Origin of the sequence: Vibrio sp. 10N.222.54.E6 (assembly GCF_041473955.1) — a bacterium.
Classification (GTDB): domain Bacteria; phylum Pseudomonadota; class Gammaproteobacteria; order Enterobacterales; family Vibrionaceae; genus Vibrio; species Vibrio tasmaniensis_A.
On sequence record NZ_JBFRTD010000036.1, the window covers coordinates 130,341 to 188,011 of the forward strand.

Genomic DNA, 57,671 nt, shown 5'->3' on the forward strand with positions numbered 1-57,671 from the left:
TTTAGGCTTTAGGCTTTAGGACGCATGATGTTCTTAACCTTACGGCTATTTTCACCAAAGATGCGTTGGACAAGTTGATTCATATCTTCACGAGAAATTGAGTTAACCGTCGCTTTCACGTTAAACAAGGCTTCTACACCATAGTCGTGCAAAAGATAACGAGACACGAACCATGCTTGATCAACAACACTAGTATCTAAAGGCGTAAAGTCCGCTTCTAGTTGCTTGCCTGCCGCTCTAATCTCATCATTTGATACGCCCTTCAGAAGGTCTCCAATCACTTTATCAATCGCGACCTCTATCTTATCGGCATTTTTAGGGTCGATCAGCGCACCAATAAACCAGTCATGGCTTGTATCACCATCTTGCGATACACAGTAAGCATAAGGTGAGTAATCTAGACTTAAATCTTCACGTATGTACGCGTCTAAACGAGTAACAAGCAGGCGTTGCAGCATGTCTTCCATAAAGATATCTTTCGCCGTTTTCCCTCTTACTATTCCAGTTTGCTCGGAAGGCTCCGCAATGACTCTTAGCATGTACTCAGTGCTATTAGCCGTGTTGACCGACAAATCAATACGCGCTTTAGATGGGTGCTTGTACGCGACGTTAAAGTCAGGCACAACGGCTTTTTCCAATGGAATAGAAGCCAAGTACTGGCGAACCAGAGGTTTCAGTTCACTTGGATCAATGTCGCCCACAATAACCAGCTGATTATTTCGGAATTGACCAAACAACTGCTGATGGACGCTCTTTATCTCTTCAACAGAAACCGTTTCCACACTTTTACTATCGAGCAGCACATGATCACTGTCCGCTTGATAGGTATTTTGGTTCATTGCATATGCGAACTGACCAGTAGGGCTTGCTAAGTAAGAATCTCGATTTTGAATGAACTCTTGCTTAACCGCCTCCAGTTGCTCTGGCGATACCTTGACTGATGTAACGATCGCGTTGAGCGCAGCAAAAGTTTCCGCTAAGCCATTACTGGTGAGCTTAAATTCGACGCCATGGTGAGTAAAATCGATAAACGGATAAACCTGAATATCTTCACGATCCAAATGCGCATCAAGCTCCGTTCCTGAAAAACTGCCAACACCACTTCTACCGATAGCAGCAAGAGCTAACTCTGACGCTGGATATAACTTAGGATCGAGTGCGGCCTTACCACCTAAGCTTGTGTAGTAAATACCTATGTCATCGCCTGCGAGATAGTCACGCAGATACCACATATCGATACCATTGCTAAGCGTCCACTTTTGAACATATGGGTCTACATACATCTGTTCCACTAACTCAATATCGCCTTGCGAACTAGGAACAGCAAAAGCACTGCTGGTCACCGAAAACAACGGTTTGGCACCCTTTTCGCTATAAGTTGCTTTCAAGCTCTCGATGGCTTGGGTAACGGCGACTTTATCTTCACTTTCATTCATACCAACCACTACAAAATAGTCGCTAGAAAGCAAAGCCTTAATATTGGCATTAATCGCATCAAGATCGAGGTTTGCGACAAACTCTTCAAGGCTCGCTTCATAGTCTCGTTGTGATTGCACGATTTGTTCGTTCACTAAAGCCGTCGCTTTCTGGTTAGCGTGCTGCACGCTGTCCATATTGTCCCAATCGATCTCAACATTATCGAGCAAGTCTTGATAATAATGCTGTTCGCTAATTATCTCATTTTCAGAGACGCCATAATCACGCAGAGATGCCAATGTGGCGATTAGCTCCTTTTGAGTCACCTCACGAGCGCCGACAGGAAAGCCAACATCCACCAATGAATAGCGCTGATATTCCATAGAATAATGTTTGGAACTTATCCATTGAGTTGGCAAAGCCGCATCATTGAACTTGGTATTAAGTCGCTGCCTGATCAGTTGCTGTGCTGTCTCATCAAGCCAAAGTTGATGCTGTTGCGCGCGAGTGTCTACCGCACTTGCCCCTCGGTTGATCATCAAAGAGATACTTGGCGCTTCCGATTCTGCATACTCAATATAATCACCTTCATTAAAGGTGGTAATTCTTTGTTTTACTGGCTTGGGAGTTTGTCCTCGCTGCCAATCTGAAAACTTCTGTTCAATTAATGGAATGACGGTTTTTGTGTCAATGTCACCGGAGACAATCACCTCAACGTTCTGAGGTTGATACCAAGTCTGATAAAAGTTATTTAGCCCTTGGGAAGTCGCGCTGAGTACAGACTCTTTAGTACCAAGTGCATCTTGGCCTTCATACTGACCACCCTCAATGAAGTGGTCTAAAAACTGTTCTGCGAATGGCTTGTCGTCTAAGCGTGCATAACGGAACTCACCAAGAATCACACCTTTCTCTTTTTCGACTTCTGAACTTGATAGGTCCAGAGCATCACCAATGTCTCGCATCCACGTCAGGGCAGACTGTAATTGGACATTGTCAGGTAAATCTAATTGATACACAGTTTCTTGGTAAGAAGTGTAGGCATTGATATCAGCGCCAAAGCTAGCGCCTGCATCTTCGAATAGACGAATCACGTCATTTTGAGAGAAATTTTTACTGCCATTGAATGCCATGTGCTCCAAAAAGTGCGCATAACCTTCTTGTTGGTCAGTCTCTTGGAACGAACCCGCGTGCACAACTAAACGAACAGATACGGATTCTTCATGATCTGGATAAACATGGTAGGTAAGGCCATTTTCTAGCTGGCCTGATGTCCATGCCGGATCCGGCTGGATTAAGGTTTCGGTGATACTTGATGTTGAACTACAGCCAACCAAGGTGAGGCATACAGCCGCCGCTAAATAATATGTTTTCATAACAACCTCTTAATGTCATTCATCGACAATATACAGATTGAGTTAACGATTATTATTTAATATTGAACCGGATGAGTATCTTTGTGATCTAGATCTTTATTTTATAAATTGCACTCAGTTATATAAGGCGCAAATTACGAGCATTTAAAAGTCAGTAACTAGTTTAAAAGTGACAAGCTTGAAAGTGATGAATTAAAAAGTAACGAGTTTAAAGACTAACCCTAACCCAAATAAAAAAGCCAAATGACGGTGCATTTGGCTTAGGTTCGATATCTTAGATTTAAGGTTGAAAGCGACTTTTCTACAAGGTCACTCTCTCAATGGGCTTAACTTTTTGGCCTTAACAAGTTCTTCAACTGGTAGCTGTTATCTCCAAAAATTTCTTTAGCATACTCCGTCATATCTTTACTAGAAATTGAATCTGTCGTTCCCTGTAAGTCAAACAGTGCCTCAACACCGTAGTCATGAATTAAGTAACGTGAAATAAACCAAGCTTGTTGAGTAGGCTTATATTGAAGTGGCGTGAGGTCAGCCACTAGCTGTTTAGCAGCGGTTCGAGTCTCATCTTCAGAAATGCCTTTAACGGCTTCAGCAATAACTTTATCAATCGCCTGTTCTATCTTATCTGAGTTCTCAGGCGCAGCTAAAGAGCCGACCAACCAGTCATAACTTGGCTCACTGTCTTGAGATACCGAATACACAAAAGGCGCATAATCCAAGCCTAATTCTTCGCGAACATAAGCCGTTAGACGGCTCGACAATACACGCTGAAGCATATCGTCCATAAACACATCCTTTGCTGTTTTCTCTCGAGCTTGCTGAGAAATAATACGCAATAAGTACTGGCTGCTGTCTTCATTATTGATGGATATATCGATTCGTTCTTTCGAATCAGTGCTATAGGCAACTTGATAATCAGGAGACACAACGGCTTCCAATGGCAATGAAGCAACATATTGGCGTACGAGAGGCTTAATTTCAGATGGCTTAATATCAGCAACGATGACAAGCGTATTGTCTCTTAACTTCTGAAAGAGTTGGTGCTGAACGTCAAGTATATCTTGAGATGTCACGGCTTCAATATCTTCACTTTCCAACATGATATGACGACTGCTATCTTGATAACTATTATGGTTAACCATCTGAATAAACTGACCCACTGGGGTTTCTAGATAAGCCGTGCGATCTTGTGCAAATTCAGATTTTACAGCCTCAAGCTGATCGCTGTCGATTTTAGGTTCGGTCACAATGGTATACAATGCAGCCAAGCCTTCTGCGAGCGTCTTTTTCTTAGTGCTGATTTCCAGCCCATGATGAGTAAAGTTGATGAAGGGATAAATTTGGATGTCTTTGCGTTTCAAATGGGTATTTAATTCCGATCCACTGAATTTACCAACACCACTACGGATCGATGCTGAAATCGCCACCTCTGACGCAGGAAATAAAGAAGAATCTAGGGCTGCTTTTCCACCTTCACTCGCATAATAAACACCAACATTATTACCCACCTCAGGGTTTCGTAAATACCAAACCTCGATACCATTGCTCAATGTCCATTGTTGTAAGTTAGGATCCTCACTCACCTGAATTTGTTTCACAATGTCGCCTTGAGATTCTGGCACGCTAAACGCAGAACTTGCGGTAACGAGCAGTGGCTTGTTACCTTTCTTTTCATAGGCTTTTCTGACATCTTTTAGCTCATTATCCATTGCTAGCATGTCTTCCTTAGAAGATAAACCTAACCCCAAAATGTAAGGGCTAGAAAGCAAATCATCTAAGTTATCATTCACAGCCTCGAGATCCGTATTCGCAAGAAACGTTTTCAAACTCGACTTATAATCAAGCTGTGATTGAACAGGCTGGTTAATCACCAATGCTGTCGATTTACCATCAGCATGAGCCACAGCATCCATTTGATCCCAGTTTAATTGAATGTCATCGAGGTTCGCTTGGTATTGCTGAAGCACACTCGCCAACTCATACTCACTTACGCCATAGTCACGCAAAGAGGCGAGAGTAGAAACAAACTGCTGCTGACTTTGCTCTCGGCTATTAACAGGAAAACCGACGGTAGTAATCGAATACCTTTGGTATTCTAATAAATAGGGTGTTGAAGCAGCCCACTGCACAGGTAACGCAGCGTCAACAAAGTCAGAATTCAACCTTTGTTGGATAAGTTGTTGAGCAATATCATCTAACCAAAGCTGATGTTGTTGCTCATGGCTCTGTGTCACTCTTTCCCCACGGTCAATGACTATCCCGATGCTCGGTGGCTCGACACCAGATCCATACGCCACAAAATCTTGAGTATTGTAATCCACTGACGTGTTCTTCACGGGAACCGGTGTTATGCCTCTTTGCCAATCAGAGAAAGTATCTTCAATCAAAGGGATAACTTCTGCCAGTGTGATATCACCAGAGACAATCACTTCGGTTAACTGAGGTTGATACCAGGTTTGGTAGTAGTTCTTTAATTCTTGAACATTCGCTTTAGAAACGGATTCTTTATTGCCAATAGGATCGTTACTTTGGTAAGTCGTCCCTTCAACCAGATGATCGTAGAACTTAAACGAGAGAGGTTTATCTTCAACTCGCGTGTATCGAAACTCCCCAAGTATCACACCTTTCTCTTTTTCGATTTCAGCTTCGGACAGCAGTAAACCATCGCCAATGTCTCTAAACCAAGCCAGGGCTTTGTCTAGGTTCTTATTGTCGGGCAGATCTAATTTATAGAGGGTTTCTTGGTAAGAGGTGTAAGCATTTAAGTCTGCACCAAAACTGGCACCAGATTGCTCAAATAGCTCGACCACCTCATTTCCTGAAAAGTTCTTGCTGCCATTAAACGCCATATGCTCAACAAAGTGGGCGTACCCTTTCTGTTGTTCGCTCTCTTGCAAAGATCCGGCATGCACGAGTAAGCGTACCGAGACAGGTTGTTCTTGGTCAGGGTAGACATGGTAGGTTAATCCGTTATCTAACTCTCCTTTGACCCAGTATGGATCGGATTTCAATAACGTTTGTTGTTGAGGAGTAGAGCTGCAACCTAGCAATGTGGAGCTCAATACGACGACTAAATAGTATGCTTTCATAACGATCTCTTTGGAGGGCTTTCCTCCAATATATCCGATCGCAATAGCATAATAATTTTATATAAATTCAGTCATTTAAATTTTGAGAGACAATCTGAACATGCATGAAACTGTCAACTTTATAAATTACACAATCTGATAGTCATAGGTTATAGATCGGGTGATTTCACACCCCTTAAAACTGATTTATTAAATTCCCTTAAACAGGTTTCTCACATCCCTTTAAAAAGAGCTTGCGAGGCGCGGCTGATCGGTAACTTCTCGCCGGAGACATAAGCCGACATCTGGCCTGAGAGCCCTTTCTTCACCTTATCAATGGCCGAGACTTTCACCACCACTGAGCGGTGGATCTGCCAAAATTCATCAGGATTGAGCTGCGCTATCAACTCTTTTAGTGACACACGAAGAATAAACTCCTCTAGAGAACTGCCTTGGCCTTTTTTGAATATCGAGACGTACTTGTCTTCTGCTTTGAAATAAGCCACATCATCGACGGCGATTAGGTGAATGTCTTCCCCGACACTGGCTTTGAGCCATGTGAGGTGCTTTTGCTGCGATCGATAGGGAGGTTGTTGTGAAGTCGATTTTGATAACTGTTGAAGCTGAGCCATTAACGCCGTGATATCGGGCTGTTCTGGCGTAATACCTGATTGTGTTTGATTGCTCGACAGACGCGCTTGCACCTTCTGGCATGTCGCCAGTAAGCGCTCTTCATTGATTGGCTTAAGCAGGTAATCCATCGCATTATGTTCAAAGGCTTTAACTGCGTATTCGTCATAAGCCGTAATGAACACAATCAATGGCGGCGAATCTAGCTTGTTCAATTGTTTCGCCAGCGAGATTCCATCCAGCTCAGGCATACGAATATCGAGAAACGCCACGTCGGGCTTAAGCTGCTGAATACTCTGCATCGCCTCCAAACCGTTTTGTGCCTTGCTGACGATCTCCAGCTCCGGCCAAACCTCAGCAAGGCTCTTGTCTAGGTGGTGCCTTAACAGTGCTTCATCGTCTGCGATAATCGCCGTTACGCTCGGCTGTATTGCTGGGTTGTTCATGGTTAGTCCTTTAAATTCACACTGTAAATCGTCTATTTTTCGTCACTGTTCTGTGCTTTCTGGTCTGTAATTCTAAGCGGCTGCGTCAGTCAGTGGTAACAAGATCGTAGAGACTACCCCACCCTCAGCTTGTTCAGTAATCGTTAGGCTCGCCTGATCACCATAAAGGGTTTCGATTCTTTGACGAATATTGCTTAACCCAACACCATGCCCCGTATTCGCAGAAGGTATTTTCAACCCTGCACCACTGTCTGACACTTCAATCTTCAACTGCTCGGCTTGTTGAGTAATACGGATATTCACTTGGCCACCCGCCGCTTTGGGCTCAATGCCGTGCGTGAGTGCATTCTCGACCAAGGGTTGAATCAAGAACGGTGGAATCACCTGAAAATCACTAATCTCGTGTGTTTCAATCGAGAACGTTAAGCGCTCCCCCAAGCGTATCTTTTGGATATTAAGATAAGCGTCTAACAAGTCGACCTCTTGTGCGATGGTCGATTGCTCGTTGCGGCTGTTTTTCAAAGTCACACGCAATAAGTCAGTCAGTTTTTCGAGCATCAACTTGGCTTTCGCGCTGTCACTCTCAATCAACACATTGATGGTCGCAAGTGTGTTGAACAAGAAGTGCGGTTCAATTTGGCTCTGTAGTTGTTTAAGCTGACTGAGCACCACCACCTTTTCTTGATCGGCCTGACGACGCTTGGCCACTTCCAATTCGTTATCGGCACGTAACTGCTGCTCTCGGGTATAGAAATAGTAATAGCAAACCGAACAGAAGATCACACCGAGCAACACCACAGATTTAAGATCCGAGATATTGGCCCCGAAATACCCGTTCAACCAATAGTGCGCGTTCAAGGTACCAAAGGTCATCGCGAACACCATTGAGATTCCCACTTCAAGCGTTCGTGATGTTCTCTTAAACAATTTCACAAAGATGAAAGAAGAACCCACGGCGCTGTAACCAAAGCCAAAACTGATTGCCAGGTTAACCGTTAATCCGCCGCCCCAAATCGTATGGGTTGTAATCGCAATAAGAACACAAAATAACGTGGTGAACGCGAAACTCTTAATCCATGAAAATCGACTGTTTGAAGAAGTGTCCATTAAAATCGTCCTTTGATATTTAAGAGAATCATATGACTATCGGGTAAGCTGGCGTAAGCAGAATCACTTTTGCCGCCTAGAAAGCGTGCAGCAAGTTCCAAATCCAACGATGAATTACCATTATCTAGAGCCTGATAATTGAGCCACTGAGTCGCAATAAAACCGCCATCTTGTGGAGACAACATGACATCGAATGTTGGCGTGATATCTTCAAGCCAGCCATGTGTCGAATCCAGAGACCAGTGAAACATTATGTTGTGTTGAACCAAATTGGCGTGCTGATAGCCTTGCGCATAAGAACCTGCCAATGAAGATGTCATCGGATTAACCGACAAAGACTCTGCACTTTCTATTGCACTTTGCCACTCAGAGTTGCTCCACGCTCGGCTATCAAACCAGTATTCCAACACCACATTGTGGCCAGTGTCATTTGCCCATGTTAATCCGGCTAACGCTTGATAGGCCTCGCCCTGCTCTTCGAGGTAAACAGGTTTAAGCATTGAATCAGGCTGGCTGTAACCAAGGCTTTGTCGTTGATAGACCGCCGAGCCATGAAATTCCCACGCGAGATTCAATACCGAGACTAAATTCGCCCCAAGCAAGCCGTGACGCACATCGTCATAATAGGCGACCCATTGATACTCGTGATCGCCCACCAGGTTGTAACGACGTACCCCAAAGCCTTGTTGCTGGTTCTTCTTTTCGAATTCATTTATGTCTTGGGAAGTCCATGACGAATCGCTATAAAGCAGTGTCCACTCGCCCGTCATATCGAACAGTGACGCCGAAGCCACTCCCGCGCCTTCTTCTGCGACAATGCCCACCGGGTTTTGTCGATAAGGCTTGATGATGTCTAACGGTCGATAGCCATAACCCACGCCCCAATCAAGGCGAACCTTACCGAGTGTGACATCTAGGTAATGGTCACCGAACGCCGAATTCGACAGTTCAACCCCACCTTGCCAGAACAACTCACGCACAATGAATTCCGACTCAAAGCTCGCGTCATGTTGTTGAGGGTTATTGCTTAGAATATCGTTGGCTTTCACTGCGAACAGACCAAGCCAATTGTTATATCCAACCTCTAGATCCAACAAGCCATTGAATGACTGACGATTATCAGATGGTAAAGGGCTGAATGGCGACTCTCTCGATTCGATGGCTTCTGCACTGAGTTGCCAGTCCCACGCCAAGCTCAGATCGTCCGCTTGAATCGTGTTACTCACACAAAACAAGGCAAGCAAAGTAGCGATTGAAGACTTGATGTGGAATCGGCGATTGGAAGCTTTCATGACGTCCACCTACAGCCCAGACACGCTGTTACGCGATAGGTAGGCAGGGTTGTAATATTTATCTGCCAAGCTTTGTTCAATCACTTCGCGATACTCAATCACGGTTTTCTTACTCGGCTGAATCTTATCGAGCAAGGTCATCGACACCACTGTGGGTAATCCATCACGCACGCCTTCAGTAAACCAAGCTTGTTTCGCCAGTTTTCCAGAACGCAGATACAGATCCGCTTTAACTGGAAACGCTCGGTCTGTCGTTAACCACAGATCAATCGACTGATAACTCGCACCCTTGGTTTTCGCCGCGAGCTTTAGGTGATGGGTATCGAGTGTCTCGCCAGTCGGCATCTCAACCTGTTGCTCGGCAACCCACTCGCCTTGGTAATCTTCACTCCAAGTCAGCGTCGAGATGTCCCCAACCGAGGCTTCGCCCAACAATTTTTGCATCGGTGTGATACGAATTGGGCGACGAGATTTCGGCATCAACAACCAATAGTTATCTTCAATCATCAGCATCTTCTGCCCAGCCTCGACCGCCGACTTGAACACGACCAACGACTCTCGATTTGGTCTTGTATAGACGTTGTATTCACGGGTTTTGTCCAGTTGCTCGTCTTGATATAACGCCACCAAAGACACTACCTTAGACGCTTGTGCGCTGTTCAAACGATAGCTGTCTGCCTTGGCAATCATCTCAGTGACTTGTTGTGAATCGACAGCCCAGCTTGGTGTCGATACTAGAACCAATGCAGAACCTAAAACAGTGAGTAAACGAGTAAACTTATACATAAACCAGCGCCTCCGTGATTGGCTTATTCACGCCTTTGCGAGCAGAGAAATAAGCAGCCAGCAAACATATCGTCAGCACACCTAAAGTGGCGTAACCAACTAATTCCAGTGAGAAGTAAATGTTGAGTGGGTAACCTTCGGTTCTGCCTGGAGGTGGCGGCATCTGTATATCAACTACCAGCAATAACAGCGACACTAAACCACTCACTAACGCACCGATCGCACTGCCAATCACCGCCAGTAATCCCGCCTCTTTTAAGAAACCAGCCACGATTTCAGATGGGTAACTACCAAGAGCCGACAAGGTGCCAATTTCACGAGTGCGCTCGGTCACCGACATGGTCATGGTGTTAAACAACGACACAAACACCACCAATGCCATAACAGCACCCATGATGCCGAAGATCCGGTCGTAAAGATTTTTGACCTTGGTGTAGAAAAACGCGCGATCTTGCCACGGGGTGATCTCGATCTCTGTGCCTTGATCGTTTTGGCTCGCGCTATTTCGATCTAAAGTCGCTTGAATGCGTTGTTGAACGGTCGAGGTCTTGCTGGTTTCAAATAGGAACACCGACAAGGTGCTGACTTTGTCTGAGGCTAAAAGCTCTTGTGCGGTGGTGATGTGTACATACAGCTGACGCTTGTCCAGCTCAGGAACCCCAGTCGAGTAGATGCCCTGCACCTTAAAATCAAAAGCATTCAAAGCGCCGTCACTGGTGGTGGCGAGTAATGTTACCCAATCGCCAACCGCAACTTTGAGGTTACGAGCAAGGTCTGTTCCCAGCATGACTTGTGGCTCTTGGCTGTCGTATCTTGGTGACTTCACATCCGATAGGGTTTGTCCGCTGCGCACATCTAAGAAAGGACCTTTCATGTCGAACTCACGCTCATTGACGCCAGTTCCCATAAAGATGGTCGACTTACTGCCGTTAGACACCAAGCCGCTAAAATAGACTCTAGGCTGCACACCACGCACGTCGCTGTCACCAATGATGCTCTTGGTTAGCGCTTGAACATTATCGAGACCATTGCTCAGCGGCATGTCCTCATCTTGTTCAAAGTATCCCGGCGTGCTCAAGGTGAGATGACCAGTATCGCGCGCGGTCGATTCTCTCAAAGATTCATAAGTGTAAAGCCCATAACCACCAGCACTGGTCAGCGCAAATACGGCAATGGCAATAATCAATACCGATAGCAAACTACGACGACCATTTCTTAATAAATTAAGCCACGCCAAACGCACCGAAGTTGGAAGTAAAAACGTGCTCATTCTTTGTGTTAACTTGCCCATGAGATCGCCTCCGTAGTTACAGCTTGTGGAGCCAGTTGTCCGTCGATAAGTTCAATTACTCGATCGCAGCGCTGCGCCATTCTTGGGTCGTGCGTTGCGACAATAAAGGTGGTGCCCATTTCGTGGCCGAGCTCTTTCATAATATCGATCACTAGGTTGGCGGTGTGGCTGTCTAGGCTGGCGGTCGGCTCATCGGCAATCACTAAGCTTGGGTTGTGGATCAGTGCTCTGGCTATTGCGACACGTTGCTGCTGACCACCAGAAAGATTGTCTGGGCGGTGATGAACGTAATCCCCTAGCCCAACACGCTCTAACATGTCTTGCGCTCTGCTCTGCTGTTCTTGCTTAGAGCATTGGTTCAGCATCAATGGATAAGCGACGTTCTCAAGCGCCGTCATCACAGGAACCAGATTGAAACGCTGAAACACAAACCCCAACGACTGACGACGAAAACGTGCAGCGGCGATTTGCTCTGTCGGATAAGGTTTGCCGTCAATATTGATCTGCCCTCGGTAGTCCATGTCCAACAAACCCAAAATATTCAAAAGTGTGCTTTTCCCTGAACCCGACGGGCCACATAACGCCACCATTTCACCGCGTTGGATATGTCCATCGACCCCGTTTAATGCATCAACACGTTGACCGCCCGTGACATACGCTTTGCCGATATTTTTAAATTCAATCATTCCCTTGTCCTCTGATTACCCATCATTCTTAAGCGTTCGCTGTTGTTAATAAGCTTAAGTAAACCGCTATTTAGCATTCGCAGCTGTTACTTGGCTTTCGCTATTAGGGCCTTCGCTGTCATGGTCTCGATGTTTCCGGCATCGGTACTTTCCATTTTTTCAAGCCACACCTGTGCTTGCTCGAAGTCTTCAGCACGAATCGATGCGGTAATGGCGTAACGGTAAATCCACGAGGTCGCAGCGAAATGTTGTTGTTGGAAATCATCTTCCGCGAGTAACGAGAGGAACAAGTCATAACCACGATCGAAATGGTTAAACATGTCTGGCAGAGAAGTGTAAGTCACAGCAGCCATGGCGCGAGTTAGGTAAGAATCTGGCAGCCCTTGAACACGAGGTTGTTCATGAATCGGTTGGTCTTCGTCTTTAAGCAGCACCAGTGATTTATCAATGGTCGACAAACCCTTTTCCACATACTTCATCTTGTTCCAAGGTAAGAACGCATCACGCCCCATCAGGGTTTCTGTGCTTCCGAGGTAAACCAAGGTCAGTGGTGTCGCACCGTCTTGTTGCAGCGTGTCGTTCAGACGTTCGTAAGCCACCTCAACCAGATCTTCATTGCCTTGAGCGGCTTGATTGTAGATATCAAGAACGTCTGAACTTGGGTTAGCCTGCGCCAAAGTGGGTGCGAATGAAACAAGTGCAACCAGTAATGAACGCTTAAGCACAGAAGTGGTAGAACCTGAATTAAATGAGTGTGAAGTAGTCATGATTTCTAATCCCTTTCAAATGTTGACGTTGAAAGGTTAACTAGAATTTGTCGTGCAGTTTTATCAATGCGACGAATGGTAATTACCAGGAGTGAATGGTTGAGCGAGGGTGTGAATGGTGGGAACGATAAACAAGAAGCAAGAACTTGTGTCCACCTGTAAACATGCCCAACTGAATAAACAAGGGCTAACGGTCTCTTTCTTAACCAAATATCGTAAGGCGATCGTATCTATGTAGACGCTGAAGCAGGCAAAAGAGAGGCGTGTTATGCGCCTCCTTAAGTTACAACAAACTAACCTGAGTAAGCATGCGGTCCTGAGTATTTCCACAAAGGTTTCCAGTAAGACTCAAGCAAATCGTTAACAGGTTCACCTTCAATAAGGTAATTGACCTCGGCCAAATTACCAGGATAAAGGTTATCCGAACCGACGATACAAACCTCATCATCGACAATCATTACTTTTGAATGATTACCGGGAGCTGAATCAACAGCCCCATAAAAGAACCCACTCGCACTCACTGTCGTCCAAAATGGATGCCCAATCACTCCTTGCTCCGGTGGTCTCTCTGACAATGGCTGAGCCTTGAGTGTTGCTGTTTTTCCCTGCTCTGGAAGATTTGGCCATTTGTACGTATCGCCTTCAGTCGTCTTATCTTCCGGTACTTTATCGGTAAAAAAGAACGGCGCGATAAAGAGACGAGATAAAGCGTCCTGACGCTTACCATCACTGTCATCAAGGCGTTGATCGGTATCTGCATCGTGAGTCATGTAATACTCCATCAAACCAAATGTCCGTACCGCTCCCGATCCAAATGAGTATTGATCGCCTTCAGCCCCTGCGCCTGCATCTAGGGGCGATACAACGATCTGAACAGTTAGCCCTTCATTTTTCAGCAATGCTTCGATAATCCAATGACATACAACGTGATCTTTCCAGTTCTTTTTCCAAGCACTGATCACATCCTGCTGCGACATACGGATAACATTTTTCGCATTTAAAATTAGGCTCTTTTTCATGATTTCCGAGCCTATCTTAAAATCGGTATCTCGGTTAGGCCCTGTCCAATACTTACCGACCGTGAGTATACGGTCGGACTTTTTGTAGTCCTCTAGCTTATCGTATGAATGGTACACCTGACGCTCTTCAAAAACGTTAGCATCTAAGTCTGAGACTGAGCGCAAATCAAACTTTTCGATTTGATTAATTGAAGGCAACGGAGGTAAAGCTGGAGGTTGAGGATCGACTCCAGGTTGAATACCGGTTTCATGGACCTCTAGAATACTATTCTGTTTTTCCTGTATGTAATCCTGAACATAACTAATCATAAGAGGATCATGTGGATAGTTGGGTTCGCTATCCCTGTTGTACCAAGTGAGGTCATCAGTATCTAATGATTCCTTAGTAAGCAGAAATGTATCCGCCGTCCATAGTTCGTTAAGGAACAGTTGAGAACCTAAACTGGCCGCACCGTGAACGACAACAGAAACATCATGGACAGGAGGATAGCTTCGGAAAAGATCCATATTCAGGTTATGGCCACCAACCAAAGACTCAACACCATCACAGGCTATAATTTTGGTGTGATTCCAAGTCATTTTTGTATCAGAATCAGAAATTAATGACTCCGGAAGAAATTTCTTCTGTGCTGACATCCAAGAACCAGTCGCTCTTTGGTAGAACCTACCCACAACGAATTCAGGCATGATCTCCCAATATGCTGAGCGTGCTCTGATTAAGCGAACCAGAGCAGCTTTAAAGTCGATAAGATTATCTGGCTCATTGATAGGGTAAAGTGGCGTCTGACCAAATATGAACCGGAACTGTGGTGATTCGTTTCGGCCCATAGGCTTCGTAAGTGCGGTATCTATTGCTCCCAGAATCGCTCTCGCCCAATCAGGATCTGGGCTGTTTAACGACGAGATATCACACCGATAACGAGTCTTCTGTACTACCTCAACAATTGCCCGCTCAAATTCTCCCTGACGTTCAATAGCACGAGGCATTATCTCTGGACCAAACGACATCCCCCATATACTGGGAGTATCAAGTAACCTGACATAGTTCATATCACTGTCATGGTAGAAAAGGTCGTTTTTTAATAGTTCTTCTTTGATTAACTCTATTTTACTCATCTTCACCTTAACCTGCTGTTTATAAACAGCTTGTCAATTTACAAGCGGATTTCGATTTAACTCTGCTATCGATTAATTTGGGGATCATAAAAACTTCCAGTCAACCCACCCTTTGTTGCTTCGCTCTGTAGTTACCGGATAAGCGAGTTTATATGGGGGATCGCCAACTACATCGTCCATATAATAAGTATCGTTTGGGTTACGCCCCCAAATTGATGAGATTCTTCGAACATACGGCCTTCCGGGAAGGGAGTTACTATTACGAGTTTCTCCTCCCCCCATAATGTCGAACTCACGATGGAAGGTATGAATTTCTTTTCTTAGCTCTGTAACACTTTTTTCAACAGCGCAAGGAACAGCAAAATCGGTTCCCCATTGGGTCAGGTAACCTCTAGCCATTTTGTAGATTAGCTCAGGGATAGGAGCAACCGTTGCGCTTACCTTATCAGCAGAATAATAACCATCACTGGTAGTATTCCCGGCTACTGTGCCGTGTCTGCCACGGCAGGCATAGAGCTCATAACCAACAGGTTGAGGTCTGTTACTATCTGGAGCAAGAGGATCAGCTTGTTGTACATCGTTTGCCATGCTTGCCCAGCCTGGATACCTTTTTATCCAGTCCCACCATGACTGACTGTGGATAGTGATATCGTTATTTTCGTTTCTCATCCTTCCATTTGGCCGAGGAACTAGAGCTTGGAAGGCATGATCTTGTACGTTTAGATTGTATGATTGATCCCAAGAATAAACGCCTACGTAGTTAACGACATTTGGAGGTAGTTGAGTAAGAAGACTCCACCATGTGCCAGGCCCAGGAACCGGATCTATTGCGAAGATATTAACAGGCGTATTACGTGTTTTTTCGTCACCATATGCATATAAGAACCATGCAGCCATGATAGCTTCACAGGCTCCCCGACTATGCCCTATTAGGTTAAACACATCACCTTCACTTGCCGCAGCCAAGTTTGCTCCGTGCAGTGCTAACGCGGGCATAGTCCAACCCGCAAGGGACTCCTTATACTTGGTATACTGGTTTCCGCTAATATAGCTAGAAATATCAGACAGCAGTTCATCTGGCGCGTTAAGTGGACCGTTGACCATCAGTGGTTCACTGGTATCTCTGGTATGAGCCCAGTCATTCTCACCTGCCCCCCTGACCGTCATTCCAACACCTTTCAGCTCATTGATGATTCTAACGGGAATATAACCTGTTGAAGGAAGGTAGATATTTTTATCACTTTCCTCACGGGATACTTCCCCTTCATCACGAGTGCAAGCAGTGCCAGAGAAAGATACTGTCATTACACCTGTTTTCTCAGCGAATGAGAATCTCGGAAGAGCCGGAACAGAGGTGCTTATAAGTAAACCTGAACCACCTATCAAGCCTGATTTAAGGAAATCTCGCCTTCTTATATTCATATGCCTTACTCCCAAAAGTACTCAAAAATATTTTACTGTTTTGGAGCAAGTCCGAGCCTTGCTCTAGTCGAGACATTAACAGCAAGGGGATTATCTAAATGTAAGCAAATGTAATCAAGCGCAATGCACACGATTGCGCACGAAAAATTAATCTATGAAGAGAGTTACTGAGTTAAGTCAAAACGATTTATTCGGCCAATTTAAGCCAAGTAGTACATTCAGATACACATATACCAGACAAAAAAATAGCCGCTCAATGGCGGCTATCTTGTCGTGGTCTAAATTACTACATCTAAACCAAGGGTGCTTAATTTCTAAAGAAAAAGCACACTAGCATCGACTGGTTATTTATCTAGCTTAAAATAGCTTAGTTCTGAGTTGAGTTCTTTCGTCACTTCAACAACGCTTTGGTTTGCTTGAGCTGATTGATCAATGCCTTCAATATTTTGTTGAACCAGTACGTTCATATTTTCAAGCTGTGTCGATATATCTGTCGTAACGGCACTTTGCTCTTCTGATGCCGTAGCAACAATGGCATTCACTTCTGAAATACTTAAAACCTTTTCTGATATCGAATGAAAAGATTGAGCAAGCTCATCGGTCGTAGACTTTGTTAAGCGCATCAGTTCAACGTTTTTCACCATAGATTCATCCGCTTGCTTAGATTGGTCTTGTAACTGCGCAATGATTTCTTGAATATCGATAGTCGACTGCTGAGTTTTCCCAGCCAAAGCTCTTACTTCATCAGCAACAACAGCAAACCCTCTTCCTTGTTCACCGGCTCTAGCCGCTTCAATCGCGGCATTAAGCGCTAACAAGTTAGTTTGCTCAGAGATGTTCTTAATTACCTCAACAACACTGCTGATACGCTCTGAGTGCTCTCTAAGTAAATTCACGACCGTTTGAGTTTCTGATATTGATTCAGAAATTTCTTCTGTCGTGTCAGTTGAGTTTTTCAATGTTCCATGGCTTAGCTGAATAATGTCATTCGCTTCCATTGCTGACTGCTCAGCTCTTTGTGCGTTGTCAGCAACGTCTCTCGCTGTTGAAGATAACTCAGTCGCGGCCGTCGCGATTTGCTCTACCGATGATAGTTCATTCAAAGAGTTACTCTGGGATCGCTCTATCAGAGCTAAAGACTCTTCTTGCTTTTGGTTAATTGAATTCATGCTTACACCTGCCTGTGACAGGATATCATTCAATTTTGCAGACAGTTGAGACAAAGAATCTGAAATAGTGTCGAGCTCATTTCCACCCTCTTTCAATTTAACGTCCGATAAACGTCCATTCTCAAGGGCTTTAATCCAATTTACGATCAATGGTAAATTTCTCAATTCTCTTTTCACTAGGAAATAAGATGAACCAGAAGCAACGATAGAAGAGAAAAGAACCAACCACCATGAGAAAGAAGAGTTGGACTCTAAAACTGAATCAGAATGGGCTAATTCTTCCTTAGCGACGTCCAATTGCAATGAGATCAATTCACCAAGAACACCTCCCATATCATCGACAAGGAGATAAAGCTGAGTGATCATCTCAGAATCATCAATCATCAATCATCATATTTCTATGTTTATCAAGAATTAATGGTACTTCTCGCTCTACCTTATCTATTTTAAGTTGAAGCTCTTTTGCCAACCCCTCTTCTTCTCTTGTTAGCTGCGTTGCCAGATAATGAAGGAATAGCTCATGAGCCTCTTTCATCGCAACAGAAACACCAGAATAAAAAGCCGCCTGCTCTATCATTCCCACATGGTATTTATTCGCCGCATCAATCACGCTTACCGCATACAAATCCGAAATGCTTTTCAAATCAGATAACGGAATGACTCGGTCCTCGTACACAGAGTGAAAACTGTCCATAACCTCATTTGAGGTAGCTTCGCTTTTTAAGTTGCTTACAACTAAAAAGATAGAAAAGAGCAGTGGAACTAGAAGAAGCTTTGTTGATATTGATTTCATATAATCCTGAAAAATAATGCATGGGAATTTACTAATAATGATAATTATATCACGTTTTTTTATTATTTTATCATTGACTTATAAGCCAGCCACCTAAACAGGCCAGTTCAGGCAGTGATTATTTCTCAACTATTTTGTAATGAAATGGCAATATAATTCAAACAATTAAACAATTCACAGCATAGAGCGAAGTGAAATTGATACAGATCTCGCAGCACACGAACGGTGCTGATGGACTTTCAACCAAAACAAGCTTACAACCACTTACATTGTTGAAAAATATGTTATTTTTCTTTTTGATTAAAAATAAAAAATAGCCGCTAGTTAGCGGCTATTTTGTCAAAACAGAACGAAGCTTCGACGACTTTTAGTCTCTCTACTTAATCTCGTCTACTATTCAAATTCTTCTATTTCTTAGTTTCTTCTACTTTTTCGTCTCTTCTACTTCTTAGTCTCTTCAACTACGGCTTTCATCAATACCGAGGTATCCATGCGGCCTTGTCCTTCCGCAGACAATGCCTTGTAAGCGTTGTTGGTTTTTTCGGTCAGTGGAAGTTGGATGCCTTGGCGCTCAGCTTCATCTAAGCAGAAACCTAAGTCTTTGATCATCCAATCAATGGCGAAGCCGAAATCGAACTTGTCTTGCGCCATTGTGGTCGCGCGGTTTTCCATCTGCCATGAACCTGCTGCGCCGTTTTTAAGGCAATCAACCAGAGTTGGGATATCCAAACCTGATTTTTCAGCAAGTACCAAGCCTTCAGATAAACCGTTCAATACACCCGCAATGCAGATCTGATTGACCATCTTTGCGCGTTGGCCTTGGCCGACTTTACCCATCAGAACTGACGACTTACCGTAAGCTTCGAACACAGGTTGAAGGTCGTTGAAAAGCGCTTGTTCGCCGCCACACATGATGGTTAGCACGCCGTTTTCTGCGCCCGCTTGGCCACCAGACACTGGCGCGTCCATAAAGCGAACACCAGCTTGCTTCGCTGCCACTTCAAGCTCTTCAGACAGCACAGCAGACGTTGTAGTGTGGTCGACAAGAATCGCGTTTGGCTTCATTGCTGCCAATGCGCCTGTTTCGCTGGTTGTCATGCTGCGTACGTCGTCATCATTACCTACACAAACCAATACCACGTCAGCTTCTGCGACACACTCAGCCACAGATTCTGCCGTTTTACCTTGGTGTTTATCAGCCCAGTCTAATGCTTTGTTGTGAGTGCGGTTAAACACCGTTACTTCAAAACCGGCTTTGACTAGGTGGCCTGCCATTGGGAAGCCCATAACGCCTAGCCCGATAAAACTTACTTTCATTTCTTTCTCCTTTTATTTGACCAAGTCATCGCTATGAAAAGATCGAACACTCTCAATCAACGCATCAATAAGCAGGGTCAAAGCCTTTGGCTGATATTTTCTTTCTTTGTACACTAAATACGCTTGGCGATCACCCCGATGATACTCAGGGAGCACTTGAATCAAATTCATCTCGGGGGATACATGACGAAAAGGCAATGAAGCAAGCCCCAAGCCTTTTTGCGCCGCGGCCGCTACCGCATGAATATCGTTGACAATAAACTTGGGTTTAATCGTGATCATCTGCTCTAAGCGGTCGGATTTGTAGAGCGGCATATCAAACACATCATCAACGTTGATCCAGTCTTGAAGCTCTAGGTCGTCCGGATTTTCAATCGTCTCACGCGAATCTAAGTATTCTTGGCTCGCGAAAAATCCGTGTTTGGCTTTGAAAAGTGGACGAGCAATCATGCCTTCCATCTCTGAGATCTTAAACGTGATCAGTAAGTCACGGTCGGTCTGCGGGATAAACTGTTGCTGGCTCAAGGTAAGATCGAGCTGAACGTTCGGATATTGAGTGAGGAATTGCTCTACCATCGACCTTAAAAAGCCACTATAGAAGTTGTGAGGTACGGCGAGCTTTATCTTGCCTTGAATAGCGTCACGCTCTTCTAGCAAGCTATTAAAGCCCTGATGAATCGACTCCATGCCGCTGCTCAGTGCAGAAAAGGCCGCCTCGCCGTCTTTGGTGGCCACCAGCTCACGACCTTTCTTTTCTAAAAGTCGGATATTCAGGCGATCTTCCAATGCGGTTAGCCTACGCGACATAGTCGACACTGGGAGTTGCAGCCGTTTAGAAGCCGATAGCAAAGAGCCCTCTTCAACCACTGCACAGAATAAGAACAGATCATCAATGTTTCCAAATATGGAATTCATACTTCTATATGTGCCTATTTTTCTCATTAATGGATAGATGTAACCTTATCTCATCAACAACAGAAAATCACGGGAGAACACAGTATGAACAACAAACAATTTTGGGTAACCGCGATTTTATCCTCCCTGACCATGGCGACTATCATGTCTGGGTTAATTTCTGGCTACAAAATGGGATTCAGCCCCGAGTGGCCGCCAATCTGGCTGCAAAGCTTTTTCATTGCTTGGCCGTGTGCTATCACGCTCAACCTCACCGTGCTTCCTTTGATCAGAAAACTCTCAGCATGGATTTGTCGCCCGAGAGCGCTTTACATACCTGAGGTCACGGAACGATGATCAAGGGCTTATGCTCTAGGAGCTATGATCTAGAAGCTGCCATCAAGGGGCTGCGATCAAAGAGTCATGCTCACGGATAAACGTCTGAATTACGCCCATAAAAAAACCGAGCACTAGGCTCGGTTTTTTGTATTCTACATTCTACTCACAAGAGCAAAGCTATCAATTATAGATTGATATTACAGCTCAGCGTTGTGGTAAACCTGCTGAACGTCATCACAGTCGTCAAGCATGTCTAAGAACTTCTGGAATTTTTCAGAATCTTCTTCAGCTACTGGCGTAGTTGTTTGAGGAACGAAAGTGATTTCCTCAACGTCTAGCGTTAGGTCTGGGAACGCAGCGTTTAGTGCTGTCTTCGTTTTGAAGAACTCAGTCGTTGGAGCGAATACAGTGATAACACCGTCTTCTAGCTCAACGTCAGTCACGTCTACGTCTTCCATCATTAGCGTTTCTAGGATGATCTCGTCATCTTCGCCTGCAAACTGGAATACAGCTTGGTGAGCGAACATGTGAGAAACAGTACCTTCAACACCGATTTTCGCGCCAGTTTTAACGAAACATTGGCGAACGTCTTGGAAAGTACGGTTACCGTTGTCAGTTAGACAGTCAACGATTACGCTTGTGCCACCTGGGCCAAAACCTTCGTAACGAGCTGGTTGGAAGTCTTCACCGCCGCCGCCGTTCGCTTTATCGATCGCTTTGTCGATAACGTGAGCGGGTACTTGGTCTTTCTTCGCTTTAGCAATCAGGTGCTTAAGAGGTAGGTTCATGTCTGGGTCAGAGCTACCGTTCTTAGCCAGTACGTAAATCTCTTTACCGTATTTAGAATAAACTTTAATTTTTGCGCCTGCAGTTTTCGCCATTGAGGCCTTGCGCACTTCAAAACTTCTTCCCATCGGGATCTTCTCTCTGATTCAATTAACGGTGCAAATTCTAGCAAATTACTGCGTCATTTCAATTCAACAGCTTTGCTGGGTAAGGTTTATCTGCGTTTATGCGACACCCATTACCCGTTTGTATTTTTCTACAGACTGCTCAAACCAAGCCTTTTCTTCTGGATCACCTAGCTTCATTGCTTCTTCAACAATGGCTTCAGGGCCACATTTCGCTTGCTTCAATTTCCATACAAGAAACGATGCTTGCTTATCCAGTTCGATTTTATTTTTCTCACTGGGTGAAAGGAGTGAAAGGTTGATAGACATTATTAGCCTTCGTCTGTAATACGCTTGGCCGAGAAATATATCATAGAGCAGCCTCATAAAACCAATACTATGAGTAACAGAAAGGGTTTATGAGACAAGAAACCAAGCAAGTCGCTGATGCAGGTCAAGCTAGTTTGAGAGAAGTTATACCCTTGATGAGAAAGTATCGCTTATTCGACTCACCTAATGAGCCGAATAATTAGATAATCGCATCACAGAACCAAGAAAGACGCCTCCTCGAACCCCAAAAGTCTATTCACTCACGGCGAACACATCGCAACGTGAGGCGCAGATGAAGTCATTTTTGTGCAGACCTTTGATTGAGTGGCTCCACCAAGTGACGGTGACTTTGCCCCACTCCAGTAAGATCGAAGGGTGGTGAAACTCTTCTTCCGCCAATTCTGACACTTTGTTGCTGAATGCCCACGCTTGTTTGTAGTTCTTAAACTTAAACACCTTCTCAAGCTGTGGGATGCTGTCTCTCTCGATGATTTGCCAGTCAGACAACTCCAACAATAAAGACTGTTGCTCGTCTTTACTTAGGGCAATCGCGTCAATACTGCAGGCTTCGCATTGTTGTTCATTCAACATGTGTTGGTTCCTTGGGTTCAAAAAGTGGTGGTAGTAGCCCCGCGTCGATGGCGAGATCAGCTTGCTGTAATAGGTTTTCCTGACTGATTTGGAAGAGCTCAGACAGTTCGTCGATCACGTAATATTTCGGCTGCATGATGTCGATACGATAAGGCGTTCTTAACACCGTTTGCAGATCGAACCGCTCACGAACCGCCAAATCACCACCCAATGCATACATGGTTTCCGCCGGAGACGAGAGAATACCACCGCCATAAATTTTCAGTTTTTGTCCCTCTTTTACTAAACCGAACTCAACCGTAAACCAATACAAACGGGCAAGATAGGCGCGCTGTTTAGATGTGGCGGCTTGGCCTAGTTTTCCATAATGCTCAGTGAAAGCCGCGAAATCGGCATTGGTGAGCATGGCACAGTGGCCGAAAATTTCATGAAAGAAATCAGGTTCTTGTAAGTAATCGAACTCATCTCGCGTTCTCAGAAATGTCGCAACTGGGAATTTTTTATTAGCGAGCAAATCAAAGAATCGGTCGAAATCGATCAATGCGGGCACAGGCTGAACCTGCCAACCTGTTGTTTCCATTAGCACCTTGTTTATCTCTGGAAGCTGAGGGACTCTGTCTAATGGCAGATCCAGCAGGGTCAAACCGTGCAAATAAGCATCGCATGCGCGGTCATTAATGGCGTCCAGTTGCCTTTTCACTAAGTCGTGCCAAATGGCGTCTTCTTCGAGGCTCCACTCAACCCATCCCTCTTGGCTCACGGGCTTAGAATGATATTGAGTCATTACACACCTCCTTTCGAATGTCTCACTTTAAGCCTATCTCCACTCCTTATATCCGCCAATTTGCACGATTTTTCGAAACGGGCGATCGTGTAACATTTTATTTACACAATTCCAGCTACCCCTTATTTTGCTGATCTTTTGACTTTGTAAAACCTAAATACCAGACTGAAATCGTTAACATTTTGTTAAAGGTAAAGGAATGCACGAGAGCAATAAGCCAATTTGGCAACCCAGTGACCAGCGTATCGCACACGCCAACGTAACCCGATTTATGGATAACCTCGATCAACAAGACATATTCGAGCGGAAATTGAAAAACTACACGGAGATTCATCAATGGTCTGTGGAGCAACCGGAGTCGTTTTGGCAGAACGTGTGGCAGTTTTGTGGAATGGTGGGTTCGCAAGACTGTATTAACAAGGCAGAAAGCGAGCACATCAAAACTCTAGGTGAAAGTCGCTGGCAGCAGCCGAAATCGAATCGCGATGCGGTGTGGTTTCCGAATGCTCAAGTTAACTACGCCGAAAACTTGCTGCATTCAGCAAAAACGTTGCCAAACGAGATTGCGATTTGGTTTGAGAATGAGCGTGGCGAACAGCAGAGTTACACATGGAAAACCTTGCGTGAGGAAGTATCTAGCGTTCAACAATGGCTTGTCGATAGCGGCGTGGGGCAAGGTGATATAGTTGCTGCATATACGCCCTACCTGCCACAAACCGTTATAGCGATGTTGGCAACCACCAGCTTAGGGGCGATTTGGACATCGACCTCGCCTGATTTTGGCGTCGAGAGTGTGATTGAGCGATTTGGCCAAGTGAAACCTAAGGTACTGTTAACCTGTGATGGCTACACCTTCAATGGTAAAACATTTGATATGGCAGACAAGAACCGTGAAATCATCGAGCACTTAAACGCGCTAAAACAGGTGTGTGAGATCGGTTATTTGAAACCGACTCGTGATTTAGAGAAGAACAACGTTAAACATGATGTGTCACCTCAAAGCTGGCACAGCATCATTCATCACTATCAGCCACAACCTCTTCGATTTACTCGTGTCGGCTTCAATGATCCGCTGTTTGTGCTCTACTCTTCCGGTACCACCGGAAAGCCCAAGTGTATTGTTCACTCTGTTGGTGGCACTACCATCAACCACCTAAAAGAGCATCAGCTTCATTGCGATATTAAACCGAGAGATCGCGTGTTCTACTACACCACTTGTGGTTGGATGATGTGGAACTGGCACGTCTCTGCGCTCGCCAGCGGTGCTTGTTTGGTGATCTTTGATGGTAGCCCGGTTTATCCGCAACCTAGCGTTCTGTGGGATTTAGCGCAGCGAGCTGATGTATCGACATTTGGCACCTCAGCCAAGTACCTAGAGGCGATTGAGAAAGTGGAACTCTCACCGATCGACAGCCACTCTCTTCCCCACTTAAGAACACTGTGCTCGACGGGTTCAGTGCTCTACCCTGAGCAATTCGATTACGTCTACAAACACATCAAGCAAGACCTACATTTGGCGTCTATTTCTGGCGGCACGGATATTTGTGGCTGCTTTGTTTTAGGCAACCCTATCTCGCCGGTGTATCGTGGTGAGTGCCAACAGGCAGGGCTCGGCGTCGACATCAAGGTGTTCAATTCGTCTGGTCACAAGGTTAATCATGAACGTGGCGAACTGGTGTGTACCAACTCCCTACCCAACTTCCCTGTTGGCTTCTGGAATGACACCGGAGAGCGCTATCACAGCACCTATTGGGATAGGTTCGATAATGTGTGGCATCACGGCGATGAAGTCGCACAGAGCGTTCATGGTGGCTATCTGTTCTACGGGCGAGGCGACACCACACTCAACCCTGGTGGTGTGCGAATTGGTACTGCCGAGATCTACCAGCAAGTGAACACTATTGAAGGCATTGTGGATTCGATAGCAGTCGGAAAAGACATCGACCGCAACGAGCAGATATGGCTGTTTGTCCAACTGCAGCAAGGTGTGGATCTAGATGATGAGTTACTGACAGCCATCAAAAGCAAACTCAAATCATCCTGTTCACCAAGACACGTGCCAAGCCAGATATTTGCGATCAGCGACGTGCCAAAAACACGCTCTGGCAAACTGGTGGAGCTGGCAGTGAAACAGGTCATCAATGGTAAGAGTGTAGAAAACCTCGGGGCTATCGCTAACGCCGAGGTTTTGAAAGAGATAAAGCGTGTTGTTTCGCTCTAGTGTTGAGACATAAAAGAGCGTGACCTAGAAATAAAAAGGGAGCCTTGACTAGAGGTTCCCTTAAGTAACACCGACGATAGGGGGGAGGGGTGTTAATCTTCAGCCTTCAGGAGATATAGCAGAAGGTTTCTAAAATCGACTAGATGCGTCCTTCACTGCCACACATATGAATTTTGTCCATCACGACTTGCTTCATCGCTGCTTTGCCTGGAGTAATGTATTTACGTGGGTCGTTGGCATCGGGATGATCAGCAAAGTGCTGTTTTACCGCGTCAGAGAATGCAATTTTCAGCTCAGTCGCCACGTTGACTTTAGAAACTCCGAGGTCAATGCAACGACGAACCATTTCATCTGGTACACCTGACGCACCATGCAGAACGAGCGGAATATCAACCACAGATCGGATCTTGTCCAGACGAGAAAAGTCGAGTTTCGGTTCTGCTTTGTACAGACCATGAGCAGTGCCAATTGCCACAGCTAACGAATCAATACCGGTACGACGAACAAACTCAGCAGCTGATGCAGGGTCAGTCATTAACGCATCGGCAGTATCAACGATTAAATCATCTTCTTGGCCACCCAAACGCCCTAATTCAGCTTCAACGCTTGCATCAAAGCGGTTGCAGTATTGAACCACAGAACGCACGATGTCTATATTTTGGTCGAAGGCATGATGAGAGCCATCGATCATAACAGAGCGAATACCATGGCCCACCTTAGTGCGGATATCCTGCAGATCTTCATGGTGATCAAGGTGTAAAACGAGCGGAATTGAGTGTTTATGCGCAGCTTCTTTGCAGATACTGATTAGATAATCGGTGCCTGCATAGTCGTAGGTGCCTGGTGTGCCAGCAAGAATAACTGGAGAGCCCATTTCTGATGCTGTCTCAACAATAACCTGCACAGTTTCTAAGTTGTGAATGTTGAATGCAGGAACTGCATAACCACCTTGTTGAGCACGTTTTAACATTTCACGAGAAGAGATTAGATACATAAAGCCTCCTGACTTGGTACGGATTCAGTTTCGAATACAAGATGTCCGTTCACCCAAGTTTTAGTAATTGAGAAATCTGATTTAACTGCCACCATAGAAGCGCGTTTACCCACTTCTAAACTGCCTAATAAATGTTGTAAGCCTAGCGATTTAGCCGGTGTTAAAGAGGCCATCAACCATGCTTGTTCAAGTGGCAGGTTTAGCCACTTCTGAATGTTTTGTACCGCTAGCGGTAAGGTCAAAGTGCTACCAGCTAAGCTGCCGCTATCGGTGGTTACTACTCCATATTTCATGCGCACCGTGTACTCTCCAAGAGTGTAATCTCCATCAGGCATCCCAGTAGCACTCATCGAGTCTGTAATGAGCGTCATACGTCTACCACAGCAGCGATGTGCTATATCTATAGCTGCCGAATGCACATGGTGCCCATCAGCGATCATCTCTACATAGCTGTTGGGGTGGGTAAGGCCAGCTCCAACCACTCCGGGGTCACGGTGATGCAATCCACGCATACCGTTGTAGCAATGGACAATGCCATTCGCACCAGCCTCTAGAGCCTGCTGAACCTGCTCATAACTGGCATCGGTGTGACCAAGCATCACTTTTACATTGTGTTTTCGTAAATACCGGATAGCTTCCAACGCCCCTGGCTTTTCGGGAGCAAGCGCGACTGTAATTAATTGGTTATCACTGTAAGACATCCACTTATCGAGCTCTTCGACAGATAGATCTCTAAACCATGTGGTTGGATGTGCTCCGCGGTTTTTCTCCGTGAAGTAAGGCCCTTCTAAATACGCACCGAGGATTTCAGCACCGACAACACCCCGTCGCTTGCTTTTAGCCACTTGTTGAAGTGCAGCCCGAATTTTTGCCACTGGCGCAGTTACTGTCGTAGCAACGAACGCTGTGACGCCAAGGCTGGCAAAGTAACGTGACATTGTGTTCAAACTGTCATGGCTAGCATCCATAACATCGCAGCCCTTTGAGCCATGTACGTGACTATCAATCATGCCGGGAAGTAAACTAACATCACCTAAATCAATAAAATCTATATGCTTCTGAGGTTCAAATGGCTCGATAGCGTCAATAATCCCCTCGCCATTAATAGTGATTAAGGCATTGGTAAGCCAAGTCTCACCGTGTAATATCCGCTGAACTCGATAGCTATTGCGCACATTCGTGTGTCGTTCAGATCCCATCTTCTTCTACCGTATCTGTAATTGGTGCTCTTTGTTCCATTTCCGCAGCCAATGAAGTAATTCCTCTATACCCACATTCGACAGCTTGCTTGCGAAACTCGATCAGACTAAGCTCATCGCGTTCAAGTAACATTTCCGCAGCCATCTGCATGTTTGTCCCTGTGACCACTTCAATGTCGTCTCTTTTCTGACTCAGAAGAGATGCGGTACGAAATGGTGTGCCTCCCAGCAAATCAGTCAGAAAAACAATGCCTTCTCCAGAATCAATTTCTTTTATCGCCTCTCGCATTGCCTTTTCAAGCTGTGATGTAGTTGCCTCTTCCGGGAAGTCGATAAACCTAAACTGAGGCTGTTCGCCAATGACTTGGAATACTGCTTTTGCTAGACCAGACGCGAACCCACCGTGACCAGATAAAATTACTGCAATCATTTCTATTTCCCTTATTAGGGCCGATTACTCAGCCCCTGTTAATCATGTGGAGGTAAGTTTTATAAGAAGCCCATAAAGCGACCTACTACACCCAGAGCGACAGTCAGGCCAATCAGTTTGAGCGGACTCCAACCTCGCTTAACCAAGGCGTACATTGTCAGGGTATAAACAAGTGGTAAGAACGCTGGCATCAGTTTGTCGATAACATCATCTTGTAGTTTTACTACTGCGTCGCCCGCGGTAATTTCAGCTGTTGTTGACAGGCGGACATAAGTTGCAACCAATGCGCCGATGACCGTCATTCCGACCATAGATGCGGCGTGTCCCACCTTCTTGGTATTAGCTTTAATCACTGGAATGGCCGCTACTCCCATGCGGTAGGCGTAATGTGCCAGACCAAAACGAAGACCGAAGTGCACCACGTTAAACAAAACGAAAAAGAACACTGCCCCCATAATTGAGCCCTGGAGTGCAAGGTCAGCACCGATGCCACCACAGATAGGTAATAGTGTTAACCAGAACATCGCATCACCGATACCACCCATTGGCGCACCGACTGCAATCTTGGTGCTTTGGATACTGTTGATGTTCTGCTTTGAGCGCTCCATTGCCAGAATGATACCCATTACAAATGTCACCAAAAATGGGTGTGTATTAAAGAACCCCATGTGACCTTGCATCGCTTTAGAAAGGTCAGCTTTATTTGTGTGTATCTTCTTCAGCGCTGGTAGCAGACCATATAACCAGCCAGAAGCCTGCATACGCTCGTAGTTAAAAGAGGCTTGGAGCAACAATGAGCGCCATGCCATGCTGTTGATGTCCGCTTTGGTTAGCTCAGCGCCAATTTCTTTGTTTTCATATTCATCTGCGCTAACACCAGGAGCTGGCTGCACATCAGCGTTTTGTTTACGAAGGTCTAGTTCGTTGCTTACATTAGATTCCATCTTCAAAGTCCTCAGCGGGTGCAGTTACAGGAGTTGGTTCTGTTTTACGAATAAAGTCGATGATTGCCATCGCTGTCGCGGCGGCCGCAATCGCAAGAATTGGGAGTTGTACCCAAGCTGCCGCAACGAAACCTAAGATGAAGTAAGGGATGTAAGCATTCTTCATCATGATCTTCATCAGTACTGCGAAACCAATAGCTGGCATGATGCCGCCGGCAACACCTAGGCCGTCGATAAGGTCTTTTGGTAGGACTTCAACGATTTTTCCAGCGTGCTCTGCACCAAGGTAGGTAGGTAAGAAAGCACATAAAAAGTAGAATGAACCTAGTACGGAAAGCGCCATATAGTTCACGCGTTCAATACCGTCGGTATCTGCGTTTTGTGCAAACTCATCACACTTAGACATAACAGCTGACATTGCAGAGAACAGTAGGGTGATACCCATTTGAACTGCAACCGCAAAAGGAACAGCGACACCAACCGCGACATTAGGCTCAACTTTAGTGGTAATTGCGAAAGCCGTACCAACGATAGTACCGATGATAACGTTTGGTGGCTGAGCGCCAGCAAGCGGAGCTAGACCCATCCAGATCAGTTCTAGCGTACCACCGACTAAAATACCGGTTTGCAAGTCGCCTAAAATTAGACCAACAAGCGGACCAAGTACTACTGGACGGTGGAAGTGAGTCAGACCGTTGAACATATCAAGGCCCGCAAAGAAGGCTAGGATGCCGAGCATCACCGCCTGTAAGAGTCCTATTTCCATGATTGGTGTCCTTATTATTAGATAAGAGTAAAAATGTCAGTTGCACTTTCAGTTGGTACACCTTGAATTGTGCATGTCACCCCAAGTGCTTTTAGTCGTGCAAATTCCGCCACATCTTCAGCATCAACTGAAACTGTTTTAGCAATTTGTTTTTTACCTTCGGCGTAGTGCATGTTACCTACGTTGATACTGCTAATTGGTAAGCCGCCTTCGACCAATTGACGGAAATCTTTTGGAGTACGACAAACCAATAGAATGCGCTGACGAACAGCCGCTTTATGGATGGTTTCGATAGCCTTTTTTACTGTCCAGAAACGGATTGCGATACCATCAGCGATGACCATTTCCATTAGGTTTTGTTGAATAGTGTCTTCTGCTACTTCATCGTTAACGACAACTATAATATTGGCATCTGCAAAACCCACCCACTGCACACCTACTTGCCCGTGAACAAGGCGTTCATCAATACGACTTAAAACGATATTTGGCATGGTCTAATTTCCTTATAGAACTCTTTACTGATTGAATGGGTATATTGTGACGCCTTGCACCACACGGTTAACTTCACCAGTTGGGCATGGGTTATCTGGTCCCAAACCAAGTTGGAGTGATTTTTCACATGCCAACATTTGGCAGAACAAAATGAAGGGGAAGCACAGCCACTGATCGCCAAAGCCTAATACCCCAAGTTCAAAAACCCCTTCTTCATTGAGCGCGACTTCTGAGATAGCAACATGGCCGAGAGCCTGTTTGTCTCGACGGATTTCATTGAACAGGTCCATATCGTATTGACGCGTGTACGACTTGCTAGAAAGTAGCTGAATAACTAATGCTTTGTCGTTAATGGTAAATTTGGGACCATGACGAAAACCTAACGATGAATCGAAAGTCGTCATCACTTTACCCGCGCTGAGCTCCAACGATTTCAATGAAGCTTCTCGCGCTAAGCCGGAAAAGCCACCGCTGCCTAACACAACCAGGCGTTCATAAGGCATGCATGCCAGTGCTTTAATAGCTGGTTGCCACTGTTTTAGCTTGTCTTCACACAAGGTTGCTGTCGCGGCTATTTGTTCATTCCATTGGCTTGGCGACTGCCCACCAAGTAGCGTCAATGTCGCCATCAACATGCAACTGAAACTAGAGGTCATTGCGAAACTTTTATCGTTGGAGCCTTCAGGCATCAGCATGCAGTAAGCATTATCAGCAGTTTGGGCATAATGAGAGAGCCTCCCTTCTCCATTACAGGTTAAAAACAGGTGGTGGCAGTCACTAACCAATTGTTCGACCAGTGCCACTGCGGCGACGCTTTCAGGACTATTGCCAGAGCGTGCATAAGAGACAAGCAGGGTCGGACGAGATGGGTCAAGGTACTGCTCAGGATTTGACACTAAATCGGTCGTTGGAATTGACGTCACTTGGAAACCAACTCCTTGTTGAATAAACGGCGCGGCTGCATCACCAACAAAAGCTGACGTACCTGCACCTGTCAAAATGATGCGTAAGTCAGAGTGTTGTAACAGTGGATTCAAAAATGCACTTACCGCATCATGTTGTTGCTCCAAAATATCGGCCAATGCACGCCATAAGCGTGGCTGATGGCTGATTTCTTTCGCTGTATGAATACCATTATGTTGCTCTAGCCATGGCTGTTCGTAGCCTAAAAATAGGTTCATTAAATCGTCTCCTTACAAACCACTGCATTTGAATAACAGGCTGCGGAATAGACCTCAGTCACTTCCATAACCTTGTGAATTACGATGTCAGCGGGATGGTTTTCAATTTGATTTTGAGAAATGGCCTTAGCCTGATTTGGCAAATATTGGCTAAGGATCGTTACTGGCAACGGACTGGCAGCCAGGTTGTCAAATAAAGCCTTCTGCGATGCTTTCACTTCTGGATGAGTCCAGTAGTAACGAATGCGATCGCTCAGGCTGTAGCTGCAATCAAGGAATTGCTGGTGGCCTTTGCTTGAGTAGTGTGAGCGCCAATAACTTGGTTGTTCATGCATTACCTGTTCAATGGTGTCACGTAAATGCGAAGAGTGATGAGTTCCCAGCCATTCTTTTTCGGCGCGTTCAAGGCCATAGAGAGCTTCACGCAAAGCAAATGTCAGAGCAGGACCCACTTTAAGAATGGCGAAATGGTCACCCACTAGTTGGTGGTAGGCTGGTGGGTTCTGGTAGTCGGTAGAGTGAGCTTCAAACACAAGGTGTGGCTGACTATCGATCATCTTACTCAGTGATTGAGCCTCATGACTTCGATAGTGGTGCACCATATGGTGGTCAAACTCAACGCCCGGCTGAACAACTAAAGCAATAACTCGCGGCCAGACATAACCAAGTCCAGCATCGCTGAATGCCCGATGATGAGCATCCAATGTTGCCAACGCCTTCTCTGGCTTAGTCACTTCGATACACTCTTCCTGCAGCGAGTCAAGTGCACCGCCTGGAGTAGGTACTTCCGTTCCAACTACATAAACAGGCGCTTCACCGCCAATACTTTTCCATGCCTGCTCCGCAACCACACACAGCTTTGCGGCACGATCTGCCATTAGTTCTTCACTAAGAGGCAGTTGGTCATCAACACAAGGCATTGAACAGTCGAGGTGAATTTTCTTAAATCCTGCACAAACATAGTCATGTATCATCTGAGCTGAATATTCCATTGCCTGACTTGAAGATAAGTTTTGCCAACAGTTTGGGCCAAGGTGGTCACCACCCAACACAACTTTATCTGCAGGAAAATTGAGACGTTCAGCTAAAGAGAACACATGGCTAGAAAAATCTTGCGGTGTCATTCCGGTGTAGCCACCAAATTGATTCACCTGATTAGACGTCGCTTCTATGAGCACCAATTGTTTATCTTGTGCCGCTTGTTTAATGGCGGCTTCAAGAACTAGCGGGTGCGCCGAGCAAACAGAGTAAATACCAGTTGATTGGCCTTGCTTATGCTGTTCAATTAAAGAAAGTAACGCTTTCATATTTATTCCTAGTTAACAGTTTGATCGGCAATAATCACTTCAACACCCATTTCAATGAGCGCTCGGTGCGTTGCGTGGGGAATATTGCTATCGGTTACCAATACATCGATTTGGTTTGCTGCGCGGATCATACAAAAGCTCTTTCGCCCAAATTTGCTTGAATCCGTAACAGCAATAATTTGGCGAGCGACTTCGCACATAGATCGGTTAACTTGTGCTTCTTGAGAGTCCGGCGTGGTCACTCCAGCCTGTAGATCGAATCCGTCCACGCCCAGGAACAGCTTGTCAAAAAGGTAAGAGCGGATTTGTTGCTCTCCATGATTTCCAATCAATGAACAAGACGCTCGGCGAAGGCTTCCACCGACAACATGAAGGTCGATGTTTTCGAATTTACTAAGTTGATAAGCAGTATTGAGTGCATTGGTCATGACAACCAATTGTTGCTTGTTCATCAAATACTGAGGCATAAGACCTATTGTGGTACCTGAATCTAAGATAACCGCCTCACCATCGTGAATAAGATTCGCTGCTACTTGAGCAATGGATTGCTTGGCACTGCGATTAAGCTGATCTTTGCGGTACAAAGGTTGGTCAAATGCAAAGTTAGGGTTAAGCGTTGCGCCACCATAACAACGAAATACGCAGCCTTCTTTTTCGAGCAAATTGAGGTCATGTCGAATCGTGACTGCGGAAACATTGTACTGGTCTGAAAACTCATCCACTTTGCCTGAGCCATGGCTACGTATGTGCGCCATAATTTGCTGTCTTCGTTCTGCACTGCTCATATACGAAACCTCTTACGTTTCATTTCACTTTAAGCATGAAATGTTTCGACTTTCTTTTGGTTGGTATTAAAGCAGGACAAATAATAAAAAAGTGAAACCTAGATCACAGCCAATTAGCTTTCGATTTCAGGCTAAAAAACCTTTCACTTTAGGATAAGTGAAAGTATTTACTTTCACTTATGATTGAGGATTACGCATTGAAAGAGCCATAAAGGCTGACTTTCGCAATTTAACAAGTGAAAGAGAGTGAGAAACTGACTCGATTGGTGGAGTTTCGAAGCCCAGCCTGCGTGAGATCACAAACTGGATTATCTGCTGATATTTTTGTGGTTAGCGAAATGCAAAACCAGCCTCGTTCAGGCTGGTTCTATTCGTTCTTGTAGCACTGATTTGGCTAAAAGGTAGGAAGTTGGAAAGCTGAGTTAATCCACTATTCGCACATCAACACCAAGATCAGTGAGCTGGTCGACGTAAGTCTGAGGAATTCCGCTATCTGTGATTAGCATGTTGATCTGCTCAGGACTAGCAATCAGACAAAAGCTATGGCGATCAAACTTCGATGAGTCTGTCACTGCAATCACAGTTTGTGCTGCTTCAAGCATTTTTCGATTGATGTTTGCTTCACCTTGATGAGGAGTTGTAATGCCAGATGTCTTGTCAAAACCATCAACCCCTAAGAACAATTTGTTGAATCGAAAAACCGTCAAAAAGTCCTCGCCGCCTGTCCCATGTACCGAGTAAGAATTGTCACGCATAGTTCCCCCCGTGACCATAACTGATACATTACTTTGATTAGCAAGATGGTAAGCGATGTTAATACCGTTAGTCATAACAACCAAATCTTGCTTCCCTTCCAGATGATAAGCAATTTGCTCTGTAGTCGAGCCTGAATCAAGAATGACTTTGTCACCGTCTACAATCAGTGATGCTGCATACTCTCCTAGCTTCGCTTTAGTATTGTTGTTGAGCTGCTTTTTATCATTGAGTGGTCGCTCAAAGGCAAACTGATTATTGAGCACAGCACCGCCATAACACCTTTTTAAACAGCCTTTCTTTTCTAGATAGTTAAGGTCATTGCGAATCGTAACCTCTGAAACATTGTACAGTTCCGAAAAATGGTTAACTTCACCTTTTTGGTGAGTTTGAATGTAGTGAAGGATCTCTTCACGTCTTTGAGCCGAGGTGGTCATAGGGGAACGTTCCGACAAGTAATCATTTGCTCTAACTAATTTCAACAGAGCACCATAACAAGCACCTTACTCCATGATGTAATGCGGTGTCACCCGACAAGTTAGCTAGTGACACCCTTCTTTCAGGCATTTCATGATAGTTCTTCACGTCTCGTTGCCGTGTGACTTAAATCGTCGACGGCCGCTGCCGATTGAAAACCCATAACTTCGTGAAGCAAGCAACGGGAGAAACACTGAACACTTTAAGCCGCTCTTGATTTGCCGATACGTGTAATTACATTCGGCTAATCTAGAAGTAGGGCGCAAGTACGCTTCAGGCACAATAAATGACAATAGAGACATCGTATTTTTTCAATGAATCATACGACTTATACCTAGACCTAAAAGGACCGAGCTGCGTCTTAAATCAGCCTTTGAAAAACTATTTTCGCCAATAAAAACCGAATCAAAACCGAATCAAAACCGAATCAAAACCACTATTTAAGCTAATGTCCTCCCCGCTTCAATTTGGCTCCGTATCTTTTCTAAAGCTCTTAATGCGATCTGAACGTCATATTTAAAACAAAATTTGAAAATTAATCATTTTATAGCCAGAGATAATATTCACTAAAGACGAATCATTTATACAAAAAAAGAGTCCACTACTGGATTGTATCCAAGCTTATGGAATATTTAATCGAATTACAATAACTCCCGTTTCCACAGCTCCATTTCTAGTGAAATGATAATTTGATAGCTATCACATTTAGAACAGTTATTTTCCCATACTATCTCGGCATGTTAATTACTTAAGAGTAATTAAAAAACTAGTCACTCCTATTAATAAGATTGAATTTAATTAGAAACAAGCGGTTAATCCCTACGTAAAATAAATAAAATAATTATTAAATGATCGGAGACATTATCATGCGCATAGTATTAGCTTTAGGCGGTAACGCTCTTTTAGCAAGAGGCCAAGCATTAACGGCTGAGAACCAACGTGAAAATATAATCAAATCAGCGGCGAGTATTGCTGCGATAGCACGCGAGCATGAGATTGTTATCGTTCATGGTAATGGCCCACAAGTAGGTTTGTTGATGGAACAAAACGCGGCTTATAGCGAATATTCGCCAGAGACGACACCATACCCAATGGATGTACTCGGCTCTCAAACCTGTGGCATGGTGGGCTACATGTTACAACAAGAGCTCAGAAACATTGACCCTGAATTAGACGTAGCAACGCTAGTCACGCAAACTGAAGTATGCAAAAAAGACCCTGCGTTTGCTAACCCGACTAAATTTGTTGGCCCTGTATATACAGAGCAACGAGCTAAAGAATTAATGGCTCAAAGCACAATGCAGTTTAAAGCTGATGGCGAGTACTACCGACGCGTTGTGCCTTCTCCTATGCCAAAAAGCATTGTTGAAATTCAGCAAATTGAAACACTTCTAGATACAGAAAACCTTGTTATCGCTTGTGGCGGCGGCGGTGTTCCCGTGAGTATTGAGCAAGGTAAGAGTACTGGCGTAGAGTGCGTCATTGACAAAGATCTTACGGCTGAATTACTGGCTGAAAAAATCCATGCCGACTTATTTATTATCTTAACCGATGGTTCGATTTTCCGTAACTACGGTAAAGAAGACCAAGCAGAAATGAAGCAAGCAACGCCTACTGGTTTAGCAGAATTTTCATTCCCTGCTGGTTCTATGGGGCCAAAAATTGATGCCGTTTGTAAATTCGTTGAAGCTGGATTGGGTAATGCGGCGATTGGTTCATTATTTGATTTAGATAAAATAATCACCAATGAAGCTGGTACTCTGATTACAAAAGGCGAAGGTATTGTTTATTACTAAAGTTATCGAGAGATAACCATCACTAATATAAACCCATTAAACAGGCCTCTTATTTAATAATAATGAGGCTTATTTTATTCGGACCGTTTAATACTAGATGAGATAAATATTCATAAAATTGGAAATTAAACCTGAAAAGAATGAATACATAATATCTTTAAATATACCAAATCGTAATTATAACGTAATTTAATCCAAATAACGTTTCCAGTTCATTGAAAAGAATTCAATACGTTCACATCGGTGCATTCGCATCCGCTTGGTTCTCTGGCATCGCCTCGATAAAAGCGGGTAACTGGTTACACGCTTCGACAATCGAGTTAATTAACGGATACGGCGACATATCAACGCCAAAGCGCAGCGCGTTATACACCTGCGGCACCAAGCAGATATCGACAATACAGGGAGAATCCGAGAGGCTATACACCGAGTCACCATGTGTTTTCCTGTGCTTAGTCAGTTTCTCTTCTAACGCCGAAAAACCTTGGCTCATCCAATAGTGTAGCCAGTCCATTTTTGCCTCTGGCTCACACGACAACTCTCGCTCCAAGTACTGCAACACACGCAAGTTATTAAGAGGATGAATTTCTATCGCAATATCCTGAGCCATCGCCAACGCTTGATAGCGCAGTGGTATTTGCTCAGGAATCAACAAGGAGTCTGGGCTGCTTTCACACAAATAGTGTTCATCGAGATATTGAAGAATAGCCAGTGACTGATTGAGTTGAACTTCACCATCCACCAGCACGGGCACTAATTCACTGGCGTTGAGATCACGATATTGTGGGTCATGCTGCTCGCCGCCATTACGCACCAAGTGCACCGATTTAGACTCATAGTTGAGTTGTTTTAGGTTCAACCCAATACGTACTCGATAGGCAGCCGAAGAGCGCCAATAACCGTAAAGTATAATGTTCTTGTTCACGATGCTCTCGCTCATACAGAAATCCTATTACGTGGACTATAGCGCTCGATATTGACTGACTTTCTGGTCAATCGCGCCAAAAATGGAGTCACCCGCTACATCGAACATCTCAAGCTTGATCGAGTCACCAAACGACATGAATTGAGTCGACGGTTTGCCATCTCGAATCGTCTCTATCATGCGTACTTCAGCAATGCATGAATAGCCTACACCGCCCTCAGCAATTGAGGTGCCGTGGTCAGTACCTTGTTTATTGGAAACCGTGCCCGAGCCAATGATTGCACCGGCCGATAGTGGGCGAGTTTTCGCAGCATGGACTACTAGTTCAGCAAAGTTGAAAGTCATATCGACGCCCGCATTCGGACAACCAAAAGGTTGGTCGTTGTAGGTCGATATCAACGATAGATGTACCTTGCTGCCTTTCCATTGCTCGCCAAGCTCATCAGGTGTTACCGCAACCGGGGAGAACGCCGAAGAAGGCTTAGACTGGAAGAAACCAAAGCCTTTCGCGAGCTCAGCCGGAATCAAACCGCGCAGCGACACATCGTTCACCAACATCAGTAATCGAATCGACTCGTGCGCCTGTTTAGCACTGGCACCCATTGGCACGTCACCGGTGACAATCGCAACCTCACCTTCGAAATCGATGCCCCACTCGTCGCTGGCAAACTCGATGTTGTCACGAGGGCCGATAAAGGCATCTGAACCGCCTTGATACATTAATGGATCGACCCAGAAGCTTTCTGGCATTTCAGCACCACGTGCTTTACGCACCAATTCAACGTGGTTTACATACGCGCTGCCATCAGCCCATTGATAAGCACGTGGCAGAGGCGATTCACAATACTGAGGTGCAAACACTTCACTGCCTGTCACATGCCCGTTGTTTAACGAGGTGTATAACTCTTCTAACTGAGAAACAACGCTGTCCCAGTTATCCAATGCTACCTGCATGGTGGGTGCAAGGTGCATCGCATGGAAGATTTCAGTGGCAGCCACACATTGTTTGAGATCTTTGCTCACGACCATCAATAGACCATCGCGAGTGCCATTTTTCTTGCTTGCTAATTTCATCCTTGTTGCCCCTTACTTCTCTTGCCAACTGTAGACATATTCTTTGTTCTCAACGCTATCGAGTTCGTCAGAGAACTGCAGTGCATGGCGAGTATCAATCATCACCGCCACTTCGTCGGTAAACTTCTTCTTATGCGCCTGACCTGCCTTAAAGGCTTTAGGGTGAGGTCCATGCGTGAAGCCTGCTGGATGGAAAGTCACCATGCCCGCTTCAATATTGTCACGGCTAAAAAAGTCACCAGCGTGATAGAAGAGTACTTCGTCGTAGTCGTCATTGTTGTGGTAGAACGGCACTTTCAATGCACCTGGATCGCTCTCAATCGGGCGTGGTACAAAGGTGCACACTACAAAGCCTGCGCCAACAAACGTCGTATGCGCAGATGGTGGCAAGTGGTAGCGATGTGACATCAGCGGTCTGATATCGCGCCAATTCACTTTCACCACCGCTAAGTCGCCATGCCAGCCAATTGCATCCAATGGATTGAACGGATAGGTGATCACGCTGACTTTGTCGTGGCGCTTCACCTGAACCTGAGTCTGGTTTTCAGAATACTGAGCGCGAAATTGATCATTGATTGAAGGAATGTCGAGCACCGCAGGATCAAACACCGCGTGATTACCGACCATGCCTTTCTCTGGCAAGGAGTAAGCCGCGTCTGTGTTCTCAATCATCAAGATAAACATCGGCTCGCTTGGCTCTAAACGCCAGTTGGTCGAGCGCGGGATCATCACGTAATCCCCTTCACTCACCACTAGATGACCATAGTCACAATAGAGATCGGCGCTGCCTTGATGAATGAACAGCAGCTCATCGCCATCGGAGTTACGCACCAAGAAATCCATCTTCTCATCCATGCGCCATACGCGGATTTTGCAGTCTGCGTTATGCAAAAGATGAGGCACCGCCCAAGGGGTTATCTGGCTAGCTTTCTCCACCAGCGTAAAATCAAAAGCGCGAGGGCGCAAATCACCCTCCCACTCCGACCAACCTGTTGGGGCATGTTGGTGATGAAAATGAGCGGCAGGGCCGAAGAATCCACTTCGGCCCGCCTCTCGCTCATAAATTGCCTCTTCAGGGAAGTCGGCGTGCGCTTGTTTAGAGCACACCCCTTCCCGGTGAGGAAACGAGATCCATTTATGCATCGTCTAATACTCCTCGACGAATCTGGTCCTCTTCAATCGATTCAAACAGCGCCTTGAAGTTACCTTCGCCAAAGCCTTCATTGCCTTTACGCTGAATGATTTCAAAGAACACAGGCCCAATTACCGTCTGTGTGAAAATTTGCAGCAAGATGCCGTCTTTGGTCGGCGCGCCATCAATCAGAACGCGTAAGTCACGCAACAGATCAGTGTCTTCCCCGTGGCCTTTCACACGATCGTCAACTTTCTCATAGTAGGTATCTGGGGTTGGCATAAAGTCCATGCCGCGATCACGCAGAGTCTTCACCGTTTTGTAGATGTCATCGGTGGCGAGTGCGATGTGTTGGATACCTTCGCCGTTGTATTCGCGAATAAACTCTTCGATTTGTGATTTGTCGTCCGAAGACTCATTGATAGGGATACGGATTTTGCCACACGGTGAGGTCATGGCGCGGCTCACAAGGCCTGTCAGCTTGCCTTCAATGTCGAAGTAACGAATCTCACGGAAGTTACCAAGACGCTCATAGAACCCAGACCACACATCCATATTGCCTTGCTTAACGTTGTGCGTGAGGTGGTCGATTTCATACAAGCCAACATTAGCTTCTGCCATGCGCTGTTCTGCATCATCATAAAATCGGAAGTCAACATCATAGATACTCTGCTTACCATAACGATCCACAAAATAGAGCAGGCTTTCACCGATGCCGTAAATGGCAGGAATGCTCAGTTCCATCGGCCCTATTTCCGTTTTGTACTCTTCACCGCCGCCCTTAAACGCTTGCTCCATTGCAGCGGTTGCTTCGTTGACACGAAAAGCCATGCCACAGACCGATGGCCCATGCACTTTAGCGAACGCTTCCGCTTGGCTGTGAGGCTGTTCATTGACGATAAAGTTGATGTCACCTTGTCGATACAGCCAAGCCTCTTTTGAGCGGTGCTTGGCGATCTCAGCAAAACCAAGTGACACAAACAGCGCTTTAAGTTGCTCAATTCCCTTGTGGTCAACGGCCGTGTATTCAACAAACTCGAATCCATCCGTGCCAAGCGGGTTGTATGTATCCACCATGAACTTTCTCCTTGTACCTATCGGTTTTGTGTTGTGTTGTGTATTTTTTGTCCTTAATTAAATTTGGCCCACAAGCCGAGATAATGGAATGGGTGGAGGAAAATGGGCAATTTCGATGAAATCCTGTCAGTTTGTAAAATATTTGTTACACACAAACTGTCAAGACAAGAAAGTGAGTGCTATCAAGGGATTGAAATATGGTGGTTTGATTTACAGCAGAGCAAGAGATGTTACTGAATTGTTACATGCATCCTTTTGTCAGCTAAGGTAATAAATCGAACATTAGACTGAAGATGCAAAAAAGCCGCTGTAGTCAGCGGCTTGATGAGTTCTAGAGCGAACCTAATTCGACTATAAGATTCGTGTTAATCCCAGTTGAGAATCGACCAATTCGGTTGATCGGCTAACGCTTTCAAACGCGGACATGGGTTTACCAAGTAAGCAAAATCAGCGTGTTCACACAAAGGTAAGTCGTTGATTGAATCGGTATAAAAGTGAATGTCTGAGTAGTTAGTTTCTTGATTGTCTAACCACTCTTTTAAACGGGTGACTTTACCTTCACGGTAGCTTGGCACACCTGATATTTGAGACGTGAAGCGGCCTTGGTTTTCTACCAAATCGATACCGAGTGCGTTCTCAATACCAATCTTACAACCGACCGCTTCCACTAAGAAAGTCACGCTGGCAGAGATGATCAACATGTCGATATCATCATTCTCAAGCTGCTCAATCAAAGGTTTCGACTGCTTGAATTGCTTAGGTAAAATATGCTTCTCGACACACTCTTCCACCAAAGTAGTAACTTGCTCTGTTGGCATGTTCGCGAGTGGCTGCATGGAAAATGTTAGGTAATCTTCCATGTTCAATTTGCCTTCCGAATACAGGCCCATTAAACGCTTATCTTCATCAATAAAGTTGGGCGCAGTGGCAATGCCCTTTTCAACCAAGAACTCATTCCAAAGCATCGCTGCATCGGCATTGATCAGCGTTTCATCCATATCAAATACATACAAAGGTTTGAACATCTTAGGCTCTCACAGGTTGAGTTTCGTTAAGGTTAAAAAGGAGTTCTAGTTGGCTGCATGCTATAACTGGATTGTGACATTAAGAGCATATTTTAGTGGCAGTTGTATTTCACGGCTATGACAATCAACACATGCTTGTTTTTAAATACAACAGCTTATGGATTCAATCAGTATTGATACGCGACGTATTTAACTATATGTATTTAACTAACTATGTGTATTTAGCTAACTAGATGTATTAGCTAACCAAGTGCTCATTAGCAAAAAAAAGAAACTCCGACTGATTCTGTCGGAGTTTCTTATAGAGTTGGATATGCTTTAGCGAGACATCAGCTAATTGAACTTAAACGATTTTCTGCTCATTTTCCTTGCTCGACTCAGTTCCTTTCGACAAGAAACTGGCAACGATCTCTCTCAGTTTCCCTTGATTGACGGGTTTTGGTAAAAATTCATCCATACCCACATCGAAGCACAAATGCTTATCTCGTTGCACGACGTTGGCCGTCAGCGCAACGATCGGAATGTGTTTAGAGGTTCCTTCTTCGAGCGCTCGGATCTGCTTGGTCGCTTCGAAACCATCAAGAACTGGCATCTGGCAATCCATAAAAATCATCTCGTATTCGTTGGCCTGGAATTTCTCGACACCAATTTCACCGTTGTCTGCAATATCCACCTCAAACCCCAGCTTCTTAAGCATCATTTTGGCGACTTGTTGATTCACTCTAGAATCTTCAACGACCAAAACCTTACCACTAAACGGAGCAGCCACTGGTTTTGGCTCTTCTTTGATTGGAGCTTGTTTGTCTATTTGTGTCGTTCTAACAGAAGCAGATGTCGTAGCTTCAACAGAACCCGATGGTTTGGTTAATGGCACGGGTTGATTATCTTTAAACGCTACCTCACCTCGATTTGGATAGGTAAAGATTGAGGTATCAGCCGATCTCGCCAGGACTTCACTCAGCGTCCATTTAAGCTGATTATCTTGATAAGGGCGAGCAATGTATGCAACAAAACCCACTTGTTTGGCGCGTGCTTCATCCTGTTTTCGAGGATCGGCAGAAATCATCACTAGCTTCGGACAAGCTTTGTCAAAACGCTCAATCAAACTTCTTGCTAATTGGAATCCATCAATAGACGGCATCACTTTATCAATCAGCACCAGATCATAAGGCAACGACTTCGCCACAGACTCTGAAACAAGCTCTAACGCTTGAGTGGCGGTTTCACAGCACTCAGACTTAACGCCGAATGATTGAAGTTGTGTTGAGGTAATACGCATGTTCAACTGGCTGTCATCAACCAAAAGTACCGAGACTTTATTAAAATCGATGTTGCTCTCGTCAACGTCTAAGCTCGGGTCAAAGTCAGCGGTAAAGTAGAATGTACTTCCCTTACCTACGACACTGGTTAGCTCAAGCTTACTGCCCATTAAGGTCACGATCTTATCGCATATCGTAAGACCAAGCCCCGTGCCTCCGTAGATGCGGGTGGTGCTACCGTCGGCTTGTTGAAACTTATCGAATACCGATTGTTGCTTGTCTTCTGCGATACCAATACCACTATCGGTCACCTCAAATTTCACTCTGAGCTTTTGTTCCGGCTCTATGACTTCTTCTAAACGAAGTGAGAGCATGACATGACCATGTTCGGTAAATTTGATGGCATTGCCAACTAGGTTATTCAGTACTTGTCTTAACTGAGTACCATCGCCAATCACCATGGTTGGGATCTTAGGATCAATCGCCAGTTGGAATTTGAGCCCTTTTTGCTCGGCTTTAACTCTGAAGGTCGACTCTACGTCGGCAGCAATACCCATCATTTTCATCGGTTCTTGCTGAAGCTCTAAACGACCCGCTTCAATCTTCGAGTAGTCGAGAATGTCATTGATTAAATCGAGTAGAGTAAGCGAAGAGGTGTTGAGCATGTCGACATACTCTTTTTGCTCTTTCGGCATATCCATTTCAGAAAGCAGTGATGAAAGCCCGATAATCCCGTTCATTGGAGTGCGGATTTCGTGGCTCATGTTGGCAAGAAATTCACTCTTGTTGCGGTTCGCTACCTCTGCAGTATCTTTGGCTTTTTCCAATTCTTGGTATTGTTGACGAATACGTTCAATCGACTGATTGTAGCTACTCTCTAGTGTAGAGATCTCATCACTGTATGTAGAGTTAGTGGGTGTTAGAAATCGCGGTTTGTTGTCTTCAACCTGTTGATGGTTGATCTGAGAAGACATGGTCATTAAGCGCTTAACTACAAGGCGGTAGACGATGGTTAAACATACCAGAGACAATAAGAAGATTTTAACTGCTTCGAAGGCGAGCAATAATAACACCCGGTCTTCAAAGTCGTTGAGAATCATACTTAGATCAGACTGCACCGTGAGCGTCGCCAGTTGGAACTCTGAGCCTCCCATCTGATGCACCATATCCCAAGATTGAGAATAAGACTGACCGGACGTCTGTTGACCTAATTCTAAAATTTTTTCATCGGGGCTTTCTATTAACAGATAACTGACCGAGGGTAAGCGGGAGATACCTTCAGCTTGCACAAACAGTTGCTCTCGGTCTTCAACCCACAAACTGGCGGTTAAGCCAGAAAGATAACCATCCTTAACTTGTTCGATCTGAGAACTGATAAAAGAAACTCGATTTTGGTACTCCACATACAAACCTAGACCTGTCACTATGACTGTGAATAAGGTACTGATTGCGATGATTACCCCGATCAACTGTCGGGAGAGTCCAATATAGCGTTTTCCTTTATTCACCATACAAAAATTACCATTATTGTTATCCTAGCAAACTACAATTACTCAACTAGTATAATAGTAGTCATTCATCAAATAACTAGGGAAGGTTATGAAAAAACATCTAATAGTTGCATCCATAGTCAGTTTGTTTTCAAACAGTTATGCTTTTGCAAGCGAACCTGTTCACTACTACATTATTGCAAGCCAAGCGCAACCTTTTCAGATCGAAACTGACGGGTCATCTCACAGAGGAATGGTTTCGGATATTGTTGAAGCCGTATTTGACGACAGCCAATACGAGATCGATTACCACACCTACCCTTTCAACCGAATGATCGATAAGCTCGACGCTAGAGAGAATCCAAACTGGGTCACCTATGGCAGCCCAAGTTGGGGAAATATCCAATCTGTAAACCTGTCTAAAGATCCGATTTACAATGTAAAACATGTGTTACTTAGCAGCGGCAAGAAGCCATTTGAGTTCAACACTATCGATGATTTAAACGGAAAAGCGGTTGTATTGCTGGTGGGGTTTGAATATCCAAATCTAGAGCCTTATATCCAACAAGGTAAGCTTAACGAGATTCGAGTTAAAGATTACAGCGCGGCTTTTCGTGTATTAAACCGAACTCCGGGTGATACCGTTTTTGTTGAAATGGAATCTCGAATCAAATACAACCTAAATGAGCAGAAACTCAGTATTGATGACTACCAGATGCAAGAGTTTGGCTCAGTGATTAATAACTACCCCATCCATTTAGCATTTGACCCAGAGATGGATCCTAAACTGCAAAGCTTCATCGACCAGCGCCTCGACCAAATGAAAGACGATGGTCAGCTCAACGACATCGTACAGAGTTACTTATAGCAACAGCATCAGTTGTAACCTTCGCATAAAGGTATAGCTTAGGTATCGTAATTTAGCTCTCTTCGATGACTAACTCGCTCTTAAGCCTAAAAGGCTGCCCTGATTAGCACAGAAGCTAAGTAGGGCGGCCTTTTTTAATTCATCTTTAAGGGCTAAAAGAGTTTACCTGTAATCGACCTACTTAATTTGGAACCACGGAGGTAAATGGATTAGTGTGCAGCAATCAAATGCAGTTGCTGAGTACGAAGCTCTTGTCGTACTGCCATCAGAATCTTGCCTAAATGGTTCTCGCCGGTTCCATCGCCACCATCCCCCCAGAAGTGGTCTTTGTGCGAATGTTCTTTTATCACCGAATCTCCGGTATTAGTAAGAAACAACGCAAACTGTGGGTTCTGCCTGAACTTCTCTGTGACAATGAACTGCATCACTTCAACACGAATGTCATACCAATCTTCCCGAACTTGGTCTTCATAATCACGGCTTAAAGAGAATGCTTCAGCAGGAGTCGAGGCTTCGAGAATGGTGTTACGCAGCGCTTGAGAGGCAAACTTCATCGCTTGATAATAATGCTCGCTGGTTGCCCAAACTTGATCGTCGATTTTGATAGGACAAGCGGCAAAATTTGACAGGTACCCGTTTGGATCTTCAGGTTCATAGAACAGCACTTCTTTGGCTTTAGCCACCGAATTAGACATAGCCTTCTCCTTACCAACAACATCGCATATTTTTGCTTTAACTTTAAAATTAGTGGCGTTGCATATAACTGTCAAACAACTTAGTTAAAGAGTATGCCAAGGGCATGTTTTTAGTCGAGAACAAATAATGTAGAGGAAGGACAATGGATTTAAATGGTGAGAGGCAAGGAGCATGGTTTACTTATAAAAAGCACAAACTTCTTTAAAAAAGGCATATAAATCAAAGGGTGGCGGTGCGCCACCCTTCTAAATGCAATGGGGATTGTTAATGAATTAGACCTAGCTCCCTCGCTTCTTCCAGGCTAAAACCGCTTTCTCTAATTTCTCTTAGAGCTTCAATACGACGACGAGCTTCAGCAGATTTCATTTTCTTTTCTGGTTTGAAAGATACTTCTTCTTCAGCATCCCACTTATTTGCAATATTTGTCATTTCATCATGGTTGATAGAATTAATGGACATGTTTTCCTCCGAAAAGCACCATGTAATGGACAGGTAATCTGTAGCAAATGCTATTTCGCTTGTTAAGCAATTCTGTACTGAAATGTGATGATTCCGACGCTTCACAAAGCTAATTAATAAATGCCTCATTTAAACTTTGCCAAAGCCATTTTCTGCCATTACATTTAAAAGATTCCCCATAAGAAATGTGGTTTGATCCACCTCTCATTTTCCTCGTTCTCATTTCCTATTTCCCGCTGAAACTTCATGAAATAATCAAAAAATAATTCGAGTCACTTCATTCTTTTTGTGCTCTTCTCTTCCACTAAATTCAACACATGTTAATGATAATAGTTATCAATATTATAACTGAGTGTTTATCATGTCTAGGGAAAATTCAGAGACACCTCTTCTCGAAGTGAAGAATCTATGTGTCGATTACATTACCGATGACGGCGATTTTAATGCCGTAAAATCCGTAAGCTTTAATATAGGCCAAGGCGAGATTTTTGGTTTAGCGGGAGAATCCGGGTGTGGCAAAAGTACCATCGCATTTGCCATTAACCGCCTGCATAAGCCACCGGCTTTCATCTCTGGCGGGCAAATACTGTTTGGCGGGCAAGATCTGCTGAGCTTATCGGACAGCCACTTGAACACCTTACGTTGGAGTGAGATCGCAATGGTGTTCCAGAGCGCGATGAACTCGCTTAACCCTGTACTGACCATTGAAGAACAGTTTGCCGATGTATTGCGCCACCACAAGGGCATGAACAACGAGCAAGCAAAAGATCGCGCCGAAAAGTTACTCGACCTAGTCAATATCCCTCGCCACCGTCTAACCGAGTACCCGCACCAGTTTAGCGGTGGGATGCGTCAACGTTTGGTGATTGCTATAGCTCTCGCGCTCAACCCTAAGTTGATTATCATGGATGAACCGACCACGGCACTGGATGTGGTTGTACAGCGCGAAATTCTGCAGCAAATACACCAACTCAGAGAAGAGTTTGGTTTCTCAATATTGTTTATCACCCACGACCTCGCACTAATGAGCCAACTGTGCGATCGAATTGCCATCATGCGTCATGGACAGATAGTTGAAGTCAACCAAGCCCATGAGATTCGCAATAACCCTCAGCACTCCTACACCCAAAAGCTATGGAGTTCCTTCCCCAATATTCACGAACACGCTCACGCAACTGCGTGCTAGGAGAGCTCCATGTCACAACCTATTTTTCAAGTAAAAAACCTCGTTAGAGAATTCACTGTTGGTGGTGGATTTGGCAAAGAAGAGATCTTTAGAGCACTGCATGGGGTGAGTTTTGATTTACATGCAGGTAAAACATTGGCACTAGTTGGCGAATCAGGCTGCGGGAAAAGCACCTGCGCTCGACTGATGACCAAAGTGTATCCGCCAACAGAGGGAGAAATACTGTTCAATGGCAGAGATATTTCTACCTTAAAAAGTCGTAAAGATATCTTGGATTACCGAAGCCGCGTGCAAATGATATTTCAAGACCCATTTGGCTCACTCAATCCAACCCACACCATTGAACACCACTTAACACGGCCCCTTAAGATCCACAAGCAAGTTGCTACGAAACAAGCTCTCGCAGAGCGTCTCAACGAGTTATTAACGCTGGTGGAGTTACCCATCGAAACTCTCACCAAATACCCTCATGAGCTCAGTGGAGGCCAAAGACAGCGCATAAACTTAGCCAGAGCACTCGCAGTCGGTGCTGAGGTTATCCTTGCCGATGAACCCACCTCGATGTTGGATGTTTCAATACGACTCGGTGTTTTGAACCTAATGCAGAGGATGAAGAAAGAGTTAGGGATAGGTTTTTTGTACATTACGCATGATCTCGCAACAGCACACTACATCGCAGAAGAGACAGCTGTGATGTACAAGGGACAGATCGTTGAGTGGGGATCAACCCAGTCGATCTTAACCAACCCACAACACCCATACACTAAGTTATTGATCTCTGCTGTGCCCGATCCTGATCTACCATTTGGCGAACTCGTGAAAAATGAGCCAAACTATTCAATAGACGCTGATCGTATTCGTGAACAAAGCAGTGAAATACAGCATGAGATCAAGCAAGTTTCAGATAATCACTATGTTAAACAGTGGGATAACGTTGCATGAATGAACTAGACACTTGGTTAGAGCGGATCGGAAATTGGTACAAAGACCGAAAGCATGATCAAGTGGAGAAGTTAGAGCCTTTGATCTTAACGCCTCCAGATGCACTCTGGGGGCCTTTGATCACGGATGAACAGAGCAAAGGCATCGCATGCTGGTTAGACGGATGCTTGAGAATCTTTACGTTTTATCGATATAAAGATGAAATTCTGACGGCATCGACAAAGCTTCCACCACCAAGCCCACCATCTATCTCAAACGAACTTAGTGGCTCGCACCATCAGGAAAAAGCTTTCCAATACCTGATGTTTGCCTATAGCAAGCTTCAAGCTGTGTCTTGTAATCCAAAATCAGAACCTGACTTACAAGAGTGGTGTACACAGCGGCTACAGCACTTGTGTGTATTGGCTTTGGAGTTTACCAACCAACAACAAGAACCGCGCTGGAAAGAAGAATCAGAAAAATTGATCGAATCGCATGTACGCTTTATGGCAAGTCAACACCAGAACGATGATCAAGGTATGGCTCTACGTCAACTGCACTGATCCACTCCTTGTTCAACCCCTGTTCGATCAAACATCAAAGCTGAACCCCATCAAAAATAAGCACCGTAGAAAGCATGATCTCACCTTGATCATGCTTCAGGAACGGACTCCATAAGCTGTAGAATTTAAATGGTAAGCTTTTGAATGTTAATGATTAGCCGAATTGCAGGCAAAAAAAAGCGAGTCCCTTAGGAACTCGCAAAAATCTATTCAGTATGATGTAACAAAATATGAGCCAATCTATTAATCATAAGAAAGGACAAAAGGTTGTCTATTCGGGATAAATAATAATCAACTGGATGCGCTACATTGTCATCAATTTGTCAGCGTTAGGTGCGGTTTTAATCAGCACCTAATGTGTTCAAACTATCCATTCGTCGACCGTAAATACGGGCTTCTTACAACTGAGCAGTGACAGTGATTGGTGGTTAGTGGTTAGTGGCCAATCGCCATTTCGTCGAGCGCTAAGAACACGTTTTCGTCTAAATGACCTTCGTGAACTTGTTTACACACTTTACGACGCACAGCTAAACCAGAGATCAAACGCTCAATAGACAAGTGTCGATTGCTGGTGCTGTCACGGTCGTTGTAAAGCTCAATCAAGCGACTCAGTGTTTCGTATGGGATAACGTCCTCCCCTACTCTCAACCAATCAAGCTTCTCAATGAGCTCAGAACACTCTTCTTTGATTGAAGCATGTGAATGCCCTGTCATAGCAGATAAAGCCGTTATACTGCGTTCTAGAGCCTCTGCAGAGGTATATTTAGAGAGAGTAATCATGATCTCGTCAGCGTTGATCTCAACAGAGTGTTTACGCTGCTTAACTCGACGTCCCAATTTGCCTCTTGGCGACGGTGCTTTGCGCTGAATTGGCTCAAACTCACCATCGATAATCTCAGACAACTCTTCCAATTTCTGCTTAGACACCATTTCATTACGCAGTGGGTTCGGTAACGTTGGTGCCATATTACGCTTGCCTGCATTGGTGGTGCGTGCTCTTGAGTAACGTAAGACTTCTTCCACATTACATTTGATATCAACCTGATAATCAGTCGTTTTTCCTTTTTCGATCAACGCGGTGATCGTTAAGTGATAACCCCAAAGGTTAACCAGGAAGGTATCTTCTTGATCCCCTACTTCACCTAACTTTCTGAGCTCGCGGATCAGATCCATCGAGAAACGACGCCAATCGATGTTACGCGCCAATTTCTGGTTGAGCTCACTGAGCAACATGCTATCTGAATGGCGACGTGCCATGCGGCTTCTAAAGTACGAATACATTTGGAAGACCAAGGTATGTTGCTTCAGGATTTCTGGCGGAAATAGGAAGAAATAGTCACGCGTCAGCAGCTCTTCGTAGAACGAAGGTTCCCAAACCAGGATGTATAGGTTCGGTTTAATGCGAATTTCGCCGTCAGAGCCTTCTGTAGGCGCTTCTTCCGATGCGGTAATGGTTCTAGCTAGGAATCGGAAACGATCACTCTTAAAGCCTTCTGGCATGTTCTCGCTAAGCCAACGGCCTGTGAGCTCATGCAATTGGAAATCGGTAAATTCGATACGATCAATACTGTCACGGATCGAATCACGTGCCGGCCCGCTGTCTTTCTTGCCACGCAAGGACAAAATATCCGTGATGTAAAGTGGTGTTTTGTTCGGTGTGTGTTTCGCGTCTAGATGGTAATCATCTTGGTGATGATCATGATATTGAACAGTAAGCGTGAATAACGCGAATAGCGTCATCAGATCATCAACCGTCATAATGTTTTTTGAAGATCGTGTCTCGATCACCGCTCGAGTGCCAGAGATCGAAACCATTGATTTTTGGTAGCTCTTGCGCGTTCTAGGGGGCGCTAAGGCTTGATCAATAATACCCGCCCAATTGGTTGGCGACACAATAAATTGATCGGCTTCGTCTTTCATCGTTGGTGGGGTATTGAGTCCGTGTTCATTCAATAAGCGTTTGTTGACTTTGGTTTGAGCTAGAGCTTTAGATCGCTTTTGCTTCTCATTTTGCTTCACGCTTTCTGTCACTAAGCTAGTAGCACCCAGTACTGATATCAATTGGTTTGGGTTAACAAAGCGATGCAGCATAGTTTTACCAGCAAGACCTTCTTCAAAGCGAACCGGAATTTGCCTGAAAAGACCGATACTGACCGCAGCTCTTAACCTTTGCTGTAAGGCTGCACGAGTAACTTGGCCATCGGTTGATTCAATAATCTCGGTAGTGGAAACGTAACCGTCTTTGCTGCTAAACCCACGAAGTGAAATTAGGTTAAGAAGCTCAACAATGCTTTTGGTGACACCTTTGAAGTGTTGATATTGTTCTATCCATTCAACGGCTGTTTCAGATACCTCAAATAAATGACCATCTTTGTGGCTTCGTGCCTTAATTAACAATTTCTCTTCTGGTTTCATTTTTGATCCGTATCACACTAACCGTAATTTCACTATAGTTCCTGAATGATAAAGAAAGAATGATCATAAATAAAGAGAATTTATTAGCTTTTAAATAACTGATCTTTTTGATTAATATGATCTTAAATGATTAAGTGATCTAATGATCTGGCTGTTTCTTTGCTTTTAAGTTGCTGAATTTAAAAGTTTAAAATAAAACCCCTTGGAAAGCATGATCATAAAAACCCCGAAACTATGATCATTAAATCAAAGAAAGCATGATCACAGAGCGTCAGAAGTATGATCATTAAGTCATTGTAAGCATGATCATTATTGGCTTGAAAGCATGATCATTATACTTATACAGCTTATCCACAGTTCGGAAGTCAACATCATCTTCTAAGTCACTTCATACACATCAATGTGGATATTTATGATGGCCAATCTATAGGAACAATGATCAAGTGATGGTACTTTTTATCCTTCCCGCCCTATTTAGGATAAAGTTTAATCTGTATCTGTTGAAAATGGATAGCTTTGATGTATTTAGCGCAGGTGGGAGTTAACTTGGAAGCATGATCATGAAATTGTCATGTTTGCGTATTCTCGGTCAGTGTAGATTGAATTTTCAATCATTGAGCCCTTATAGGCGTTGAATCCCCATTGCAAAAGCATTTGTCCGTAACTTAGCTCTTAAATTACATGCTTCCGGAACGATATTTACTTGATCATTTTTCCGTAATTTGATCATTTGTAATGTGCAGTTGTTCGGATCAATATTGCTAAGTTTACGCCTTGATCATGCTTCATAATTGGGTGTTATTAATTATCTTACACTGGATATGTTCCATGATCATTCTTCCGCTCAGGTTAGAATCCTCTGTTGTTTTTTTTGCACCTCCTCTTCTCTTCTGTTTTGAATTTTTTGTCCATTGAGCGTTTTTTAATTTTTATTGAATTGAAAATCTATAAATTCGAATGCAAATCACACCAACCGTAATCTATAGTTGTGTTTCAATCGTTCCGCAGTTTTTTAGCGATAATTTCATTTACATTGTAAATAAGTGATGCTGTAACATTTTAAATGTGCACTAGAAATAACATGGTTGTGCATGATGAAAATGATGACTTTCAGTATTACTCTGAGGTGATGTTTCATCAAATTGTAAAAACACTGTCTATTTTATGTGAGTTTACTCATAAATGCATGTTCATGTTTTTGTTGTGTTTGTTGTTAATCGCTGTACAATTTGTACTTAGTTAATCATTACGGAAACTGGCAATGAAAAGAGAACAAACGATTGATAAGCTCTATCAGCTAGCCGAACAAACTCAACAAGTTCAGGCTGACCGAATTGAGATTATTTTGGAAGAGCGAAGTGATGAACATTTCCCTCCAATGTCTAAAGCTATGATGGAGACTCGTTCTGGTTTAACGCGTCGTAAACTCGATGAAGCGATCACTAAACTTGAAGCTGATGGCCATCAGTTTACAAAGAACAATGCCAATCACTACTCGATTTCATTGACAGAAGCTCACATGTTGATGGACGCGGCAGAAGTGCCGAAGTTCCATCAACGTAAGCAGCATGCTGACAACAAACCATGGATTATCAACGTACAAAACCAAAAGGGCGGTACGGGTAAATCAATGACGGCAGTTCACTTAGCTGCGTGCTTATCTCTAAATTTGGACAAGCGCTACCGTATCTGTTTGATTGACTTGGATCCACAAGGCTCTTTGCGTCTGTTCTTAAACCCACAAATTAGTGGTGCAGAGCATGACAGCATTTATTCTGCAGTTGATATCATGTTGGATAATGTGCCAGAAGAGCAGGATGTTGACCTAGAATTCTTGCGTAAGAACGTGCTGTTGCCAACTCAGTATCCTAATTTGAAGACTATTTCAGCCTTCCCAGAAGATGCGATGTTTAACGCTGAAGCATGGCAAAGTCTGTCTAGAGATCAGTCACTTGATATTGTTCGTCTTTTGAAAGAAAAGCTTATCGACAAAATCGCCGATGATTTTGATGTGATCATGATTGATACTGGACCACACGTGGACCCGTTAGTGTGGAATGCAATGTACGCGTCGAACGCACTTTTAATACCATGTGCAGCCAAGCGTTTGGACTGGGCTTCAACGGTTAACTTCTTCCAGCACTTGCCAACGGTTTATGAAATGTTCCCGGACGATTGGAAAGGGCTTGAGTTCGTTCGTCTAATGCCAACGATGTTTGAAGACGACAATAAAAAGCAGGTATCAGTTCTGACTGAGATGAACTACCTGTTGAATGACCAAGTAATGATGGCCACGATTCCAAGAAGCCGCGCCTTTGAAACTTGTGCTGACACTTACAGCACGGTTTTCGATCTGACGGTAAGCGACTTTGAGGGCGGTAAGAAAACTCTGGCTGTGGCTCAAGACGCAGTACAAAAAAGTGCTCTAGAATTAGAGCGTGTATTACATAGCAACTGGCCTTCACTTAATCAGGGATAACAAGAATGGCAATTAAAACATCTGACTTAAATGCAAAGCTATTTGGTAAAGCAAACAAACGTCGCGTAGCTACGCCACAAGAAGCTCAAACTGCGGTAAAAGAGCAAGCTCAAGTGATTGAGCTTTCTGTTGCGGGTGAAGATTTAGTTTCATTTGAATTGGTTCGAATTCCAGCCGCTGATGTAGCAACACGAACGGTTGTTTTTGAAGAGAATGCTCGTGAGCAGTCTTTCTTGAATGAGCACGCGCTTTCTGACGTACTAACTACGCTTAAAGAGCGCGGCCAGCAATATCCAGCGGTTGGCCGTAAGAACAAAGACGGCAAGATTGAAGTTCTTGATGGTAGCCGTCGTCGTATGTCATGTATTTTGGCTGACAAAGAGTTCTTGATCTATGTCGCTGAAAACATTAACGGCGAACATGCTAAGTTTTTATCAGATGTAGCTAACGCTCATAAACCACTTTCTCTCTATGAGAAGGGGAAGGAGATGCAAGCGAAGCTTGATAAAGGCGAAGCTGAAGACCAGAAAGCACTCGCTAAAATGTTCCAGTGCAGTGAAGCTTTGGTGAGTGGCGCGTTGAAAGCGGCCGCTTTACCACTTGAATTATTACAAGCTTACCCAAATGTGAGCGATCTTGGCCGTCCGACTATTGTTAAGTTACACAAACAATTTAGCGGTCTTACTAGTGAGCAGCAACAAACATTACTGACCAAGTGTGGTGCTTCTGAAGGTTTTGTGTGGCAGCGCAGCGAAGCTCAAGGCGTAACTCGTTTAACAAAAGACGTGACAGAGACTTTAGAAGGTTGGGTGCTCGAACTAGCACCAGCACCCGCGAAGAAAGCTTCTCCAAAAGTTGAACTTATTAAAGGTCGAGCGTCATATAGCCGTAAGGGTTCAAACTTGGCGTTAAATCTTAAGAAAGTTGATGATACAACAATGGAAGAAATCCTAGCATTCGTACAATCTAAGTTAGACTAAGTCACGACTTTCATTACTCCTCTAAAGCCGCTTTATGCGGCTTTTTATTTGGCTGTGATAAACTGTGTTTAGATGAATCTGGACGCTAACTATGACAAACCCAACCAATACTTTTCTGCATACACTTTCTAATATTGCCCAACACAATGGTCACCGTTACGGTGTGGTCTTTGATGGCGACTTTGATTGGCAAAACTCTGCTGTTTTAACCTTCCTTGAAAATTCGTACACTCCGAGCATCTTCCAGATTGGTGGAACTCCGTTTGAAGGAGTGATTCATGCTCCAGTCAAAAAAGGCCAACAATTGCTTGGTCGTGAGTCCCAAGTTCTTGTTTGTGATTTTAGAGAGCAGTTTGATGCGAATGGTTTTAGCGCTGCACTAGGTTCGTTAATCGGTGGTGGGCTGTTGTTGGTGTTGCCGCCAAAAGTTGATGACTCTGAAGATAACGAGAGCTTTGGCCAACGTTGGTTAAAGGAGAATTTCAATAAGCTCATTTCGGTTTCACAACATAACGAAACAGACGATGTTGTTCAAGCGACTAAAGCACTTCCTCTGAAGCAAGACTTTGAAAACAGTTTGGACAAATTTGAACAGCAAAATCTGGCCGTTGAGTTGGTTAAAAAAGTGGTGTCTGGGCATCGTAAACGTCCTTTAGTTCTCACGGCAGATAGAGGGCGTGGTAAAAGCTCTACATTGGGTATTGCCGCTGCTCAGCTTTTAGTTGAGCGTCATGGATTAAATATCATCGTGACAGCGCCTTCAGTGAAAGCAATCGAGCCTGTATTTTCCCACGCGAGTCAACGCCTAGAAGACTGTGAAGTGGTCAACGCTACTTACATTTGCTATCAAAGCGGAAGTTTAAGATTCGTAGCACCAGATGAATTACTTAAGTCTAAGCCTGATTGTGATTTGCTATTAGTCGATGAAGCGGCTGCAATTCCAATCCCGATGCTCAAATCTATGGTTGGCATTTATCATCGTATGGTTTTTTCAACCACCGTTCACGGATACGAGGGGAGTGGGAGAGGGTTTGGACTTAAGTTCGAGTCTTGGCTTTCAGATCATCGCCCAGGGTGGAAAGGTTTTAAGCTCGATCAGCCCATTCGTTGGAATCGCAATGATCCACTAGAGCGCTGGTTGTTTGATTGCTTCCTGCTTGGTAACGACGCGTCGCTAAGTGACTCGGTGATTCATGAGTTAGATAGCTTTTCTGATCTGGCAATCAACCAACTGAGCTTGGTCGAGTTATCAAAGGCAGAATGCTTGGCGAATCCGGAGCCGCTACAGCAATGTTTTTCTCTTCTTGTTGACGCTCATTATCAAACGTCACCAAACGATCTAATGCAGTTTCTCAACAATCCAGCAATCCGTTTGTACGCTGCTTGGCAGAAAAACGAATGTTTAGGTTGTATGTTGGTAACTGAAGAAGGTGGGTTGGATAGCGATCTGATTGCTCAGATTCAACTTGGAAAACGAAGACCTCAAGGTCACCTAGCTCCAGTATTACTCGCAAACCAACTGGGTTGTACGCAAGCGGCGAGCAGTCGTTGCCTTCGAGTTATGCGTATTGCCGTTTCAACACGTCATCAAGGTTCGGGGATTGGTCGTTGGATGTTGGGGCAGTTGTCAAAGCAAACTAATCAGGCGGATTACTTAGCAACGAGCTTTGGCGCGACCAGTGAATTAATTTCATTCTGGCGCGATAACGATTTTGTACCTATGCACATTGGCCACCAGCGCGATCAAGCAAGCGGCTGTCACTCGGTATTGATGGTTAAGCCACTTAATGAAAACGCACAGAATTGGATCTACAATCTGATAAGTCACTTTGAACGTAGTTTCTGTTTTCTCACTTCTGGTTCTTTGGCTTCTCTCGAGGTTGATATGGTGCGCGCATTATTGCCAAGGCAAGCGGAATCTATAGCAGAGTCTGAAATCCAACTCCTCAGGAATTATGTCGATGGTGGTAATAGTTACGACAGCATTGGTTTCAGTGCCCTGAATTTGATTCTCCAGAGTAATGGTCATCAAGCTCACATAGCTGAACCTGACGCTATAATCGATACAGGTTTCGTTGTTTCAGACTTACTTATCGCGAAAGTCGTGCAGCAGAAAGAGTGGGGGACTTGTGTCGAACAGTTTAATCTAGTCGGACGAAAACAAGCTGAGCTACAGTTTAGAAAAGATGTCGGTACTCTACTATCAAATTTACACTGTAAATAGGTAGATCAACGATTGTCACTAAATTTG

The 57,671-nt window shown here is 44.5% G+C and carries 49 protein-coding genes; 11 read left to right on the forward strand and 38 right to left on the reverse strand.

Annotated elements, in window-relative coordinates:
• Window positions 1-8: 8 nt before the first annotated feature.
• The 15 genes from AB4513_RS20260 to AB4513_RS20330 all read right to left on the reverse strand — a co-directional run bounded on the left by AB4513_RS20260 (window position 9) and on the right by AB4513_RS20330 (window position 20,613).
• Complete coding sequence (locus AB4513_RS20260; RefSeq protein WP_009846060.1) at window positions 9-2,789, reverse strand: pitrilysin family protein; 2,781 nt, start codon at window positions 2,787-2,789, stop codon at window positions 9-11.
• A gap of 326 nt (window positions 2,790-3,115) precedes the next feature.
• Window positions 3,116-5,878: a pitrilysin family protein gene (locus AB4513_RS20265; RefSeq protein WP_102257694.1), complete on the reverse strand. Its 2,763-nt coding sequence runs from the start codon at window positions 5,876-5,878 to the stop codon at window positions 3,116-3,118.
• Between the two features lie 212 nt (window positions 5,879-6,090).
• Window positions 6,091-6,933, reverse strand: coding sequence for a LytTR family DNA-binding domain-containing protein (locus AB4513_RS20270; protein ID WP_009846058.1), 843 nt, complete (start codon window positions 6,931-6,933; stop codon window positions 6,091-6,093).
• A 72-nt stretch (window positions 6,934-7,005) separates the two neighbouring features.
• A complete protein-coding gene (locus tag AB4513_RS20275) occupies window positions 7,006-8,040 on the reverse strand; it encodes a sensor histidine kinase (RefSeq protein ID WP_009846057.1) in 1,035 nt (344 codons plus the stop codon).
• A complete protein-coding gene (locus AB4513_RS20280; RefSeq protein WP_009846056.1) occupies window positions 8,040-9,332 on the reverse strand; it encodes a hypothetical protein in 1,293 nt (430 codons plus the stop codon). Before AB4513_RS20280 ends, AB4513_RS20275 begins: the two co-directional genes overlap by 1 nt.
• Before the next feature lie 9 nt (window positions 9,333-9,341).
• Entirely contained in the window at window positions 9,342-10,118 is a 777-nt protein-coding gene (locus tag AB4513_RS20285) for an outer membrane lipoprotein-sorting protein (RefSeq protein WP_009846055.1), read from the reverse strand.
• Window positions 10,111-11,409 carry an FtsX-like permease family protein gene (locus AB4513_RS20290; RefSeq protein ID WP_009846054.1) on the reverse strand — a complete coding sequence of 433 codons (1,299 nt, stop codon included), beginning with the start codon at window positions 11,407-11,409 and terminating at the stop codon, window positions 10,111-10,113. The genes AB4513_RS20285 and AB4513_RS20290 overlap by 8 nt, the downstream gene beginning before the upstream one ends.
• The gene (locus tag AB4513_RS20295) at window positions 11,397-12,095 is read right to left on the reverse strand and encodes an ABC transporter ATP-binding protein (protein ID WP_009846053.1); all 699 of its coding nucleotides are present in this window, start codon (window positions 12,093-12,095) and stop codon (window positions 11,397-11,399) included. The genes AB4513_RS20290 and AB4513_RS20295 overlap by 13 nt, the downstream gene beginning before the upstream one ends.
• 86 nt (window positions 12,096-12,181) lie before the next feature.
• A complete protein-coding gene (locus AB4513_RS20300; protein ID WP_009846052.1) occupies window positions 12,182-12,862 on the reverse strand; it encodes a hypothetical protein in 681 nt (226 codons plus the stop codon).
• Between the two features lie 293 nt (window positions 12,863-13,155).
• Window positions 13,156-14,997 carry a phospholipase D gene (locus tag AB4513_RS20305; protein WP_009846051.1) on the reverse strand — a complete coding sequence of 614 codons (1,842 nt, stop codon included), beginning with the start codon at window positions 14,995-14,997 and terminating at the stop codon, window positions 13,156-13,158.
• Window positions 14,998-15,081: 84 nt separating this feature from the next.
• Window positions 15,082-16,419, reverse strand: a complete 1,338-nt coding sequence (locus tag AB4513_RS20310; protein ID WP_009846050.1) for a hypothetical protein — start codon at window positions 16,417-16,419, stop codon at window positions 15,082-15,084.
• Window positions 16,420-16,763: 344 nt separating this feature from the next.
• The gene (locus AB4513_RS20315; RefSeq protein ID WP_102257695.1) at window positions 16,764-17,972 is read right to left on the reverse strand and encodes a methyl-accepting chemotaxis protein; all 1,209 of its coding nucleotides are present in this window, start codon (window positions 17,970-17,972) and stop codon (window positions 16,764-16,766) included.
• Complete coding sequence (locus AB4513_RS20320) at window positions 17,965-18,381, reverse strand: MCP four helix bundle domain-containing protein (RefSeq protein WP_133151964.1); 417 nt, start codon at window positions 18,379-18,381, stop codon at window positions 17,965-17,967. The genes AB4513_RS20315 and AB4513_RS20320 overlap by 8 nt, the downstream gene beginning before the upstream one ends.
• A gap of 441 nt (window positions 18,382-18,822) precedes the next feature.
• Window positions 18,823-19,698: an NAD(P)-dependent oxidoreductase gene (locus AB4513_RS20325; protein WP_009846048.1), complete on the reverse strand. Its 876-nt coding sequence runs from the start codon at window positions 19,696-19,698 to the stop codon at window positions 18,823-18,825.
• Window positions 19,699-19,710: 12 nt separating this feature from the next.
• The gene (locus AB4513_RS20330) at window positions 19,711-20,613 is read right to left on the reverse strand and encodes a LysR family transcriptional regulator (protein ID WP_009846047.1); all 903 of its coding nucleotides are present in this window, start codon (window positions 20,611-20,613) and stop codon (window positions 19,711-19,713) included.
• A gap of 84 nt (window positions 20,614-20,697) precedes the next feature.
• On the opposite strand from AB4513_RS20330, the gene AB4513_RS20335 reads away from it, so the two are divergent.
• Window positions 20,698-20,949 carry a DUF2798 domain-containing protein gene (locus AB4513_RS20335; RefSeq protein WP_009846046.1) on the forward strand — a complete coding sequence of 84 codons (252 nt, stop codon included), beginning with the start codon at window positions 20,698-20,700 and terminating at the stop codon, window positions 20,947-20,949.
• 179 nt (window positions 20,950-21,128) lie between these two features.
• Here the strand turns inward: AB4513_RS20335 and AB4513_RS20340 are convergent, their stop codons facing one another.
• The 4 genes from AB4513_RS20340 to phhA form a co-directional block, all read right to left on the reverse strand.
• Entirely contained in the window at window positions 21,129-21,845 is a 717-nt protein-coding gene (locus AB4513_RS20340; RefSeq protein WP_009846045.1) for a YebC/PmpR family DNA-binding transcriptional regulator, read from the reverse strand.
• 96 nt (window positions 21,846-21,941) lie between these two features.
• A complete protein-coding gene (locus AB4513_RS20345) occupies window positions 21,942-22,151 on the reverse strand; it encodes a DUF3283 family protein (RefSeq protein ID WP_009846044.1) in 210 nt (69 codons plus the stop codon).
• A gap of 252 nt (window positions 22,152-22,403) precedes the next feature.
• Window positions 22,404-22,742: a 4a-hydroxytetrahydrobiopterin dehydratase gene (locus AB4513_RS20350; protein WP_102257696.1), complete on the reverse strand. Its 339-nt coding sequence runs from the start codon at window positions 22,740-22,742 to the stop codon at window positions 22,404-22,406.
• Window positions 22,732-23,526 carry a phenylalanine 4-monooxygenase gene (phhA, locus tag AB4513_RS20355; protein ID WP_009846042.1) on the reverse strand — a complete coding sequence of 265 codons (795 nt, stop codon included), beginning with the start codon at window positions 23,524-23,526 and terminating at the stop codon, window positions 22,732-22,734. Before phhA ends, AB4513_RS20350 begins: the two co-directional genes overlap by 11 nt.
• A 199-nt stretch (window positions 23,527-23,725) precedes the next feature.
• Between phhA and AB4513_RS20360 the strand changes: the two genes are divergently transcribed.
• Window positions 23,726-25,747 carry an acetoacetate--CoA ligase gene (locus AB4513_RS20360; RefSeq protein WP_102257697.1) on the forward strand — a complete coding sequence of 674 codons (2,022 nt, stop codon included), beginning with the start codon at window positions 23,726-23,728 and terminating at the stop codon, window positions 25,745-25,747.
• Between the two features lie 139 nt (window positions 25,748-25,886).
• On the opposite strand, the gene AB4513_RS20365 is transcribed toward AB4513_RS20360, so the two are convergent.
• From AB4513_RS20365 to agaR (AB4513_RS20410), 10 genes are all read right to left on the reverse strand, one after another.
• Window positions 25,887-26,741 carry a tagatose bisphosphate family class II aldolase gene (locus tag AB4513_RS20365; protein WP_009846040.1) on the reverse strand — a complete coding sequence of 285 codons (855 nt, stop codon included), beginning with the start codon at window positions 26,739-26,741 and terminating at the stop codon, window positions 25,887-25,889.
• The gene (gene nagA, locus AB4513_RS20370; protein ID WP_009846039.1) at window positions 26,732-27,940 is read right to left on the reverse strand and encodes an N-acetylglucosamine-6-phosphate deacetylase; all 1,209 of its coding nucleotides are present in this window, start codon (window positions 27,938-27,940) and stop codon (window positions 26,732-26,734) included. Before nagA ends, AB4513_RS20365 begins: the two co-directional genes overlap by 10 nt.
• A complete protein-coding gene (agaF, locus tag AB4513_RS20375; RefSeq protein ID WP_009846038.1) occupies window positions 27,930-28,370 on the reverse strand; it encodes a PTS galactosamine/N-acetylgalactosamine transporter subunit IIA in 441 nt (146 codons plus the stop codon). Before agaF ends, nagA begins: the two co-directional genes overlap by 11 nt.
• Window positions 28,371-28,429: 59 nt before the next feature.
• Window positions 28,430-29,314: a PTS N-acetylgalactosamine transporter subunit IID gene (gene agaE, locus AB4513_RS20380; protein ID WP_009846037.1), complete on the reverse strand. Its 885-nt coding sequence runs from the start codon at window positions 29,312-29,314 to the stop codon at window positions 28,430-28,432.
• Window positions 29,304-30,080, reverse strand: coding sequence for a PTS N-acetylgalactosamine transporter subunit IIC (agaW, locus tag AB4513_RS20385; protein ID WP_009846036.1), 777 nt, complete (start codon window positions 30,078-30,080; stop codon window positions 29,304-29,306). Before agaW ends, agaE begins: the two co-directional genes overlap by 11 nt.
• A gap of 17 nt (window positions 30,081-30,097) precedes the next feature.
• Window positions 30,098-30,571 (reverse strand): PTS N-acetylgalactosamine transporter subunit IIB, encoded by a 474-nt coding sequence (agaV, locus tag AB4513_RS20390; RefSeq protein ID WP_009846035.1) that lies wholly within the window; start codon window positions 30,569-30,571, stop codon window positions 30,098-30,100.
• A gap of 24 nt (window positions 30,572-30,595) precedes the next feature.
• Window positions 30,596-31,753 (reverse strand): SIS domain-containing protein, encoded by a 1,158-nt coding sequence (locus tag AB4513_RS20395; RefSeq protein ID WP_009846034.1) that lies wholly within the window; start codon window positions 31,751-31,753, stop codon window positions 30,596-30,598.
• Window positions 31,753-33,060, reverse strand: coding sequence for a D-tagatose-bisphosphate aldolase, class II, non-catalytic subunit (locus AB4513_RS20400; protein WP_009846033.1), 1,308 nt, complete (start codon window positions 33,058-33,060; stop codon window positions 31,753-31,755). Before AB4513_RS20400 ends, AB4513_RS20395 begins: the two co-directional genes overlap by 1 nt.
• A gap of 8 nt (window positions 33,061-33,068) precedes the next feature.
• Window positions 33,069-33,845, reverse strand: a complete 777-nt coding sequence (gene agaR / locus AB4513_RS20405) for a transcriptional repressor AgaR (protein WP_009846032.1) — start codon at window positions 33,843-33,845, stop codon at window positions 33,069-33,071.
• Window positions 33,846-34,267: 422 nt separating this feature from the next.
• The gene (gene agaR, locus AB4513_RS20410; protein WP_009846031.1) at window positions 34,268-35,035 is read right to left on the reverse strand and encodes a transcriptional repressor AgaR; all 768 of its coding nucleotides are present in this window, start codon (window positions 35,033-35,035) and stop codon (window positions 34,268-34,270) included.
• Between the two features lie 906 nt (window positions 35,036-35,941).
• Here agaR (AB4513_RS20410) and AB4513_RS20415 point away from each other — a divergent pair.
• On the forward strand, window positions 35,942-36,871 hold the full coding sequence (locus AB4513_RS20415) for a carbamate kinase (RefSeq protein WP_032555104.1): 930 nt from the start codon (window positions 35,942-35,944) through the stop codon (window positions 36,869-36,871).
• A gap of 235 nt (window positions 36,872-37,106) precedes the next feature.
• Here the strand turns inward: AB4513_RS20415 and maiA are convergent, their stop codons facing one another.
• From maiA to hppD, 4 genes are read right to left on the reverse strand one after another with little or no spacing between them, the layout of a single operon-like run.
• Entirely contained in the window at window positions 37,107-37,811 is a 705-nt protein-coding gene (gene maiA / locus AB4513_RS20420) for a maleylacetoacetate isomerase (protein ID WP_009846029.1), read from the reverse strand.
• A 21-nt stretch (window positions 37,812-37,832) separates the two neighbouring features.
• Complete coding sequence (locus tag AB4513_RS20425) at window positions 37,833-38,870, reverse strand: fumarylacetoacetate hydrolase family protein (RefSeq protein ID WP_009846028.1); 1,038 nt, start codon at window positions 38,868-38,870, stop codon at window positions 37,833-37,835.
• A gap of 12 nt (window positions 38,871-38,882) precedes the next feature.
• A complete protein-coding gene (locus AB4513_RS20430) occupies window positions 38,883-40,013 on the reverse strand; it encodes a homogentisate 1,2-dioxygenase (protein ID WP_009846027.1) in 1,131 nt (376 codons plus the stop codon).
• Window positions 40,006-41,079 carry a 4-hydroxyphenylpyruvate dioxygenase gene (gene hppD / locus AB4513_RS20435; RefSeq protein ID WP_017100488.1) on the reverse strand — a complete coding sequence of 358 codons (1,074 nt, stop codon included), beginning with the start codon at window positions 41,077-41,079 and terminating at the stop codon, window positions 40,006-40,008. Before hppD ends, AB4513_RS20430 begins: the two co-directional genes overlap by 8 nt.
• 88 nt (window positions 41,080-41,167) lie before the next feature.
• Here hppD and AB4513_RS20440 point away from each other — a divergent pair, with 88 nt between their 5' ends.
• Window positions 41,168-41,350: a hypothetical protein gene (locus AB4513_RS20440; RefSeq protein WP_083784015.1), complete on the forward strand. Its 183-nt coding sequence runs from the start codon at window positions 41,168-41,170 to the stop codon at window positions 41,348-41,350.
• Between the two features lie 94 nt (window positions 41,351-41,444).
• Here AB4513_RS20440 and AB4513_RS20445 read toward each other — a convergent pair whose 3' ends face one another.
• Both AB4513_RS20445 and AB4513_RS20450 read right to left on the reverse strand, forming a co-directional pair.
• Window positions 41,445-42,104, reverse strand: a complete 660-nt coding sequence (locus tag AB4513_RS20445) for an HAD family phosphatase (RefSeq protein ID WP_009846025.1) — start codon at window positions 42,102-42,104, stop codon at window positions 41,445-41,447.
• Between the two features lie 343 nt (window positions 42,105-42,447).
• Window positions 42,448-44,874: a response regulator gene (locus AB4513_RS20450; RefSeq protein ID WP_009846024.1), complete on the reverse strand. Its 2,427-nt coding sequence runs from the start codon at window positions 44,872-44,874 to the stop codon at window positions 42,448-42,450.
• 88 nt (window positions 44,875-44,962) lie between these two features.
• Here AB4513_RS20450 and AB4513_RS20455 point away from each other — a divergent pair, with 88 nt between their 5' ends.
• The gene (locus tag AB4513_RS20455; protein ID WP_009846023.1) at window positions 44,963-45,721 is read left to right on the forward strand and encodes an ABC transporter substrate-binding protein; all 759 of its coding nucleotides are present in this window, start codon (window positions 44,963-44,965) and stop codon (window positions 45,719-45,721) included.
• 209 nt (window positions 45,722-45,930) lie between these two features.
• Here AB4513_RS20455 and AB4513_RS20460 read toward each other — a convergent pair whose 3' ends face one another.
• Window positions 45,931-46,491: an NADAR family protein gene (locus tag AB4513_RS20460; RefSeq protein WP_012601297.1), complete on the reverse strand. Its 561-nt coding sequence runs from the start codon at window positions 46,489-46,491 to the stop codon at window positions 45,931-45,933.
• Between the two features lie 190 nt (window positions 46,492-46,681).
• On the reverse strand, window positions 46,682-46,876 hold the full coding sequence (locus tag AB4513_RS20465; protein WP_004732575.1) for a PA3496 family putative envelope integrity protein: 195 nt from the start codon (window positions 46,874-46,876) through the stop codon (window positions 46,682-46,684).
• Window positions 46,877-47,237: 361 nt separating this feature from the next.
• Between AB4513_RS20465 and AB4513_RS20470 the strand changes: the two genes are divergently transcribed.
• The 3 genes from AB4513_RS20470 to AB4513_RS20480 are packed head-to-tail and all read left to right on the forward strand — an operon-like array spanning window position 47,238 to window position 49,546.
• Window positions 47,238-48,062 (forward strand): ABC transporter ATP-binding protein, encoded by an 825-nt coding sequence (locus tag AB4513_RS20470; RefSeq protein WP_009846021.1) that lies wholly within the window; start codon window positions 47,238-47,240, stop codon window positions 48,060-48,062.
• 9 nt (window positions 48,063-48,071) lie between these two features.
• On the forward strand, window positions 48,072-49,004 hold the full coding sequence (locus AB4513_RS20475; protein ID WP_102257698.1) for an ATP-binding cassette domain-containing protein: 933 nt from the start codon (window positions 48,072-48,074) through the stop codon (window positions 49,002-49,004).
• On the forward strand, window positions 49,001-49,546 hold the full coding sequence (locus AB4513_RS20480) for a transcriptional regulator (protein WP_102257699.1): 546 nt from the start codon (window positions 49,001-49,003) through the stop codon (window positions 49,544-49,546). Before AB4513_RS20475 ends, AB4513_RS20480 begins: the two co-directional genes overlap by 4 nt.
• Window positions 49,547-49,981: 435 nt before the next feature.
• Here AB4513_RS20480 and AB4513_RS20485 read toward each other — a convergent pair whose 3' ends face one another.
• A complete protein-coding gene (locus AB4513_RS20485; protein ID WP_012601303.1) occupies window positions 49,982-51,961 on the reverse strand; it encodes a replication initiator protein RctB domain-containing protein in 1,980 nt (659 codons plus the stop codon).
• Between the two features lie 1,261 nt (window positions 51,962-53,222).
• Here AB4513_RS20485 and AB4513_RS20490 point away from each other — a divergent pair.
• From AB4513_RS20490 to AB4513_RS20500, 3 genes are all read left to right on the forward strand, one after another.
• Window positions 53,223-54,440, forward strand: coding sequence for a ParA family protein (locus AB4513_RS20490; RefSeq protein ID WP_009846016.1), 1,218 nt, complete (start codon window positions 53,223-53,225; stop codon window positions 54,438-54,440).
• A 5-nt stretch (window positions 54,441-54,445) separates the two neighbouring features.
• Window positions 54,446-55,420 carry a ParB/RepB/Spo0J family partition protein gene (locus tag AB4513_RS20495; RefSeq protein WP_009846015.1) on the forward strand — a complete coding sequence of 325 codons (975 nt, stop codon included), beginning with the start codon at window positions 54,446-54,448 and terminating at the stop codon, window positions 55,418-55,420.
• A 91-nt stretch (window positions 55,421-55,511) separates the two neighbouring features.
• Window positions 55,512-57,644 (forward strand): GNAT family N-acetyltransferase, encoded by a 2,133-nt coding sequence (locus AB4513_RS20500; protein WP_102257700.1) that lies wholly within the window; start codon window positions 55,512-55,514, stop codon window positions 57,642-57,644.
• The last annotated feature ends 27 nt before the right edge of the window (window positions 57,645-57,671 follow it).

Excerpts from the sequence above, each read along its gene's own strand:
- AB4513_RS20260 (WP_009846060.1), bottom strand. The coding sequence starts at position 2,789 with ATGAAAACATATTATTTAGCGGCGGCTGTATGCCTCACCTTGGTTGGC.
- AB4513_RS20265 (WP_102257694.1), bottom strand. The coding sequence starts at position 5,878 with ATGAAAGCATACTATTTAGTCGTCGTATTGAGCTCCACATTGCTAGGT.
- AB4513_RS20270 (WP_009846058.1), bottom strand. The coding sequence starts at position 6,933 with ATGAACAACCCAGCAATACAGCCGAGCGTAACGGCGATTATCGCAGAC.
- AB4513_RS20275 (WP_009846057.1), bottom strand. The coding sequence starts at position 8,040 with ATGGACACTTCTTCAAACAGTCGATTTTCATGGATTAAGAGTTTCGCG.
- AB4513_RS20280 (WP_009846056.1), bottom strand. The coding sequence starts at position 9,332 with ATGAAAGCTTCCAATCGCCGATTCCACATCAAGTCTTCAATCGCTACT.
- AB4513_RS20285 (WP_009846055.1), bottom strand. The coding sequence starts at position 10,118 with ATGTATAAGTTTACTCGTTTACTCACTGTTTTAGGTTCTGCATTGGTT.
- AB4513_RS20290 (WP_009846054.1), bottom strand. The coding sequence starts at position 11,409 with ATGGGCAAGTTAACACAAAGAATGAGCACGTTTTTACTTCCAACTTCG.
- AB4513_RS20295 (WP_009846053.1), bottom strand. The coding sequence starts at position 12,095 with ATGATTGAATTTAAAAATATCGGCAAAGCGTATGTCACGGGCGGTCAA.
- AB4513_RS20300 (WP_009846052.1), bottom strand. The coding sequence starts at position 12,862 with ATGACTACTTCACACTCATTTAATTCAGGTTCTACCACTTCTGTGCTT.
- AB4513_RS20305 (WP_009846051.1), bottom strand. The coding sequence starts at position 14,997 with ATGAGTAAAATAGAGTTAATCAAAGAAGAACTATTAAAAAACGACCTT.
- AB4513_RS20310 (WP_009846050.1), bottom strand. The coding sequence starts at position 16,419 with ATGAATATAAGAAGGCGAGATTTCCTTAAATCAGGCTTGATAGGTGGT.
- AB4513_RS20315 (WP_102257695.1), bottom strand. The coding sequence starts at position 17,972 with ATGATTGATGATTCTGAGATGATCACTCAGCTTTATCTCCTTGTCGAT.
- AB4513_RS20320 (WP_133151964.1), bottom strand. The coding sequence starts at position 18,381 with ATGAAATCAATATCAACAAAGCTTCTTCTAGTTCCACTGCTCTTTTCT.
- AB4513_RS20325 (WP_009846048.1), bottom strand. The coding sequence starts at position 19,698 with ATGAAAGTAAGTTTTATCGGGCTAGGCGTTATGGGCTTCCCAATGGCA.
- AB4513_RS20330 (WP_009846047.1), bottom strand. The coding sequence starts at position 20,613 with ATGAATTCCATATTTGGAAACATTGATGATCTGTTCTTATTCTGTGCA.
- AB4513_RS20335 (WP_009846046.1), top strand. The coding sequence starts at position 20,698 with ATGAACAACAAACAATTTTGGGTAACCGCGATTTTATCCTCCCTGACC.
- AB4513_RS20340 (WP_009846045.1), bottom strand. The coding sequence starts at position 21,845 with ATGGGAAGAAGTTTTGAAGTGCGCAAGGCCTCAATGGCGAAAACTGCA.
- AB4513_RS20345 (WP_009846044.1), bottom strand. The coding sequence starts at position 22,151 with ATGTCTATCAACCTTTCACTCCTTTCACCCAGTGAGAAAAATAAAATC.
- AB4513_RS20350 (WP_102257696.1), bottom strand. The coding sequence starts at position 22,742 with ATGTTGAATGAACAACAATGCGAAGCCTGCAGTATTGACGCGATTGCC.
- phhA (WP_009846042.1), bottom strand. The coding sequence starts at position 23,526 with ATGACTCAATATCATTCTAAGCCCGTGAGCCAAGAGGGATGGGTTGAG.
- AB4513_RS20360 (WP_102257697.1), top strand. The coding sequence starts at position 23,726 with ATGCACGAGAGCAATAAGCCAATTTGGCAACCCAGTGACCAGCGTATC.
- AB4513_RS20365 (WP_009846040.1), bottom strand. The coding sequence starts at position 26,741 with ATGTATCTAATCTCTTCTCGTGAAATGTTAAAACGTGCTCAACAAGGT.
- nagA (WP_009846039.1), bottom strand. The coding sequence starts at position 27,940 with ATGGGATCTGAACGACACACGAATGTGCGCAATAGCTATCGAGTTCAG.
- agaF (WP_009846038.1), bottom strand. The coding sequence starts at position 28,370 with ATGATTGCAGTAATTTTATCTGGTCACGGTGGGTTCGCGTCTGGTCTA.
- agaE (WP_009846037.1), bottom strand. The coding sequence starts at position 29,314 with ATGGAATCTAATGTAAGCAACGAACTAGACCTTCGTAAACAAAACGCT.
- agaW (WP_009846036.1), bottom strand. The coding sequence starts at position 30,080 with ATGGAAATAGGACTCTTACAGGCGGTGATGCTCGGCATCCTAGCCTTC.
- agaV (WP_009846035.1), bottom strand. The coding sequence starts at position 30,571 with ATGCCAAATATCGTTTTAAGTCGTATTGATGAACGCCTTGTTCACGGG.
- AB4513_RS20395 (WP_009846034.1), bottom strand. The coding sequence starts at position 31,753 with ATGAACCTATTTTTAGGCTACGAACAGCCATGGCTAGAGCAACATAAT.
- AB4513_RS20400 (WP_009846033.1), bottom strand. The coding sequence starts at position 33,060 with ATGAAAGCGTTACTTTCTTTAATTGAACAGCATAAGCAAGGCCAATCA.
- agaR (WP_009846032.1), bottom strand. The coding sequence starts at position 33,845 with ATGAGCAGTGCAGAACGAAGACAGCAAATTATGGCGCACATACGTAGC.
- agaR (WP_009846031.1), bottom strand. The coding sequence starts at position 35,035 with ATGACCACCTCGGCTCAAAGACGTGAAGAGATCCTTCACTACATTCAA.
- AB4513_RS20415 (WP_032555104.1), top strand. The coding sequence starts at position 35,942 with ATGCGCATAGTATTAGCTTTAGGCGGTAACGCTCTTTTAGCAAGAGGC.
- maiA (WP_009846029.1), bottom strand. The coding sequence starts at position 37,811 with ATGAGCGAGAGCATCGTGAACAAGAACATTATACTTTACGGTTATTGG.
- AB4513_RS20425 (WP_009846028.1), bottom strand. The coding sequence starts at position 38,870 with ATGAAATTAGCAAGCAAGAAAAATGGCACTCGCGATGGTCTATTGATG.
- AB4513_RS20430 (WP_009846027.1), bottom strand. The coding sequence starts at position 40,013 with ATGCATAAATGGATCTCGTTTCCTCACCGGGAAGGGGTGTGCTCTAAA.
- hppD (WP_017100488.1), bottom strand. The coding sequence starts at position 41,079 with ATGGTGGATACATACAACCCGCTTGGCACGGATGGATTCGAGTTTGTT.
- AB4513_RS20440 (WP_083784015.1), top strand. The coding sequence starts at position 41,168 with ATGGGTGGAGGAAAATGGGCAATTTCGATGAAATCCTGTCAGTTTGTA.
- AB4513_RS20445 (WP_009846025.1), bottom strand. The coding sequence starts at position 42,104 with ATGTTCAAACCTTTGTATGTATTTGATATGGATGAAACGCTGATCAAT.
- AB4513_RS20450 (WP_009846024.1), bottom strand. The coding sequence starts at position 44,874 with ATGGTGAATAAAGGAAAACGCTATATTGGACTCTCCCGACAGTTGATC.
- AB4513_RS20455 (WP_009846023.1), top strand. The coding sequence starts at position 44,963 with ATGAAAAAACATCTAATAGTTGCATCCATAGTCAGTTTGTTTTCAAAC.
- AB4513_RS20465 (WP_004732575.1), bottom strand. The coding sequence starts at position 46,876 with ATGTCCATTAATTCTATCAACCATGATGAAATGACAAATATTGCAAAT.
- AB4513_RS20470 (WP_009846021.1), top strand. The coding sequence starts at position 47,238 with ATGTCTAGGGAAAATTCAGAGACACCTCTTCTCGAAGTGAAGAATCTA.
- AB4513_RS20475 (WP_102257698.1), top strand. The coding sequence starts at position 48,072 with ATGTCACAACCTATTTTTCAAGTAAAAAACCTCGTTAGAGAATTCACT.
- AB4513_RS20480 (WP_102257699.1), top strand. The coding sequence starts at position 49,001 with ATGAATGAACTAGACACTTGGTTAGAGCGGATCGGAAATTGGTACAAA.
- AB4513_RS20485 (WP_012601303.1), bottom strand. The coding sequence starts at position 51,961 with ATGAAACCAGAAGAGAAATTGTTAATTAAGGCACGAAGCCACAAAGAT.
- AB4513_RS20490 (WP_009846016.1), top strand. The coding sequence starts at position 53,223 with ATGAAAAGAGAACAAACGATTGATAAGCTCTATCAGCTAGCCGAACAA.
- AB4513_RS20495 (WP_009846015.1), top strand. The coding sequence starts at position 54,446 with ATGGCAATTAAAACATCTGACTTAAATGCAAAGCTATTTGGTAAAGCA.
- AB4513_RS20500 (WP_102257700.1), top strand. The coding sequence starts at position 55,512 with ATGACAAACCCAACCAATACTTTTCTGCATACACTTTCTAATATTGCC.